The organism is Collinsella sp. SGI.180 (assembly GCF_050313455.1).
Classification (GTDB): domain Bacteria; phylum Actinomycetota; class Coriobacteriia; order Coriobacteriales; family Coriobacteriaceae; genus Collinsella.
This window is the reverse complement of the sequence record NZ_JBNPLL010000010.1, coordinates 1-55,535: the sequence shown is the minus strand read 5'-3', so window position 1 is coordinate 55,535 and position 55,535 is coordinate 1. Positions and strand designations below refer to the sequence as shown.

Here is a 55,535-nt window from a genome sequence, read left to right as displayed (position 1 = left end):
GCGCTGCGGCTTGCCCAGGCACCCGACCTTCCGGCTCCAACCCTCCTCGCGTACTTAAGTACGCGTCGTCGGGCTTGTCGCTCGGAATCTCGGGCACCTGGACAACCCTCGCCGACCTGCGAAGTTTGAATTTGGGGAGAGAAATGGAAGAGATAACCGATCCTTCAAAGCTTGCGTACGACGCCCGCGGGCTGATTCCTTGTGTGGTTCAGCAGTATGACACCGGCGAGGTGCTCATGGTTGCCTGGATGAACGAGGAGTCGGTGGGGCTGACGCTCGAGACCGGCACCACGTGGTTTTGGAGCCGCAGTCGCCAGGAGCTCTGGAACAAGGGCGCGACGAGCGGCAACATGCAGGAGGTTCGCGAACTCTGGGCCGACTGCGATAGCGATACGCTGCTGGTCAAGGTCGACTCGCCGGGTCCGGCCTGCCATACCGGCAACCGTACCTGCTTCTTTAAGAAACTCGCGTAGGGCGGGCGCTCGACCAGGCGCTTGGCCGACCAGAAAGGATTGAACCATGGGTGTGCGTACCGCAAACGTTCAGGATGGAAATATCGGCGAGACGCTAACGGGGCTGGCCGAGGTGATTCACGGTCGTCGCGATGCGTCGCCGCAGGAAAGCTATACCGCTCGACTGCTGACCGATGTGGAGGATGAGCTGCTCAAGAAGCTTGCCGAGGAGGCGAGCGAGGTGATCATGGCCTGCAAGGATAACGACCATGATCACATTCGCTACGAGGCTGGTGACCTGGTCTACCACCTGCTCGTGACGCTTGAGCGCTACGGCATTACCCTCGACGAGCTGGCCGGCGAACTCAACGCCCGCCGCCACTAGTCGTTAAAGAACGTCCCCGATGACCATAGAAGTTGCGGTGGAATAGTTCTTGTTTGACGGTCTTAGGGCTATAAATAGGAGCTATTTCACCGCAACTTATGAAGGGATGGCTAGGCGAGGGGTGTGGACTCCCATTCGCCGGCGGGGTGGGGCATGTCGAAGGTTCGGTAGCCGCAGTCGTAGGCATGGGCTTGGGCCTCGCGGATATTCCAGCAAATATCACAGGCGCGGTGCGCATCCGAGCCAAAGGTAATGGGCGCCTCAGCATGGGCAAAGCAGCGCAAAAGGCCGGTCGCGGGATAGTAGTCGTCGAGCCCCTTGCGCGGTGCGGCGGTCGAGACCTCAACGCGGCGGCCCGTATCGTGCGCACACTCGGCCATCTGCTGCCAAAACGGTGCGGGGTCAAAATCGGGCGCAAAGCCTTCCTTCGAAAAGCGCATGACCAGGTCGGGGTGAGCCATCACATCAAAGTTGAGCGAGCTTTCGCAGGCGCGGCACCATTCATCGACGTAGCGCTCCCACACGCCGCGCACACCTAAGTTTTCCCAAACGTGCAGGTTGGTGTCGTCGTCGATCCAGCCGCAGCGTGAGTCGGGCGTATCGGGGCGCGCGACGCCCTCTGTCCCCGTCGTGCCCGCAGCGCCTGCCATGATATTGCCCGGGTTACCAATCCAATGCACGCTGCCCAGGCGTACGACGGCGCCCCGGGACCAGCGCTCAACCAAAGGCTCGCAGCCTTCGTACCAATCGCACTCAAAGCCATAGACAAGCTCGAGCTCCGGCGCAATCTGCGCGGCAAGCTTGCGGGCATCCTCAAAAGCCAGACGATGCGCCGGCAGGTCGCCCTCGACAACCTGCACCTCGCAGGTGGCATCCATGCTGGCAGGCAGGGTAAGGTGATCGGTCGAGACCATGGTGCGGCAACCGGCCGCAGCAGCGGCGCGGACGTTGTCTTCAAACGAGGCGTGTCCGTCCGAGAACGAGGTGTGAGTATGGCAATCGACCAGCGGGCAAGCAGGCATGGCGGCTCCTTTACGTCAAGCGAATCTGCTCCATTGTAACGGCGCGGCCCCCAGTGCGATGTACGCGCCGGGGGCCGAAATCGACTGGAAAGGACGGGCGGCGCATAAGGGCGGGCTCGCGACATCGGCCTTGCTTCGAATCATGTACCTCAGCCTCCAAAACCGACAAAAAATGACATGTTTGGAGGCTGATGTACATGTTTGGCCGAGGCGGTGGAGTGTCGGTTCTTGCAGACAAGGAAAATCGCGCTCATCGCGCGCCGCCACACTTGCGCCGCTCGCGATGTGCTAGCGTTTGGGTGAATAAAACGAGCCCGTGCGGAAAGGAGCCGGACCGTATGCAACGTGGAACTACATCTCCGCTGTCCCGCGAGACCGATGCGCCCGAAACCATCGTCAAGCTGGAGTGCGACATCGACGACGCGTCGCCCGAGGTGCTCGCCTACGCCGCCGACCGCCTGCGCGAGGCCGGCGCGCGCGAGGTGCACTGGCTGCCCCTCTATTGCAAGAAAGGCCGTCCTGGCTGGCAGTTGCAGGTAATCTGCACCCACGAGGATATCGAGCGCCTGCAGACGATCATCTTTTTGGAAACCACGACCAATGGCATTCGCCGCCAGGTTATGGAGCGCGTTTGCCTGCCGCGCTACTTTGAGCGCGTAACGACGCCGTGGGGCGAGGTGTCCGTCAAGGTGGCCACCTTGCCCGACGGCAGTGAGCGTGCGGCGCCCGAGTACGAAGACTGCGCCCGCCTTGCCCGTGAGCACAATGTGCCGCTCCAACGCGTGATGCAGGCGGCCCAGAGCGCGGCACTGTGATTTGAATAACGCGGCTGGTGGCGACATTCCGCGCCCGGCCACGTCAACCCCACCCCGAAAGGACCTCCATGAAATACCTCATCGCTTCTGACATCCACGGCTCGGCATATTGGACCGAGCGCCTCTGCGCCGCCATCGAAGCCGAGCAGCCCGACCGCATCGTCCTGCTGGGCGACCTGCTTTATCATGGTCCGCGCAACGACCTGCCGCGCGACTACGCTCCCAAGCGCGTGATTCCGCTGCTCAACGCCCTGGCCGACCGCATTATCGCGGTGCGCGGCAACTGCGACGCCGAGGTCGACCAGATGGTTCTCGACTTTCCCGTCATGGCCGACTACTCCGCACTGTTCGACGAGGTCGGCCGCGAGCTGTTCCTGACGCACGGCCACGTCTTTGGCGCCGGCATGCACAACAGCGTCGACCACGCGCCCGCGCTGCCCGAGGGCTCCGCGCTCGTCTACGGCCACACGCACGTCAAGGTCAACGAGGAAAGCACCGCGCACCCGGGTCTGTGGCTCTTCAATCCCGGCAGCGTGAGCATCCCCAAGGACGGCACGCACAGCTATGGTATCTACGAGGGCGGCGCGTTCCGCCATGTGATCATGGAGGAGGACTAACCATGGCCGAGCACATGGCTCAGCAAAATGCCGAAGGTTCGCGCGACCTGTCCACGCTGGTCGATGCATCGGCCGAGTTACAACATCTGGTACAGACTATCTGGCGCCTGCGTCAGCCCGACGGCTGCCCGTGGGACCGCGAGCAGACGCACCAGAGCATTGGCAAGAACATGATCGAGGAGGCCTACGAGGCGCTCGACTGCATCGAGGCGGATGACGCGGCCCATCTTCGCGAGGAGCTGGGCGATGTGCTCATGCAGGTCGTGCTGCATGCGCAGATCGCGGCGGACGCCGGCGAGTTTACGCTGGCCGACGTGGCGCGCGATATCGACGCCAAGCTCATTCGCCGCCATCCGCACGTATTTGGCGATGTGGATGCCGGCAGCTCCGACGAGGTGCTCAAGATTTGGGACGAGGTCAAACTTGCCGAGAAGGCCGCCAAGGACCAGGCCGTGGCGGCGGGCGATGCTGCGCCCGAGGGCCTGCTCGACGGCGTGCCCACGCATCTGCCGGCGCTGATGCAGGCTCAGAAGGTGTCGCGCAAGGCGGCTGCCGTGGGCTTTGAGTGGGATACGGTCCAGGACGTGTGGGACGAGGTCGCCGAGGAACGTGCCGAGTTTGAGGCCGAGGAACCCGGCTCGCCCGAGCGCGAGATGGAGTTTGGCGACCTGCTCTTTGCCCTGGTCAACGTTGCGCGCAAGGAGGGCATCGACGCCGAGAGCGCCCTTCGTGCCAGTACGGCAAAGTTCCGCCGCCGTTGGGCCGCAATGGAGCAGATGGCGGCCGATGCCCATGTTGATCTTGCCGAGCTTTCGACCCACGGGCTCAACGACCTGTGGGATGCCGCAAAGGCAGAGGAGTAGGACACGGTGTTGGTCGGCGGGGCGTAAGGGCGGCGCCCCGCCGACTTGCCCGTTGGCGACCACGCGCGCTCGAGTAATGGATTTGTCCTACGGCTCGTCCGGCTGGTCCGCCCGCGTGCTATAACTAAAGGACTTAGCGCAAACAAACCTCAACCGCACAAGGCGCACATGGATCAGATTTACGACAACAGGCACTATTCCGCCGGTTCGCGCGAACCGTCACCTCGCCGTGCGCATTCGGTGCAGCTTGGCGGGTCTGGTTATGCTGGCGCTGATCGCTCCAGGTATAGCTCGCCGGCGACTTCGCATCCCAATGCTCAGCCAAATAGTTCCTCGGACAGTCCGGTGTGCCCATCGCGTTCCAAGCATACGTCGCGCCCTTCGACCCAGGCGTCCGACAAGCCGCGCCGTCCCTCAAGCCGTCTTTCGGGCTCGGACTTTATGCACTACGCCAACGATAACGCGGTGGTCAAGGCAATCTATGATTTTACCCACGGTCCCCAGCGAGGGCTGTTTGTTGGCATTGTCGTCGCCCTGGCGCTCGTGAGCCTGTACTTCCCGGTGCGCGACCTGTATGTGGCAAAACGCTCGAGCGACATCTTGGCCAAGCAGGTCGAGATTCGCGAGCAATATAATGACGACCTGCAAAAAAGCGTCGACAAGCTGCTCTCGGAGGAGGGCATTAAGGACGCGGCGACCGAGGACCTGGGTCTGGTTATGCCCGGCGAGAAGAGGATTGAAGTGCAGGGCCTGGACGACGATTCCGATACCTCGTCGAGCCAGAAGTCGTCGAACGCCAAGAAGGCCAGCGAAGTTGCCAAGGAAATCGAAGAGGTCGGCAAGGACGCGCCGTGGTACATCCAGACGCTCGACATGCTGTTTGGATTTAACGGCGTCGAGGGCCAGGCAGTCGTGTCCAATGGCGAGTAGCGCCCGGAGGGGGGCCGCAATGACGAATTGCAAACGATATAAGGTGGCGGCGATTGACCTGGGAACGGTGTCGTCGCGACTGGTGCTGGCCCAGGTCGAGGACGGGGCGATCGTGGAATCGTCCAAGCATACCGAGATTACCGACTTGGGCGAGGGCGTGGACGCAACGGGGCGCTTTTGCGAGGCGGCCGTTGGGCGCGTGCTCGCTGCGTGCCGAATGTTTGTGGACGAGGCCCGTGCCTTTGGGGCCGCGTGCATCTGCACCACGTGCACGAGCGCCGCGCGCGATGCGTCCAATGCCGCGCTGCTGCTGGACGGCCTGCGCGAGCTGGGGCTCGAGCCGCAGGTGATTCCGGGCGAGGTCGAGGCGCGCCTGACGTTTTTTGGCGTGGCGCACGACTTTGCCGGCGAGCGCATCATTGTTACCGATTCGGGTGGCGGATCCACGGAGCTCGCGACGGGCGTCTATGCGCCGGAGCGTGGGATCTTTGCGCTGGAGGGAACGCGCTCGCTGGACATCGGCTGTCGCCGCGTGACGGAGCGGTTTTTCTCGGCGCTGCCGCCAACGGGCAGCGAGCTTGCCGCCGCTGGCGCGTGGGCAAACGAGCAGTTTGCAGGCTACTTTAAGAGCTTGCCTGTCGACTTTGAGCGAGCCGAGCGCCTGGTCGCGGTGGGTGGCACCGTCACCACGCTCGTTGCGCTCGTTCACGAGCTGGAGCCGTATGATTCGAGTTTTGTGCACCTGCGCGAGCTTTCGCTGGACCAGGTTTCGGCCGCTATCGAGCGCATGTCCTCTCTGGATGTCGCGGGCATCGCCGCGTTGCCAGGCGTGCAACCCAAGCGCGCGGGCGTGATCCTGGCTGGTGCTGTGGTGATTCGCGAGCTCATGCGAGCCGGCGGCTACGACGCGCTCACTGTAAGCGAGAACAGCCTGCTCGCCGGAATGGCCGCCACCATCAACGAGGTTCTCGACGGCGCGACCCCCACCATCGCCTGGACCCCCAGCCTCAGCGTCCTTTAACCATCCCCTCATAAGTTGCGGTGAAATAGTTCCTAAATGGGCTGATAAACTGCCAAAACAGGAACTATTCCACCGCAACTTAGAGGCTTGACGGTATCCAAAAGAAGCGAGCCCGCATTCCAAAGGGACACGGGCTCGTAAACAATACGTGGTAGGGGCGGTGGGACTCGAACCCACAATCCTTGCGGCGAGAGATTTTAAGTCTCCTGCGTATGCCAATTCCGCCACGCCCCCGTAAGACTAGAAGTCTAGCACAAGCCGTCCGTTACGCGTTGACGGCCATCGAGTGTTGGCCCGACTTCTCGAGGAACTCTTGGAACTTTGCCTCGTCGCCCTTGTTTTGGTACTGCAGGGCCAGCAGGTACTCCAGTCGGCAGCGCTTGACCGGGTCGTTGCCGACATCCTCGAGCATGCGCTCCAGCTCGGGAATGTCGTTGTGGCGCTTGAGGATCATCGTGTCGTACATTAGCTGGCATTCGTGCGCGACTGCCTCGGCCTGGCCACCCTCAAAGCCCTTGATCTCGTGCAGCAGCTCCTTGGACTTTTTGCGGTCCTCCTGGCCAACGTAGTAGTTAAAGGCCTTGATCACCAGATCGACGCGCTGCATCTTGGGCAGGTTGAGCCCCAGCAGCAGGTCAAACATCTCGTCGGCGCGCTCGTGGTCCTCGCGCAGCAGATAGGAGTTCAGGCGCAGGTAGTCGCGGTTGTAGCGCGGGTACAGCATGCTGGTGAGTTTGCCGTCGAGCAAACGATCGAACTCGTCCCACTGTTTGGCGGCCATGAGCCGCTGCAGGCGTTTAAACGTGGTGCGTTTTTTGATGCTAAAGAGCAGCGACACGGCGATACAGATGACAACGACGACGGTCCAGAGTGTGCGGGAATCGGGCATATTGAGCTCCTCGGTCGCTCGTAAAACAAGCGGTATGACAAAACGTACTAGATGTATTATACGCAGCGTGCAAGCAAACTGGCACAAAAGTGCATCGAGGCCGAGCGCCATCGCTCGCTGCGGTACACTTACCTAAAGTAAACCATGAAGGGAGACATTACCTATGAAGAAGATCGTTTTGGCTTGCGGTGCTGGCGCTGCTACTTCCACGCTCGTTGCCCAGAAGGTCGCCACCATGCTCGACGCCAACGGTTACGCCGGCAAGTATGAGATCGTGCAGTGCGCCATTTCCGAGGCCAAAGACGCTTGCGACGAGGGCGCCGACCTGCTGATCGCCACCACCGTTGCCCCCGAGGGCCTCACCTGCCCGTACGTGAGCGGCGTGCCCTTTATGACCGGCATGAACCGCGTCGCTGCCGAGAAGGCCGTTCTCGACGTCATGGCTCAGTAGACGCTGTCTGTATGAACGAGCAGAACGCCAACCCGGTCGAGCTCTTTGGCATGCGCGTTGCCCATGTGGGCATTAACGCCACCGACCCGGCAGACGCCCTGGAGATCGCGGAGCTGTTCTCGACGATGATGGGCCTGCCCGTCAGCGAGACCCCGATTTCGTACTTTAACGACTCGCTGGTCGAGATCATGAAGCAGAACGGTCGTGGCGCCAAGGGCCACATAGGCTTTGCCGTCAACGACATCGATGCTGCCGAGAAGTGGTTTGCCGAGCACGGGCTCGAGGTCAACGAGGAGTCGCGCGTGCTGCTGCCCGACGGCGGCACCAAGCTTGTGTACTTTAAGCGCGAGTTCGCCGGCTTCGCCGTGCACCTGTGTCGCGAGTAGCGCGCAAGCTGCTATAACGAAAAAAAGGGATAGGGCCGCATGGCCCTATCCCTTTTTTGCCGAGGGGGCGACCTTTTGAGGGGACATGAAATCGGGGTCTAATACTTTTCCCGAGAAGTGAACGAGCAGAATTGGACTCCCGAAGCATCGACACTTTGAGGGTACCGTTTCCTGCGGTTTTGATGCTGGAATCCTGCGACTTTCCCGTCGAAAAATGTGGATGCTTCAGGGGTCCAAATACGCTCGTTCACTTCTCGGGAAAAGTATTAGACCTCGATTCACGAGGGGGCTTCCTACCGTGGCAGGCGAATCGTAAAGCGGCTACCGACGCCCTCGACCGAGGTCACGCCAATGGCGCCGCCATGGCTATCGACAATCCACTTAGCAATGGCAAGCCCCAGGCCCGAGCCCTGCGCGCCGGCATCGCGTGCGTTGTCGGCGCGGTAGAACCGTTCAAACGCGTGAGCTGCGGACTCCTGGTTCATACCGATACCCTCGTCCTCAACACTTATGTCGATCGCGCCCGTGCCCGTATCGGGAGTTATGGCAAACGTGACGGTCGTTCCCGCGTTCGAATACTTGGCGGCGTTCTGCACGATCACGCGCAGAGCCTGCTTCACAAGCGCCACGTCGACAGGTGCGTCGCAGCGCGGATCGTTGGCAAATGCAGCGTCAAAAGCCAGCCGATACGTGTGCGCGGCGTCGATCATCTGCGATTCCTCGCACACCTCGCCGACCAGTGCGGCCAGGTTGGTATGCGCACGCCGCAGGACCGTGCGCCCGGCATCGCCGCGTGCCAAAAACAGCAGCTGCTCCACGAGCTCCTGCATATGCTCGCTTTCGGCCTTGAGGGACGCGATGGATTCCGCCAGCACGTCCGGGTCGTCTTTGCCCCAGCGGTCGAGCATGTTTACGTAGCCCTGAATCACCGCGATGGGCGTGCGCAGCTCGTGGCTTGCATCGTTGACAAAGCGCATCTGCTGCAGCTTGGCCTCTTGCATCTGGCGCAGCAGCCGGTTGAGCGCGACCTCGATGCTTGCCAGGTCGGCGTCGCCGGTGGTGACGCTCGGCGAGTCGACACTCGCGCGCTCGATGGCCTGCTCCAGTGTTTCCATCTTGCCGCCGGAGAGTTGCATGCGACCGAGTTCGTCCACGCGCAGGGCCAAGTCGTTGAGCGGCGCCATGGTGCGACGCACGTGCCTCGCGCCGCCGAGCATGTTGAGCACGCTGATGACCTGCCAACCCACAACGACAAAGTAGAGAGGCCATAGCGCGACGAGGTCCTGCGCGAGGGGGAAAGTCTTGGTGGTAGCAAGTTCGACGGTATAGGTGAGCGTTGTCAGGTCCCAGTCGCGCGCGGGCTTCAGCGACATGCCGTGAACGGCGGCGCTGGGGATCCATCCTGCGGTAAACGCGCCTTCGGGCAGCGTCTGGTTGTATCCATAGACGAGGATCGCCGCCGCAATCACCATCAGCAGCAGATCGAGCCAGACGTAGCTCATCAGGCGGCGCCATATATAGCTCCAGTTGATGGCGCGGGCGATGGAGGTGACACGCTTGGCCTCGGCGTTACGCACGGCAGACATAGCCCACCCCGCGCACGGTCTGGATGATGCGGGCGCCGCCGGCGTCCTCGATCTTGGCACGCAGGTGCGCGATGTGCACGTCGACGTTGTTGGTGTCGCCCACGTATTCGTAGCCCAGCGCCTCGTGCGCGATGCGCTCGCGTGTGAGCACGGTTTCGGCATGTGTCATAAGCAGGGCGAGAACGTCGAACTCGCGGGCCGTGAGCGCGATGGGCGAGCCGCCGACCGTGACTTCGCGGCGGTCGGGGTCGAGCACGACCGAACCCACGGTGAGCGCGGCGGGGGAGGGCGCGACGGAAGCCTTGGTCGACTCGCTGACCGGGGGCACCGCAGCGGCGTCGCCGCCCGCGCCGCCCGCCATGCCCGCCCCAGCGCCGGCGCCGCCAACGCCCGAAGCCGTCCGCACGGCCTCCGCGCGCTTCAGCGCCACGCGAATCCGTGCGAACAGCTCCTCAATCGCAAACGGCTTGGTCAGGTAATCGTCGGCACCGGCATCGAGGCCGGCCACCTTGTCCATCACGGCATCGCGCGCGGTGACCATAATCACCGGCACATCCTTGTGCTTGCGGACACGTCGCAGGACCTCCATGCCGTTGAGCTGTGGCAACAGCACATCGAGTAGAATCAGATCGTAGTCGCGCTCCAGCGCCAAGTCCACGGCGGTGCGGCCGTCGGCGGCGTGCTCCACCTGGTAGCCCTCGTGCTCCAGCTCGAGCGTCACAAAGCGGGCGATTTTCTCCTCGTCCTCTACGATCAGGATCCGTGCCATGCGTGTCCCCGTCTGCGATTACTTGTCGTCGTTCAGGTTTTGCTTGATGTCGTCCGCGGCGTCGGCGGCGTGATTCATAAGGTTGTTGATGCTGCCGGGCACGTCGCCGTCGCTATCGATGCGGTAGCGCATGCCAAAGAACAGGCCAATCAGCATGAGCCATATCGTGGCGCCCCAGGCAAACAGGGCGACGATGGGGATCAGGATGGGGATGTTGAGGATGATGGCGTCGCGGCGCGTGGCGATAAACTTGGTGTCCAGGCTCAGGCGGAAGAGCTTTTTGAGGTACTCCCACACGCTGTCCATCTTCTTGGAAAAGTCAGTCTTTTCGCTCGACTTCTCGTAGGCTGCCTGCGCGGCGACCATCTCGGCCGAGGGTTCATCGACCGGCTCGGATTCGGTGGCGGCGTGCGCCGATGTGGTCTGGGTCTTGCCTTGCGATTCGAGCCAAATGATGGCGTCCAAAACGTTGCCGTCGGCGGCGTCGAGCGCGGCCTTGGCATCGGTGTAGCTCACGTTGCACTTGGTGCGGATGGTTTCAACTTTTTCGAGGTCGTCCATGACCTGTCCTTTCGTTCGATGGGCGCGACGCCGGGCGATCTGCCCGGGCGCGAGCGTTGCGTTCAGCGGTCTGCGTTGCGCGGCGCCGCCCCGCCCTTGGTCGAACTTTATAGTGCAGGTTATAGATTAAGCGATTCTTGAGCCAAGATTAATGTTGGATGAGTTTTTGGGTGCTGTGGGGAAGGAAGAGGTGCCCTTCTGGGTAGCTAGCAGCGAGGTCTAATACTTTTCCGAGAAGTGAACGAGCTAAAACGGACCCCCGAAGCATCGACACTTTAGAGGTGTCGTTTCCTGCGGTTTCGATGCTGAAATCCTGCGATTTTGCCGACGAAAAATGTGGATGCTTCAGGGGTCCAAAAACAGCCGTTCACTTCGCGGAAAAGTATTAGACCTCGATAGCGGGGGATGGGGTGCCGGTGCAAAACGGCGTCAAGGGTTGGTCGAGCAGGTGGTTTCTCCATTGATGTCCGCACGGCATGTGACACTTACCCTGCCGCCCTGCTCTGCCGCGGCGGCATGTACCCAAACAACGGCCCTCTAAGGAGTACGATATTGATGAGTGATAACACCAAGCATCTCGCAAAGAAGTGCGTCGAGGACGCGGGGCCGTGCCTCGCGCTGTGCGTGGTCGGCGCAGCGGTCGCGCTGTTGGCTGTTCTGGGACCATTCGACGTGCTCCGAAGTGCCGGTTCTCTGCGCGTTTGCATGGCCCTTGCCGGCGCTATGATGACCGGCGGCGTGCTCGATCTGATTTTTTGGGTGCTTGATCCGTTTGGATGGAAGAGCGAGGGGTAAGCCCTAAGGGATGGAAGGGCTGGAACGGTTGGCTTAGTGATCGTGCAGAATGTGGACTAGCTACTTACGGGGAAGCGGTGATCCGATGACGGTCTATGTGACGGGCGATATTCACGGCGGCGTCGACATGCAAAAGCTGCGCGACTGGGATCTTGGGGATAGTCTGACGAGCGACGACCATCTGATTGTCGCGGGCGACTTTGGCTTTCCGTGGGATTTCTCTGCCGAGGAGTGCGCCGACATCGCTTGGCTGGAATCGCGTCCCTATACCGTGCTGTTCGTCGACGGCAATCACGAGCGTTTCGATCACTGGGCGGAGCGTCCCATGGAGCTGTGGCACGGTGGGCTAACGCAACGCCTGTCGGATACCTCTCCCATACGGCGCCTGACGCGCGGCGAGGTTTTTGAGCTCGACGGCTCAACGATCTTTACCATGGGCGGCGCCACGAGCGTGGATAAGGAATACCGCATTCCCTATTCCAGCTGGTGGCCACAGGAGCTGCCGGACGAGCGCAACTTTGAGGAGGCGCGGACAAAGCTCGACAGCGTGGGCTGGAAGGTTGACTACGTGGTCACCCACACCTGCTCTACGCGCATGCTTTCGCCCACGCTCTATCCGGGGCCTGGCTGGAATTACCCCGCCGTTGATCGGCTTACGGCATTTTTCGATGAGCTGGAAGACCGCTTGGATTACAAGCGTTGGTACTACGGGCATTTTCATCGGGATGCCAACCCTGCCGAGCGCCATACCGTGCTCTACGACTGCATCGTTCGCTTGGGCGACGAACTCCAGCCCTGGGACGTTGCGTAGGGGTGAGGTATTTGGCTACTCGGCCGTTACAGTGATGTTCTCGCGGTGCGCGCGGATGACATTCCAGCTAAAGTGCTCGACCAATTGCTCGGCAGAGCGCGACGTGGTGTCCGGCGCGATGCCCGTTTGCCCGGCGAGCCATCCCAGCAGCGCCTCGGGCGTGCCAAAGCGTGCGCGTAGCTCGCCCAGGTCCAGATCGCGGTCGCGCTTGGAAAGGCGGCGGCCGTCTGGCGACACGAGCAGCGGAATGTGCGCGTAGTGCGGCGTGGGAAGTCCCAGCAGATGCTGCAGATAGATTTGGCGGGGCGTAGAGCCCAGCAGATCGCATCCGCGCACGACCTCGGTGACGCCCATGGCAGCGTCGTCGACCACCACGGCTAGCTGGTAGGCAAAAACGCCGTCGCTGCGGCGCACCAAAAAGTCGCCGCACTCGGTGGCGAGTGCCTCGCATTGGGCGCCGTACGTACGGTCCACGAATTCGATCACGTCGCCGGCGAGGTCATCGACGGTAGGCACGCGCAGACGCGTGGCCGGGGCGCGCAGAACGCTGCGGCGGGCGATCTCTTCGACAGAAAGGTTTCGACAGGCGCCGCGGTAGATGGGCGTGCCGTCGCTGGCATGCGGCGCGCTCGCGGCGTGGAGCTCGGCACGCGTACAAAAGCAGGGATAGGTGAGGTCGGCGTCATTCAGCCGGCGCAAGGCGCTCTCGTACAGGTCCAGACGATCGTGCTGGTAGTAGGGGCCTTCGTCCCATTCAAGCCCTAGCCAGGCCAGGTCGTCAATCAATTGAGCGGCAAGTTCCGGGCGCTTGCAGCGATCGTCCAGGTCCTCGATGCGCAACACGATGCTGCCGCCCTGGCTGCGGGCCGAAAGCCACGCACACAGGCAACTGAACACGTTGCCCAGGTGCATGCGGCCCGAGGGCGATGGGGCAAAGCGGCCCACGACGGGCGTGAGGGCGGGGGCGAGCTTGCTGTTGGACGCCGTCGACGTGGCCACGGCGTGTGTTGCTATGTTGCATGCGTTGATATCCATGCGGACGAGTATAGCGCGGGGTGAGGTGGGGGGCGTCGTCGATGCTCGCGAGTTGCCGAGGCTGCGTGTTGTGCGCGGCGGGCACCGACTCAACACCTCGATTACCGCCCCAAGCTCAGCCCCTTTAACCCCTCAAACAACAGAAACCCCGGCAGCTCTTCGCAACTGCCGGGGTTTCCGCGGAAAAGGGGGACATGATCCTCGAGCGAACGGCAAAGGGGCAAACCGGTTTCGCTCAACTGCTTTATGCCCCTCGGCTGGCGGCTCAATCAGCGCGTGCCGCGCCCACACAAAGCTGCTACACCTGTGACGGAGCTGTGAAGTGGTATCTATTGCTGGCGCGGGCCATGCCAAGGGTGTCCCTCATGACTAGTCATTTAAGAACGTCCCCAATGAATACCCAATGATTAGCTGCTGGCGGCAGGCATGACTTTCATCCCGTTTGGCGCTCCGGTCGCCTAGATGTTCGTCATGTGTACCCGCAAACGTGGGACAATGGCGCTGTTGGTTTTACAGACAAAGGATGTGCCTATGAACGCCCCCGTTGCCAATGCTTGTCGGCAGCGCTGCCTGCTTGCGCGATTTGCTTCCATTTGCGCACTCGTCGCGTGCGTGCTGCTGCTGTTGCCCGCCGTTGCACGTGCCGACGGGTATTCCATGACCCAAACCTATATCGGTGCCACGGTTGAGGCCGATGGATCGCTGACCGTTGTCGAGGGACGCCAGTTTGATTTCGACGACGACATCAACGGCGTGTATTGGGATATCAATACGGGCACCAACCAGCAGGGTGGTACGGCGGGTGTCGATGTGCTGAGCGTCGAGGAAGATGATGCCGCGTTTAACAGGGTTGACTATGCAAACAAAGGCGACAACGGCGTCTATACGGTTGAGCAGTCCGACGGCGGCGTAAAGATCAAGGTGTTCAGCCCCCACGAGAGCGGCGATAGCGCGATCTATTACGTGAGCTACACCATGACCGGTGCGGTTATGAAATGGTCCGATACCGCCGAGCTCTACTGGAAGTTTGTGGGCGACGGCTGGTCTGCGGACTCCGATGACGTCGAGATGGAAGTTTACTTCGCAAATGCCGCTGCCGGAACGGCGGCCGTCAAGGGCGATAACTTCCGTGCATGGGGCCACGGTCCGCTCACGGGCGACGTGTCGCTCGACGCGGACGAGCCCATGGTCACCTATACCATACCCTGCGTGCATCAGGGCGAATTCGCCGAGGCGCGCATCGCCTTCCCCAGCGATTGGGTGCCGCAGCTCGCCGCCTCGGGCAAGGAACGCATGTCGACAATTCTGAGCGAGGAGAAGGCGTGGGCCGAGGAGGCCAACGCCCGCCGCGCTCACGCCCGCATGATCGCCAATGCACTTGCCGTGGTTAGCGTTGTCGCGGCGGTGGCCTTTACCGGCACAATCGCCGTGCTCAAGTTGCGCAAGCGCAAGCCCAAACCGCTGTTCCAGGACGAATACTTCCGCGACGTGCCCTCGGCCGACCATCCCGCCGTGCTTTCGGCCCTCATGAGCTGGAACGAGGTGCCCGATCAGGCATATATCGCCACGCTCATGAAGCTCACCGACGATCGCGTGATCAAGTTAGAGGAGGCAATCGCGACCAAGGGCAAGAAGGGCCTGCTCCGTCGCGAAAAAGAGGAGCAGACGTATCGTGTGACGGTGAGCGATGCGGGCTGGAAGTCGGTCAAGGGCATTGACCGCATGGTGCTCAAGGTCTTCTTTGCCGGTGCTAAGCCCGACGAGAACGGCGATCGCTCGCGCACGTTTGACGAGCTGCAACACTATGTTAAGCAGCACGCTACGCCCGTGGGCGACAAGCTCAAGGACTATCAGAGCACCGTTAAGGGCAAACTGGCCGATAGCGAGTACGTTGCCTCGGACGGCATTGTCGCAATGGTGTTTTGCCTGGTTCTTGGTACTCTGATCGCCTTTGTTCCCGTGGGATCCATCTTCTTTACCGACGGCGCACAGGCGAACATTGTCGCCGCGGTTATCTCGGTGCCGATTGTGCTGGTGGGTATTGGCGTGGGCCTTACGTTCCGCCGCCTTACGCCGGAGGGCGCCGAGGTGGCGGCTCGCTGCAAGGCGCTCAAGCATTGGCTCGAGGACTTCACGCGTCTAAAGGAAGCCGTCCCCGGCGATCTGGTGCTGTGGAATAAACTTCTGGTGATGGGTGCGGCGCTGGGCGTTTCCAAGGAAGTTCTGCGTCAGCTTGCCGAGGCCGTGCCGCCCGAGGTGCGCGAGGCCGACGGCTTCTACGACAATTACCCCTGCTACTGGTGGTACTACCATCACTACGGAAACCAGTCTCCGCTCGATTCGTTCGATGGCGTGTATCACGAGAGCATCCGTGAGCTGGCTTCGAGTTCCGATAGCTCGAGCGGCGGCGGTGGTGGCTTCTCGGGCGGCGGGGGCGGCGGCGTCGGCGGAGGCGGCGGCGGAACGTTCTAGCGAGCGCAAATCATGGGATGGGTCTTCCCCGGCGGCTGTTGCCGGAAGATCCATCCCATTTTTATGCTCAGAAGCGATGCAGGCTTTCCCAAGGCGAGCTTTCGCGGAAACCGCATCCCGCTATTTAGGCGCAGAGCGGGATGGACTTTCCCGATGGGATGATTTCGGAAAGCGCATCCCACTCTGGGCCTCGATTCTGGGTCACAGTTTCCGCCAGACGTGCCATTCGGAAAGTGCATCCCAGAATATGCGCTCAAACCGGGATGCAGTTTCTCAAGAGGCTCTCTTCCGGAAACCACATCCCGCAATTTAGGCGAATTCTGGGATGCGCTTTCCCTGTGAGTTTTCGAGTGGGGCTGCTTGCTCCACGGACGGCACTTAGGGGCGTTCTTTTTATGCCGGCAGTTTAGGAACTTCCCCGGATGTCGGCACTTGGGGACACTCCCTTGACTACCGGGTTTAGGCTGTCAGGTCGAGTTCGTAGAGGAAGCTTTCGCGCGGCATGTCGTGGCGGCGCTCTTCGCGGTTGGCGCGGTGCGTGGCCGTGCGCTTAAAGCCGTGCAGCTCGTAGAACTTCCACGAGCAGTTGGAGTCGGTATACAGGTGCGCTCTCGACGCTCCGCGCGAGGACAGGTGCGAGACCGCGGCATCGAGCAGAACCGAGCCAACGCCCAGGCCGTGGACATCGCGATCCACGGCAAGCAACGTGACCTCGTTGTCATGCGGCAGCGGGCTGCTCTCGAGCAGGCGGTTGTTGGTCCGAATGGTGGCGCGCACAAACGAGAGATACTCGGCACAGGCATCGGGCTCCAGCTCACGCATCTGCGACAGCAATGCGCGTTCTGTATCCATCCAATGCTCCTTAACGGTGGCGCCGCTGCTTTGCCCCGCACGTGCGAGTGCAATGCCGCGCGCCTGGCCGTCGATTACGGCGACCTGCGAAAACGTCGATGATGAAAGGCAATAGGCGAGGTCGCACGCGGCCTCAAGGCGGTTGTACTCTTCGTTATCCGAATTGTTATGCCAAAGCTGCTGCAAGATCAGCGCGATGGCGTCGAAGTCTTCGGTATCAAACGGTCGGTAGAGAACCCGCGAGACCATAGTGCCTCTTTCTATTGCGGATGCATATCGAGCACAGTTCTACCATGCCATTGGCATCTAATTATGGTGCCCCTGTGTTCCATCAACTCACCGTGCCTAGTGGCGCTCCTGCAACCCCCGCTCGCAAGCTTTTTCTGCACATGCGCCCGTTACGGGGTGCATCGATGCGCTCGATGCGCTACATTGAATCAGTATTTTCAATGCCGCTGCGCGAGCGCTGCAGATCGACGTATCACCGACTCACAGAGCACGGCGGCGTACCAGACAGGAGGACTGCATGGGATCTGATGTGAAGATCGCACGCGCGTTGATCTCGGTTACCGATAAGACGGGCGTCGTCGATTTCGCACGGACGCTGGTTGACGACTTTGGCGTCGAGATCATCTCTACGGGCGGCACGGCTCGTGCCATCGAGGACGCGGGCGTTCCCGTAACCCCCATCGAGGAGTTCACGGGCTATCCCGAGATGATGGACGGCCGCGTCAAGACGCTGCACCCCAAGGTTCATGGTGCGCTGCTGGCTCGCCGCGATTCCGAGCAGCACATGCAGGAGGCAGCTCAGCACGGCATTAAGCTGATCGACCTGGTCGTCGTCAACCTGTACGAGTTCGAGAAGACCGTCGCCAACCCCGAGGTCACCTTCGCGGATGCCATCGAGCACATCGATATCGGTGGCCCCTCCATGCTTCGCTCTGCCGCCAAGAACGCCGCGAGCGTTGCCGTCATCTCCGACCCGGCCGACTATGATGCCGTCCTGGCCGAGATGCGCGAGACCGGTGGCTGCACCACGCTTTCCACCCGTCGTCGCCTGCAGGTGAAGGTCTACCAGACCACCGCCGCCTACGACACGGCTATCTCCCGTTGGCTTGCTGCCCAGGCAAGCGACGTGGCGGACACCTCTGCCAAACTCGAGGTCTCGCTGGAGAAGGTCGACGACCTGCGCTATGGCGAGAATCCTCAGCAGAAGGCTACGGTCTACCGCTTTGCCGATGGCTGCGAGAACTCCGCGAGCTCGCAGTTCCCGCTCGTGGGCTCCGAGCAGATTCAGGGCAAGCCGCTCAGCTACAACAACTATTTGGACGCCGATGCCGCTTGGAACCTGGTTCGCGAGTTCGACGAGCCTGCCTGCGTGATCCTCAAGCATCAGAACCCCTGCGGCTCCGCCGTTGCCGAGGACATCACGGCTGCCTACGACCGCGCCTTTGCCTGCGATCCCAAGAGCGCTTTCGGCGGCATCATCGCCTGCAACCGCGAGGTTCCCTTTGAGCTGGTTGAGCACTTTGCCGATCAGAACAAGCAGTTCGTCGAGGTCATCATCGCCCCGAGCTACACCGCCGAGGCGCTCGAGCGCATGGCCAAGCGCCCCAACCTGCGCGTGCTGGCTACCGGCGGCGTGGACCACGGCGCCAAGGTGGAGCTGCGCTCCATCGACGGCGGCATGCTGGTGCAGGAGGTCGACCACGTGATCGAGGATCCCGCGACCTTTACGTTCCCCACCGACCGCAAGCCCACCGATGCCGAGATGGCCGAGCTTGAGTTTGCCTGGAAGGTCTGCAAGGGCGTCAAGTCCAACGCCATCCTGGTCTCCAAGGGTAAGGCCGGCATTGGCATGGGCCCGGGCCAGCCCAACCGCGTTGACTCCGCACTGCTTGCCTGCGAGCGCGCCGAGGACTTCTGCGAGCGCGAGGGCGTGGAGAAGGGCGGCTTTGCCTGCGCAAGCGACGCGTTCTTCCCGTTCCGCGACAACGTCGACGTGCTTGCTGAGCACGGCGTGACCTGCATCATCCAGCCCGGCGGCTCCAAGCGCGACGACGAGAGCATCCAGGCCTGCAACGAGCATGGCATCGCAATGGTCTTCACGGGCGCCCGCCACTTCCGCCACTAATGATCGTTACGCGGTTTTACCAAACCGCGTAACTGCTCGACGCTGCGCCGGCCCCAAGCACCTCATCTCGCCGCTCAAACCGTCGCTCGCGTACAGAAGTACGCGTCGCTCCTCTTTTGCGGCGACCTGAGGCACTTGGGTCCGGCTCGCTGGCTTATGCTCCACCAGCGGTATTTGCTCGCCCCGAGCTAAAGCTATCTATTGCCGTCCGTGCCGGTTGGTGCGGGCGGCTTTTTTGGGTATAACGGTGCGGTGTATGTTTTTGAGAAAGGTTGGATATGGCCGTTGTGGATGATGCCGAGCTGTTTGGCAATGCCGAGGACCAGCGTGCGTACGAGGACTTTTGCGCCAATCAGGAGGCGGTCGAGAAGTTTACGCTCGACAAGCCCGCGCTTGTCTGCCGTTGGCGCATGTCCAACAAAAAGGTGCCCATGCTCAACCGTCACATTCGTGCGCTGTCCGAGCGCCTGGTGCAGGGCGAGCCGCTCACCCATAATATGCTCAGCTGGGCCAAGCAGCACGTTGAGTGGTCGCTTGCCGAGGGCGATTACACCGCGCGCGACGGCGTGCTCATGCTGGTGATCGACGTTAACGGCAATGCCGCCATGACGGTGGGGGAGTACGAGCCGCTGGCCGATACTTCGGCCAAGGCGCTGCGTGCCCGCTCCGCCGAGGCCCGCTCCGAGGCCGACGAAACCGGCGTGGCGCCCGAGCTGCTCGCCGCCGTCAACAACGGCGAGCTGGTCTTTGTGGCACCGGCGGACGAGTGCCTGTGTGGCACGGCGACGCTTATCGAGCAGCTGGCCCAGACCAAGGGCATCCCGGTCACGCGCGTGGACATTCCCGCGCAGCTCAAGGGCGCGCTGTTCCTGGTGAGTGACGAGCACGGCGTGGTTCCTGCCGCCGAGACGGACGCCGCCGAGTCCGACGCCGCTACGGTTGCCTTCTTTGCCGAAGGCTACGAAAAGCTCCGTGCCCACCGCTAAATGATTTTCCTGGGACGGGGATTTAATAATCATTTGATCCTCGCTCCCGTTGCGAGCGAGGGGCGAGCCAAACGCTTTCGTTCGCGAACAGTTCTGTCACCTTGGTGCCTCGCGAGGCACGCACCTGCGGCTCCGCGGTCATAATGGGGCAAGACAACCAAGAGGGGAGCGGAATCCATGGCGCTGATCTATGTCGTTGAGGACGACGAGCGCATTCGTCGTGAGCTTGTCGACATCCTTGCCCGCGCCGGGTTTGAAATCGAGGCCTGCGAATCGTTTGAGCATGTCTCGCGCGATATCCTTGCCGCCGCGCCCGACCTGGTGTTGCTCGACCTCACGCTTCCCGTCAAGGACGGCCAACATATCTGCCACGAGGTTCGCCGCGAATCCGAGGTTCCTATCATCGTCCTCACGTCGCGCACGACCGAGATCGACGAGGTCATGGCCATGACGCTTGGCGCGGACGACTTTGTTCCCAAGCCTTACAGCGCCCGTGTGCTCGTGGCGCACATCAATGCGTTGCTGCGCCGCACCGCGGCGGCGGGCGATCGCAGCACGCTCGTCCACAAGGGGCTGGAGCTCGACCTCGCCCGCTCCATGGTCACCAATACGGCAACCGGCGACAGTACCGAGCTCACCAAAAACGAGCTGCGTATCCTCTCGCTGCTCTTGGGCCGCGCGGGCAAGATTGTCTCGCGCTCGGCTATCATGCAGGACCTGTGGGACTCCGACGCCTTCGTGGACGACAATACGCTCACCGTCAATATCAACCGCCTGCGCACCACGCTCGAAAAAATCGGCATCAAGGGGTATTTGACGACGCATCGCGGCCAAGGCTATTCGGTCTAGGGGCCGGTTATGTCGTTTGCCAAGTTCTTTAAAGATGCACTGCTTCCCATTGCCGTGTGGACCTGCGGCGTGCTGCTGAGCTGTTTTGTACTGACGGTCGCCGGCGCCCCGGCATCCATCGTGGTCGTGGCGGTCGGTGTGTCCTTTATCTTTGGCATGCTGGGCATCGTGATCGAGTACGTGCGCCGTCGTCGTTTTCTGTGCCAGCTGGAGCGCGCGGCAGAGGAGCTGGGGAGCCCCGCTTGGGTGCAGGAGATGGTGCAATGCCCGACCTATGCCGAGGGCGAGCTCGAATATGAGGTCTTGCGCCGGGTGGGCAAAGCCGCTTGCGACGAGGTGGCGGAAGGCCGGCGCCAGACCGATGACTACCGCGACTATATCGAGAGCTGGGTCCACGAGGCCAAGCTGCCCCTGGCGGCGGCTCATCTGATTTTAGAAAACCTGGACGGCAGCGAAGACGACCTGTCGCGCGTGGATGACCTGGGTCGCGAGCTGGCTCGCGTGGAGCGCTATATCGATCAGGCGCTGTACTATGCGCGCTCGGAAGTCGTAGAGCGCGACTACCTAATTCGCCGCTGGGGTCTCAAGAGCTTGGTGACGGGCGCGATTAAAGCCAACGCGCGCGAGCTCATTGCGGCGCACGTGGCTCCGGTGTGCGAGAACCTCGACTTTGAGGTGTTCACCGACGAGAAATGGCTCGAGTTTATTCTGGGCCAGCTCATTCAGAACAGCATTAAATATGCGCGTGAGGACGGCGCGAAGATTGTGTTTTCGGGTGCGTTGCTGGACGAGGGCCTGGCAAACGAGCGCATCGAGCTTACCGTCGCGGACAACGGCTGCGGCGTGAGCGCGGCTGACCTGCCGCGCGTGTTCGAGAAGGGCTTTACCGGCGATAACGGCCGCACCACCAAACGCGCAACGGGCATCGGCCTCTACCTGGTGGCGCGCCTGTGTTCCAAGATGGGCATCGACGTCACCGCGGCATCGGAGCCGGGCGAAGGTTTTGTCGTAACATTCGCTTTCTCGACCAACAAGTTTCAATACTTCGAGTAGTCGGGCCGTCTTGTGGTGCGGATGGCCATGTTCCCGAACGTGAACATAGCTATGAGGCTCTAAAAAATCACCCAAACAAAACGTGCCGCCCCGAACAAAACGTGCCGCCCCGTTTGGGGCGGCACGCCATTTTTTATCAGCCAACTCGTTGAAGTAAGGCTGCGAAGGCCGCGGGGCCGGGAGGGGTTTCCTAAGGGCACATCCCGCAGCCGCAACGCGGCGAGGACGTGTCCGTGGAAACCCCGCAGGCCCCGCGGCCGGTGGGAGCAACGCTACTTCACGACCAGAATGTCGCAGTCGGTGTTGCGCAGCAGGAATGTCGAAATCGAACCCAGGAGCGCATACTTGATCGAGGAAAGGCCACGAGCGCCGCAGAGCACCAGATCGGGCTTGACCACGTCGAGCATCTCGTCCTTGAGCGTCTCGCGAATACGGCCGGCGCGAATCATGACTTCGACCTCGGGAATGTTGGGATTAGCCTTGGCCTCTTCGAGCTGCTTGGCGATGGAGTTCTTAAAGGCCTCCTCCAGGCCGTTGACCAGATCGACCGGATAGGAACCGGCGCTCTCGAGCGCCGTGGAATCGATGACGTGACCGATGATCAGCTTGGCGCCATTGTTTGCGGCGACCTTGATAGCGCGTGTGAGCACAAAATCCTGCTGCTCAGTACCGTCGAGTGAAACAAATACCTTGGTATAGCCCTCGTTCATGGTTTCCTCCTTGGTCTATCGCACGGGCGCGGGGCTCGTGCATCGGACGACGTGTTGGCCGCCGGACACTTTAGCTTGTTGCAGTTATACCCAAGGATTTCGGTTTGACCGCTCGCAATTCTGTGAACGGGCGAGATTTTTGGTAAGGGTGGGCGCGGCCGCGGCCGAACGGTTGATAATGGGACATCGCCCGCAACCGTCCGCAGAACAACTATCGGCGGGTGACAAACGAGGGGGTCCCTTTGGATATCATCGAGCTTCTAAAATCTGCCTTCATGGGCCTGGTCGAGGGCATCACCGAATGGCTGCCCGTTTCGTCGACGGGCCACATGATCTTGGTGGACGAGTTCGTCAAGATGAATGTGAGCGAGACATTCTGGAATATGTTCCTGGTCGTGATTCAGCTTGGCGCCATTTTGGCCGTCTGCGTTCTGTTCTTCTACGACTTAAATCCGTTCTCGCCCAGCAAGGGCAAGGAGGGTCGTCGCGACACCTGGGTGCTGTGGGGCAAGATCGTGCTTGGCTGTATTCCCGCCGCGGCGATCGGTCTGCCGCTCAACGACTGGATGGAGGAGCATTTCTATAACGCTCCTGTCGTGGCGCTGGCGCTCATCGTGTACGGCGTGTTGTTTATCGTGATTGAGAACTGGCGTGCGAGTAAGCGCGAGAATGCCGCTCTTGCCGATTCGTTTGGTTCGCGTGCTGTGGTGGCGGGCGGGCGTCCCGCCGGTGCACACTTCGCGGCGCCTGCGGCGGATATTGCCGAAGACAATGACGATGACGAGGATTTGGATTTTGGATCCATCGCCACGCTCGAGGACCTGAGCTGGAAGACCGCATTGGGTATCGGTTGCTTCCAGGTGCTTTCGCTGATTCCGGGCACATCACGCTCCGGCTCTACCATCATCGGCGGCCTGCTGCTGGGCTGCACGCGCTCGGTGGCGTCCAAGTTCACGTTTTTCCTGGCCATTCCCGTTATGTTTGGCGCGAGCGCGCTCAAGCTGGTCAAGTACTTCGTTAAGGGCGGTACGTTTGGCACCAACGAGATTGCCATTCTGGGCGTGGGCTGCGTCGTGGCCTTTGTGGTTTCGCTTATTGCCATCAAGTGGCTCATGGGCTTCGTTCGCCGTCACGACTTTAAGTGCTTTGGCGTCTACCGCATTATTCTGGGCATCGTGGTGCTCGCGTACTTCTTTGTTCTGGAGCCTATGCTCGGCCTGTAACTTGGTTGACGCTGCGCGGCGGCCAGAGCGCGGCGCACGGAGTCGTGGTGTGATTTGCATCGGTGTCCGCGCGGCTCGGTATACTGGTACGGCTCAAACTATGGCGCCGCCCGCAGGCGCGCCGTCCGTCAGATGAGGAGTCGCCCATGACCCAGCCCTTGCCCTGGGAAAAGAACGCCGCGGTACCCGTGCCGCCCGCGCCGGAACCCGTGCCGCTCGATGCATACACCGCCCCCGCTGCGCCGGAGCCCGAGCTCGTTCCGCTCGACATCTACGACGCTCCCGCGCCGGCACCCAAGCTCGTCAAGCCGCTCGTCGACATCGACAGCCTTAATCCCGCCCAGCGCGAGGCCGTCCTGACCACCGAGGGCCCGTTGCTGGTCCTCGCCGGCGCAGGCTCGGGCAAGACCCGCGTCCTGACCTTCCGCATCGCGCATATGCTCGGCGACCTGGGTGTTAAGCCTTGGCAGGTTCTTGCCATCACGTTTACCAACAAAGCCGCGGCCGAGATGCGCGAGCGTCTGACGGCGCTCATTCCCAGCGGTACCCGCGGCATGTGGGTGTGCACCTTCCACGCCATGTGCGTGCGCATGCTGCGCGAGGACGCCGACCTGCTGGGTTATACCGGTCAGTTCACCATCTACGATGACGATGACTCAAAGCGCATGGTGCGTGACATTATGCAGGCGCTCGGCATCGAGCAAAAGCAGTTCCCCATCAACATGATTCGCAGCAAGATCAGTTCGGCCAAAAACGCCATGATCGGCCCCGAGGACATGCTCAAATCCGCCGATAGCCCCAACGACAAAAAGGCCGCGCAGGTCTACCTGGAGCTGGAGCGCCGCCTGCGCGCCGCCAACGCGATGGACTTCGACGATTTGCTCGTGCGCACACTCGAACTGCTGCGTACCCGCCCCGAGGTGCTCGACAAGTACCAGGAGCGCTTCCGCTACATTAGCGTCGACGAGTATCAGGACACCAACCACGTCCAGTACGAAATCGCCAACCTTCTGGCCGCCAAGTACCAAAACCTCATGGTTGTGGGCGACGATGACCAGTCCATTTACAGCTGGCGTGGCGCCGACATCACCAACATCTTGGACTTTGAGCAGGACTTTAAAAACTGCAAGACCGTTAAGCTCGAGCAGAACTACCGCTCTACGGGCCATATCCTAAACGCCGCCAACGCCGTGGTGCGCCACAACTCGCAGCGCAAGGACAAGCGCCTGTTTACGGCCGAGGGCGATGGCGAGAAGATCCAGGCCTTCCAGGCGAGCGACGAGCGCGACGAGGGCCGCTGGATTGCCGGCGAGATCGAGAAACTGCATGCCAAAGGCACGAGCTACGACGACATCGCCGTGTTTTATCGCACCAACGCCCAGTCGCGTATTCTCGAAGATATGTTTCTGCGCGCGGGCGTGCCCTACAAGATCGTGGGCGGCACTCGATTCTTCGACCGTGCCGAGATTCGCGACGTCATGGCCTACCTCAAGATGATCGTGAACCCGGCCGACGAGATGAGCGTCAAACGCGTCATCAACACACCGCGCCGCGGCATTGGCTCCACCTCAATCCAAAAGATCGAGCAGCTGGCACGCGACAACCGTTGCTCGTTCTTCCAGGCTTGCGAGATCGCGTGCGCCGAAACCGGCATGTTTAGCGCCAAGGTGCGCAACGGCCTGTCGAGCTTTGTCTCACTGGTGCGCGAGGGCCGCCGCATGGACGGCGAGCTCAAGGACGTTGTCGAGATGATCGTCGATAAGACGGGCCTGCTGCAGGCGTTTCGCGCCGAGGGCACCATGGAATCTGAGAGCCGCGCCGAGAACATCCAGGAATTTCTGGGCGTTGCGGCGGAATTTGAGGAGACGCACGAGGATATCGAGGGTACGCTCGAGAGCCTAGAAGAGCTGCGCGCAGCCGGTGTTGCCGATGTGCCTGCCGGCGCCGAGCCCGAGCCCGTCGTGGTGAGCGTGTCTGCGCCCGAACCGGGGCCATCTGTCCCGGCATCCTCGTTTGAGGCGCTCGTCGGCGCCCGTGACGCCGCGGGCTCCAATCCGCTCGATGGCTTGGCCGCTCCGGCGCTGTCTCCGCAGGATGCCCTGGCCGCCGCCATCGCAGGCAACGCGTATGCCGCGCCGACGGAGCTGTCGGCGGGTGCCGTGCATGCCGGCGAGATCGAGCGTACCTACGGTCCGCTCACCTGTAAGGCGCTGCCGGCACTCATGGAGTGGCTGGCCTTGCGCTCCGATTTGGATTCCCTGGCCGGCGAGACGCATGCCATTACCATGATGACCATCCACTCCGCCAAGGGCCTGGAGTTTCCGGCGGTGTTCGTGGCCGGCATGGAGGAGGGTATCTTTCCGCACGTGCACGACTTTGGCGGCAGCGATGATCCGGGCAAGCTCGAGGAGGAGCGTCGCCTGGCCTACGTCGCCATCACGCGTGCCCGCAAACGCCTGTTCTTGACCTATGCGGCCACGCGTCGCACCTACGGTTCGACCTCCGCCAACCCGCGTTCGCGCTTTCTCAACGAGATTCCGTTTGAGGATATCGAGTTTAGCGGTATCGGTTCTGCCGGTTTTGAGGGCACGGGCTGGGAGAAGCGCGGCGACCGTCGCGGCACCTTTGGCTCGGGCACGGGTTCGGATATGTATGGCGGCAAGGTGTTTGGTTCGCATACGCGCTCGACCGGCGGTTCCGGTTCGCGCGGCGGATCGAGCTTCGACGATTTCTTTGGCGGCAGCAGCTACGGGACCGAGCGCCATCGTGGGGTCTCGCCCGACGCCGGTCGCGTTGCCTCGACCTTTGGCTCGGGCGCACCGCGAGCCAAAAAGCCGTCGTCCAAGGTGTCCCCAACAGTGGAGCGCAAGGTCGATCGCGCCAGCGCGTCGCAGGACTTTGCCGCGGGCGATACCGTGAGTCATAAGACCTTTGGCACGGGTACCGTGATCTCGGTCGCTGGAGACATGATCGAGGTCCAATTCGAAAAGACCGGCCAGACCAAAAAGCTTATGAAAGGCTTTGCGCCGATCGTCAAGCTGAATGCCTAACTGCGAGGTTGACCGGGCGCGCCGGGGGCTTTGGTCGCCTGCTCGGACAGTCCTGCTCGCACGGAGAGCACATTAAGTGCTCTCCGGCTCGTGCGGAACTCGCGATCGACCAAAGCCCCCGGCGCGCCCTCTTCCTTGTGGCGTTTTGGCCTGCAGCTTGCGAACGTCGCTCTGCTCGTTCGCTTTTTGATCTGGAGAACCGGGTGGGCTGATATATAGATACGAGTAGGGGCTCTCCCGTACATGGACGGGAGAGCCCCTTGTTGCGTTTTGGTTGTTGGCGCGACCTAGAGGTGGCTGATAATCAGTTCCATCTTGCCTTCGAGGTCGATGGAGCTGACGGTGCTGGGTGCCAGCAGATGGCTTCCCTTGTGGACGGGGTCGCCGCAGACGGAGCCTTTGCCGTCGATGACCGACAGGCACATGAAGGGCCAGCGCTGCTCCAAGGTCTTGCTGCCGTCGACGCGTACGCGATCGACGGTGTAGCAGGAGTTAGACTCGAGCTCGGTTACGCCGTTCACCTCGGGCGCGGCCACCGTGCCGTCGGTCGGAGCCTGAGCATCAAAGTCGATGCAGTCGAGGCTCTGCTCAATGTGCAGCGGACGCAGCTTGCCGTCGGTGCCGGGACGGTCGTAGTCGTACAGGCGATATGTCACGTCGCTTGACTGCTGCGTCTCCAAAATGAGCGTGCCGGTCTTGATGGCGTGTACGGTACCGGAATCAATCTGGAAAAAGTCGCCCTTGTGGATCGGCAGCACGTTGAGCATGTCGTCCCAACGGCCCCCCTCGATCATCTGTGCGGCCTCGGCGCGGTCATGCGCGCGCTGGCCGACGATGATCGTGGCGCCGGGCTCGCAGTCCAGGACATACCAGCACTCGGTTTTGCCCAGGCTGCCGTTCTCGTGCTTGGCGGCGTACTCGTCGTTGGGATGAATCTGGATCGAAAGGTCGTCCTTGGCGTCCAGAATCTTAACGAGCAGCGGGAACTCCTTGCCCTCGCACCTGCCAAAGAGTTCGCGGTGCTCGGCCCACAGCCACGACAGCGTGTGGCCGGCATACGGGCCCTCCGCAATCTGGCAGTCGCCGTTGGGGTGGGCCGAGATGGCCCAACACTCACCGATGGGACCCTCGGGAATGTCGTAGCCAAATACGGTTTCGAGCTGGCGGCCGCCCCAGATCTTCTCGTGGAAGATCGGCGTCAGTTTAATCAAATCGGACATATTCATACCCCATTGTGTTGCGCGGGCGTTGCACAAACAGCTCAAAACGAGCGCCCGCATGACTACAAAAACCTATGCCAACGTTACGTTGTGCAACTCAAAGCGGTCGCCAACGTTGCGCGAGACCGAATACTCAAAGGCCGCGCCGCTGTCCAAAAAGCCAATCTGGTTGAGCTCGAGCAGGGGAGAGCCAGGTTTGGTGTCCAGGCGCTCGGCTTCTTCCTCGGTTGCTGCCACGGCGCGAATGATACGGTGGAAGCTCGAGATCTTCAGCCCACATTGCTCGCGGACAAAGCGGTAGACCGATCCGTACAGGTCCTTCTTTTTAAGGCCCGGAATCAGCTCGAGGGGCATGTAGGTGTACTCGATAACGATGGGCTTCTCATCGGCCTGACGCACGCGCACGATGTGATAGGCAAAGTCATCCTCGGCAATTCCCAGCTGGGCTGCGATGTCCGCTGGTGGATTAACAATCGAGAAATCATAGACCACCGAGGTCACCTTCTCCCCGCGGTGCTCATACGAAAAGCCCTGGGCACGGTCGTTTTTGCCCTGGAAAAACGCTTGGCCGGGAAGTCCCGCCGTGTCCTTAACGTAGGTACCCGATCCACGACGGCTGGTAACAAGACCTTCCTCGGTGATTTGCTCGATAGCTCGTTTGACGGTGATTTTGGAAACGCTATAGAGCTCGCAGAACTCAACGACGGTGGGAAGCTTGTCGCCTGGTTTAAGAGCGCCATCCTCAATACTTCGACGAATATCTGCAGCTATCGCCTCGTATTTGGGAATCATGGGACCTCCTTTCCAACTTTATTGAGTATAAAAGAAAGTATACTCAACACCTAAGTATCCCTATTGAGTCATTGAAAAGTTCGATAGATATATTACTAAAAGTCGCTTTGCGCTAAAAATAAAAGCGCTCTAAATAAATATACATTCGAATAATGTCGTGTTGAGAAATCTAATCGGTCCGAGGACGGGGCCGAACCGATTTAGCACCCAGCGAACCGAATCCTGTATCCTGCATTTCCCCAGATAAAACCTACCAAAACAAACCTGTCCCTTTTTGGTATGTTTTTGCCTTGGGAGCGGTACCATACAGACAATGTTTAAACGAGAAAGGCGGGCCCCTATGGAACCTAAGCAGTACTACATCGGCATCGACGTCGGCGGCACTTCGGTTAAGGAGGGCCTGTTCGATGGGGATGGCAACCTGCTTGCGAAGGTCAGCGTGCCCACGCCTCCCATCGTTGACGCTGCGGGCTTTGCCGCGGTGACCGAGGCTATCGACCAGGTGGTCGCCAAGGCACAGATTCCGCGCGCCTTTGTGGCGGGCATTGGCCTTGCTGTTCCGTGCCCCATTCCGGCAGCGGGCGATGCCAAGGTCAAGGCCAACATTGCCATTAACCTGCCCGAGTTGAAGATCGCCATTCAGGAGCACTGCCCCGATGCGGTCGTTAAGTACGAGAACGATGCCAACGCCGCTGCCATGGGCGAGGCTTGGCTCGGTTCTGCCAAGGACGTGCAGAATGTGGTGATGGTCACCATCGGTACCGGCGTGGGCGGCGGCGTTATCGTCAACGGCGATGTGGTGTCGGGTGTTGTGGGCGCCGGCGGCGAGATTGGCCATATGTGCCTGAATCCGGCTGAGGAGCGCACTTGCGGCTGCGGCGGCCATGGCCACCTGGAGCAGTATTCCAGCGCCACCGGCGTGGTGAGCAACTACCTTGCCGAGTGCAAGAAGGCGGGCGTCGAGCCCATCGAGCTCACCGGCCCCTCCGATTCCAAGGACGTGTTCCAAGCCTGCCGCGAGGGTGATAAGCTCGCGCTGGCCGCGGCCGATACCATGGCCGACTATCTCGGCCGCGCCCTGGCGCTTATTGCCAACGTGGTCGATCCCGAGATGTTCCTGATCGGCGGCGGCGCCTCCGCCTCGGCCGATGTCTACCTCGATAAGGTTCGCGAGTACTTCCAGCGCTACGCGCTTTCCGCCTCGCGCGAGACGCCCATTAAGGTTGCCTCGCTCGGAAACGACGCCGGCATCATCGGTTCTGCCTACGTAGCCCTGCGCGCTGCCGGCAAATAGCTGGTGCAAGGGGGCCAGGTTACTTTGCACCAACATGGTGCAAAAGGGACAGCCTTGGCCCCCATACCTGCCACAAAATATGCCGTGGCCCTTCCGTCCCCAAAGGCCAGCTGCCAGCGTGCTACCATAGCTACGTCTAAGTACACATACCAAGTGGAGGATACCCATGGCAAACGTTCTTGTCTTTGGTCACCAGAACCCCGATAACGACGCCATCATGAGCGCCGTCGTTCTGTCTCAGCTGCTCAACCAGGTTGAGTATGCCGGCAACACCTATGAGGTCTGCGCTCTTGGTCAGCTTCCGGCAGAGTCCGCCAAGCTGCTCGCAGACGCCGGCATTGCCGAGCCCCGCGTGATTGAGTCCGTCGAGGCCGGCCAGCTTGTCGTTCTCACCGACCATAACGAGTCCGCCCAGTCCGTCGCCGGCCTTAAGGACGCCACGGTCTTTGGCGTCGTTGACCATCACCGCATCGGCGACTTTGAGAGCGCCGGCCCGCTGCACTACATCTGCCTGCCCTGGGGTTCCAGCTGCACCATCGTCACTAAGCTCGCCGGCGTGCTCGGCGTTGAGCTTTCCGACGTTCAGGCCAAGCTGCTGCTCTCGGCCATGATGACCGACACGCTCATGCTCAAGAGCCCCACCACCACCGATGTCGACCGCGCCGTCGCCGCCAAGCTCGGCGAGCAGGTGGGCGTCGACCCGGTCAAGTTTGGCATGGAGGTCTTCCTCACCCGTCCGTCCGGCTCCTTCACCGCAGCCGAGATGGTCGGCAACGACATCAAGATGTTCGAGCCCGCCGGCAAGAAGCTGCTCATCGGCCAGTACGAGACCGTCGACAAGAGCCGTGCGCTCGGCATGATCGACGAGATCCGCGAGGCCATGCGCGCCTACGCCGCCGAGAAGGGTGCCGACGGCATCGTCCTGTGCATCACCGACATCATGGAGGAGGGCTCGCAGGTCCTGCTCGAGGGCGAGACCGAGGCCGCTCAGAAGGGCCTGGGCATTGCCGACGAGCACGACGGCGTCTGGATGCCGGGCGTCCTCTCCCGTAAGAAGCAGGTCGCTGCCCCCATCATGGCCGCCTGCTAGGTTTTGTAGCCTGCTACGACCGGACCGCGGACGCCCCGCGCTCCGGTCGTTTTTTGTGCGCGGGACCGCGTCCCCTATTGGACAGGGGCGCCCGTACCGTTGGGCAAATAATGTTCAACCTGTGGTTCCGCTTTTCGGCCACGCCTGCGTGCTTGTCGTGCAGGGTAGGCTAGATGCAAGCGTAATACGTTGGAGCGCGGTGCCGCCACTTGGGCGGGCCGTGCTTTTTTAAGACGGGAGCTTTCCCGTGAAAGGAGCCGCCCATGGCAGCAACTGAGCAGCTGTTCAACGTTCGTGAGCGCAAGCGCTTTGAACGTCATGACATCTGGGAGCGCATCGCCGAGAACGGCACGATTTCCGCCGCCGTCATGGTCATCGCCGCCATCGCCGCCGTTATCTGCGCCAACACCGATGTCTACGAGGCTATCCATCACTTTTTGGAGACCCCGCTGTATGTGGGTCTGGGCAACCTTACGGCTGGCCTCACCGTCGAGCTTTTCGTCAACGACTTTCTCATGGCGATCTTCTTTTTGTTGGTGGGCATTGAGCTTAAGTACGAGATGACGGTCGGCGAGCTCAAGAATCCGCGTCAGGCCATGCTTCCCATGCTGGCAGCCGTGGGCGGCGTCGTCGTTCCCGCCTGCATCTACCTGATCTTTAACCATGCCGGCGCCCGCAACGGTTGGGCCATCCCCATGGCAACCGATATTGCCTTTGCGCTGGGCGTGCTGTCGCTTTTGGGCAATCGCGTGCCCAACGGCGTGCGCGTGTTCTTCTCGACGCTCGCCATCGCCGACGACCTCATCTCCATTGCCGCCATCGCCATTTTCTACGGCCAGAGCCCCAGTCCGTTTTGGCTGGGTGCTGCTGCACTTGTGACCTGCGCACTTGTGTGGCTCAACAAGACTCAGCATTATCGCCTTGCCCCGTACTCGGTGCTTGGTCTGCTGCTGTGGTTTTGCATGTTTAAGAGCGGCGTGCACGCCACGCTTGCCGGTGTCATCCTGGCCTTCACCATCCCGGCCAAGTGCGGTGTTAAGCTCGATAGCCTTACCGATTGGCTAGGCGAGTACCTGCCGTTGCTCGACGACCGTTACGACGACGAGGCGCACATCCTGGGCCAGCACGACTTTACCCTTTCGACCACCAAGGTCGAGCGTGTCATGCACCGTGTGACCCCGCCGCTCATCCGCATGGAGCGCCTGATCTCCACGCCGGTCAACTTTGTGATCCTGCCGATCTTTGCGTTTGTCAACGCGCAGGTTCGCCTTGTGGGCGTGGACATGAGCGTGCTGCTTACCGACCCGGTGACCCTCGGCGTGTACTTTGGCATGCTGCTGGGTAAGCCGATCGGTATCTTTGGCGTGACGTTTGCCCTGGTCAAGCTTAAGGCTTGCGAGCTGCCTCATAACGTTAACTGGCATATGATCGCCGGCGTGGGCATTTTGGGTGGCATCGGCTTTACCATGTCGATCCTCATCAGCGGCCTCGCCTTCCCGACGGCCCAGTTCGAGGTTCTGGCCGCCAAGGCCGCCATTCTTGCCGGCTCTGTTACCGCGGCCGTGCTGGGCATGATCTACATGAGCGTGGTCTGCAAGCACCCTTCGCCCAAGGACGAGTAGGAGCGCGAAAACCGGGACCGGACATGCCCCGGATGCCCTCGTGTGAAAAAATGCCGTTTGTGAGCACTGTCACAAACGGCATTTCATTTATTTGCCATTTTTATTCCACGGTGCCGTAGACGGCGCCCCAGCCGTGGGCGGCAAGGGCCGAGTTAAGCTGGTCGCAAAGCGATTGGCGGTCGTAGTGGCCGGGCGGCAAAAGATTCACGATTTCCATGAGATCGGGCGCCAGGTCCAAGATCTCCGCCTGAACGATTAGATCCAGGCGGTCAATGGCCTTACGGTCATAAAACAAGCCGTCGACCAGACGCTGCAGGTCTCCGAACTCCTCGGCTTGAAAAGAGCCGTATTCCATACTGCCTCCTTGGATGTGCCATGCGGCTATACGGGTCATACGGTGGATATCGTAATTCATTGCGATGGACTTAATCTATCACGGCTTCATACCGTTGCGGCGGTAGCGGTCTATACTTAGACAAACTGCAACGTCCCGCTTTGCGAAAGGTCGCACCCATGCAGACGATCTACCAGAAGATGGAAACCACCGAACTCGATGCCGCCATCGAGGCTCTCAAAGCCGAGGTTGCCGAGGTCAAGGCCAAGGGCCTGGCGCTCGACATGGCGCGCGGCAAGCCGTCGCCCTCCCAGGTGGACATCTCGCGCCCCATGCTCGATATCCTCAATGCCGACGCCGATCTGCACGACGGTAACGTCGACTGCTCCAACTACGGCTGCTTTGAGGGCATCCCCTCGGCACGCAAGCTGGCGGGGGAGTTCCTGGGGTGCCCCGCCGATCAGACGCTCGTACTGGGTTCGTCGAGTCTTTTGATCGAGCACGATATCGCCGGTATGTTCTGGCGCTGCGGCTCGTGCGGCAGCGAGCCTTGGGAGGCTTATGAGGCCGCGCACGACGGTAAGAAGGTCAAGTTCCTGTGCCCGGTTCCCGGCTACGACCGTCATTTTGGCATCACCGCCGACCTGGGTATCGAGAACGTCCCCGTCGCGATGACCGGCAACGGCCCCGACATGGACGAGGTAGAGCGCCTGGTTGCCACCGACGACTCCATCAAGGGCATCTGGTGCGTGCCCAAGTATTCCAACCCCACGGGCATCACCTTTAGCGAGGACACCGTGCGCCGCTTGGTCGAGATGCCCACGGCCGCGCCCGATTTTCGCATCTTTTGGGACAACGCCTACTGCGTGCACGACCTGTACGACGAGACCGACGAGCTCGCCAACATCTTCGATCTTGCCCGCGCGGCGGGTACCGAGGACCGCGTGGTGGCATTCGCCTCGACGTCCAAGATCACCTTCCCGGGCGCGGGCATCGGCTTTATCGGTGCGAGTCCCGCGGTCATCGCGGAGTTCTCCAAGCGCCTGAAGGCCGGTCTTATCAGCGCCGACAAGCTCAACCAGCTACGCCACGTGCGCTTCCTTCCCACCATCGAGGCGGTCAAGGAGCACATGAAAAAGCATGCCGAGTTCTTGCGTCCGCGCTTTGAGGCCGTCGAGCGCAAGCTCACTGAGGGCCTGGGCGATACGGGTTGCGCTACTTGGACGCATCCCCGTGGCGGCTACTTTGTGAGCTTTGATGGCCCCGAGGGCTCGGCCCAAAAGGTCGCCGCGCTTTGCGCCGACCTGGGTGTCAAGCTCACGCCGGCAGGTGCCACCTGGCCTTATGGCAAGGATCCGCGCGACACCAACATCCGCATCGCGCCGAGTTATCCCACGGTCGAGGACCTGGAGGCCGCACTCGACGTGCTGGTGCTGGCCGTCAAGCTCGTCGCTGCCGAGCTTGCTCGTGCCGAGCGCGCCTAACGCGTAGGGCCCCGCAAATCCGCGTCCAGTACCATCCGCACTCTCGATACGCAAAGGAGCGTATACATGGATTTGGGTATTTCCACCAACCCCACGCCGGAGCTCTACACCATCAGGGTGACCGGTGAGATTGATATCTCTAACGCCGACAGCTTGCGTAACGCCATCGACTTGGCGCTCGAGCAGCCCACCGAGGCCGTTGAGCTCGACTTTGCCCAGGTGAGCTATATCGACTCGACAGGTATTGGCGTACTTGTGGGCGCCGCGCACCACGCAGCCGATCACGACAAGCGGTTTGGCTGCGTCAACGTGCAGCCCCCGGTGATGCGCGTGGTTCAGTTGCTGGGTGTCGACCAGGAGATTTCAATTACGGCGGCATAAGCCCTGCCCCAAAAAGGGCGTGCCGTTTGGTATATGTTTGTGATGCGCTCGGATGTTTTGACGTCCGGGCGCTATACTTGACCGAATGAATAGACGAGTTCCGGCCGAATGGCGCGGTGCGGGCTCGACTCACATCGAGCCTTGGAGGTATGTGTGTTTGGTATTGGAGAGGGTGAGCTCGCGATCATCGTGGTCTTCGGCTTTTTGCTGTTTGGCCCGGATAAGCTCCCGCAGATGGGCCGCACGATCGGCCGTGCCATCCGTCAGTTCCGCGAGACGCAGGAAAAGATGACGGCTGTTGTTCAGTCCGAGATTATCGATCCGGTAAGCGAGGCCGCTTCGGCTCCGGTCAAGCCCAAGAAGGCTGCCGTCGATGACGATTCCGATGCGGACGAGGATGCCGTCGAGACGGCCGCGCCCGCAAAGAAGGAGACCTTTGCCGAGCGCCGTGCCCGCCTTGCCGCCGAGAAGGCCGCGAGTGAGGGTGCTGCCGAGGACGAAGGTGCTGCTGGTGAGGCTGAGGGCCCCGAGTCTGCCGCTGCCGCCGTCGAGCCCGAGCCTGCTGCAGAGCCGGAGCCCGAGCCCGAGCCGGCAGAGCCCACGACGGCTGACCTCTACGCCCGTCGTCCCCGCAAGCGCAAGGCCGTCGTCGACCAGCTCGCTCGCGAGCTCGAGGCCGAGGACGACGCCGCTGCCGCCCATGCCCCGAAGGGAGGCGATGAGTAATGCCTATCGGACCTGCGCGCATGCCGCTCTTCGATCATCTGGGTGAGCTCCGTCGCCGCCTGACCATCGTGGTCGTGTCAGTCTTTGCCGCCGCCATCGTGCTGTATTTCGCCACGCCCGTGGTGCTCGACATCCTGGAAGACCCCATCCGCTCCTTTGTGCCGGACGGTAAGTTCTACATCACCACCACGCTCGGCGGCTTTGGTCTGCGCTTTTCGCTGGCTCTCAAGATGGCCGTTGTCATGTGCACGCCTATGATCATTTGGCAGATTCTGGCGTTTTTCCTGCCGGCGCTTCGCCCCAACGAGCGCAAGTGGGTTGTGCCCACGGTGCTCGCCTCGACGGTGCTGTTCTTCCTGGGCGCAATCTTTTGCTACTTCATCATCATCCCTGCGGGCTTTGAGTGGCTCATCGGCGAAACCTCGGCCGTCGCTACGGCGCTGCCCGATCTGGAGAACTACGTCAACATGGAGCTGCTCTTTATGATCGGCTTTGGTGTGGCGTTTGAGCTGCCGCTCATCATCTTCTACCTGTCTGTCTTCCATATCGTGTCCTATGCGGCCTTCCGCGGTGCCTGGCGTTACGTATACGTTGGCCTGCTTGCGGGCTCGGCTGTGATTACGCCCGACGGCTCGCCCGTTACACTGGGTCTCATGTATGGCGCCCTGCTCTCGCTCTACGAGATTTCGCTCGCCATCGCCCGCGTGGTCATTACCGCGCGCGATGGCAAGGAAGGCTTGTTTGTGAGCCGTCTGGATCTGTTCTCGAACGACGACGAGGACGACGACGAGGAGTAAATCCGTATGCACGAGGTTGGCATTGTCAACGGCATACTCGATACAGTGATTCGCGCGGCGCGTGGGGCGGGGGCCTCGCGCGCTGTTTTGGTAACGCTGCGCATTGGGGATATGACCGAAGTTGTGCGTGAGGCGCTCGACTTTGCGTGGGAGACGTTTCGCGACGAGGACATGCTCACGCGCGGCTGCGAGCTTGCCGTGGAGGAAGTCCATCCACAAAGCGAGTGCCTGGACTGCCGCGAGGTCTTTGAGCACGACCGCTTCCATTGCCGCTGTCCTCAGTGTGGCGGCACCAACGTGCGCCTGCTGCACGGCCGCGAGCTCGACATCGCCAGCATCGAGATTGAAACCCCCGACAATTAACCAGCCTGCCATTTGGGGACGGGGTATAAATGGTAGAAGTAAGGAGTGCCGAGTATGGCCGAGAAAACTATTGATATCGCATCGCCGATTCTGTCGCGCAATGAGCGCCTGGCAGATCAGCTGCGTCAGCGATTCAAAGAGACAGGCACCTATGTGATCAATGTGCTGTCGAGTCCCGGCTCTGGTAAGACCACCACGATTCTGGGCACCAACGAGCGCCTGCGCGACAAAGCCGGCCTGCGCTGTGCCGTCATCGAGGGCGATATCTCCTCGGATGTCGACGCCATCACCATGAAGGAAGCCGGCATGCCCGCCATTCAGATCAACACGGGCGGTCTGTGCCACCTCGAGGGCAACATGATCATGGAGGCCGTTGATGCGTTCGACCAGGCAGTGGGCCTTCAAAATATCGATGTTATCTTTATCGAAAACGTGGGCAATCTGGTCTGTCCGGTCGACTTTGACCTGGGCGAGAACCTGTCCATCATGATTCTCTCGGTGCCCGAGGGCGACGACAAGCCCATTAAGTACCCGGGCATCTTCCAGCACGCTGGCGCACAGCTGCTCAACAAGGTCGATGTGGCCCCGGCTTTCGATTTTGACATGGATAGGTATACTAAGACACTCGATGACCTCAATCCGCAGGCGCCGCGGTTTGCCGTGAGCGCACGCAAGGGCGAGGGCATGGATGCCTGGTGCGATTGGCTCATCGGGCAGATCGAACAAACAAGGGCGTAAGTCGGCCGTCGTACGTGCGGGCGCAGCCGCAGACACACGAGATAGGAGCCTCTTTTGAAGCTCATCATCGCCGAGAAAAACGACGCCGCGCGTCAGATTGCCGAGCGTCTTTCCACGGGCAAGCCCAAAAAGGACAAGGTGTATAACACCGCCATCTACCGTTTTGAGTGGAAGGGCGAGGAGTGCGTGACAATCGGCCTTGCCGGTCACATCCTTGCGCCCGATTTTTGCGACAGCGTGCTGTTCGATAAAAAGCTGGGTTGGTATTCGGTCACCGAGGACGGCGAGATGCTGCCGGCCGACATACCCGATGGCCTGGCGCGTCCGCCCTATGACACCAAGCGCAAACCGTTCCTTGCCGACGGTATCTCCATCAAAGGCTGGAAGCTCGAGAGCCTGCCCTACCTTACCTGGGCGCCCGTTATCAAACTGCCGGCCGAGAAAGAACTCATTCGCTCGCTCAAGAACCTTGCCAAGAAGTCCGACAGCGTCATCATCGCCACGGACTTCGATCGCGAGGGCGAGCTGATTGGTTCGGACGCCCTCAACAAGGTGCGCGAGGTTGCGCCCGACTTGCCGGTTGCCCGCGCCCAGTATTCTTCGTTTACCAAGGCCGAGATCACGCAGGCCTTCGATAACCTCGTCTCGCTCGACCAGAACCTGGCCGATGCCGGCGAGAGTCGTCAGCACATCGACCTCATTTGGGGTGCGGTGCTCACGCGCTACCTGACGCTCGCCAAGTTTGGCGGCTTTGGCAACGTGCGTTCTGCCGGCCGCGTGCAGACCCCGACGCTCGCCTTGGTGGTCGAGCGCGAGCGCGAGCGCATGGCGTTTGTGCCCGAGGACTACTGGCAGATTCGCGGCATGGCTGCCGCGCAGGCTGCTGCCGAGGAGGACCGCTTTAAGATCGCGCACAAGACGGCGCGTTTTACCGACAAGGATGCTGCTGAGACGGCGTACGGTCACGTTGACGGTGCCAAGACGGCAACCGTCGCCGCAGTGACCAAGCGCTCGCGCAAGCAGCAGCCGCCCACGCCGTTTGCGACCACCTCGCTGCAGGCTGCCGCTGCGGCCGAGGGCATCTCGCCCGCACGCACCATGCGCATCGCCGAGTCCCTCTACATGGCGGGTCTTATCAGCTATCCGCGTGTCGACAACACCGTGTACCCCGCGACGCTCGATCTGGGCGCCGTGGTGAGTGACCTGGCAAAGATCAACCCGGCGCTGGCGCCCGTATGCAAAAAGGTGCTCGCCGGTCCCATGAAGCCCACGCGCGGCAAGGTCGAGACCACCGACCACCCGCCTATCTACCCCACGGGCGAGGGCGACCCATCCACGCTCGACGGCGGCCAGCGCAAGCTCTACGACCTCATCGCCCGTCGCTTCCTGGCAACGCTTATGGGCCCCGCCACCATCGAGAACACCAAGCTCGAGCTCGACGTCAACGGCGAGCCGTTCGTGGCCTCGGGCGACGTGCTCGTGACCCCTGGCTTCCGCGAGGCATACCCGTACGGACTCAAGCGCGACGAGCAGATGCCGCCGCTGGAGCAGGGCGACACGGTCGACGTATTCGACATTAAGCTCGAGGCCAAGCAGACCGAGCCGCCCGCACGCTACAGCCAGGGCAAGCTCGTGCAGGAGATGGAAAAGCGCGGCCTGGGCACCAAGTCCACGCGCGCGAGCATCATCGAGCGCCTGTACGCCGTGCGCTACCTCAAAAACGATCCCGTGGAGCCGAGTCAGCTGGGTATCGCCATCATCGATGCACTGTCGCAGTTTGCCCCGCGCATCACGAGCCCCGATATGACCAGCGAGCTCGACGGCGACATGACCCGCGTGGAGCGCGGCGAAGATACCGAAGAGCATGTCGTGACGCACTCGCGCGCGCTGCTGGCCGGCGTGCTCGATGAGCTGCTCAAGCATACGCAGGAGCTGGGCGACGCCATCAGCGATGCCGTCACGGCCGATGCGCGCGTGGGCGCCTGCCCCAAGTGCGGCAAGGATCTGGTCATGAAGACGAGCGCCAAGACCCGCGGCAGCTTTATCGGCTGCATGGGCTGGCCCGACTGCGACGTGACCTATCCGGTGCCGAGCGGCGTCAAGGTGAGCCCGCTCGAGGGCGAGGCGGCCGTGTGTCCCGAATGCGGCGCACCGCGCATTAAGTGCCAGCCGTTCCGCCAGAAGGCTTTCGAGATCTGCGTGAACCCCACGTGTCCCACCAATTACGAGCCCGACCTTAAGGTGGGCGAGTGCAAGGTGTGCGCCGAGGCCGGACGCCATGGCGATCTGATTGCGCACAAGAGCGAGAAGAGCGGCAAGCGCTTTATCCGCTGCACCAACTACGATGACTGCGGCGTGAGCTATCCGCTACCGGCGCGCGGTAAGCTCGAGGCGACGGGCGAGACCTGCCCCGAGTGCGGCGCTCCCATCGTGGTGGTCAACACGGCGCGCGGTCCGTGGCGTATCTGCGTCAACATGGACTGCCCGACCAAGGAGAAGAAGCCCGCCCGCGGCCGCAAAACCGCGGCCAAGGCGAGTACGGCGAAGAAGACCACGGCGAAAAAGACCACGGCGAAAAAGACGACTGCCAAGAAGGCTGCCGCGAAAAAGACGACCACAAAGAAGGCGGCCGTCAGCAAGTAGCGGCGCAGCCGAAACATTGCCCAAAACAAAAACGGGCGAGGGTCCCATGATCCTCGCCCGTTTTTTGTGCGGCAGTTAGGGACGTTCCTTTTCTGCCGGCAGTTTAGGAACGTCCCTAACTGCCAGCTCGGGAACGACAAAACGCTAGTTCACCTCGACGGGTTTGGCGCTGGGATAGCGGTCCTCAAAGTCCAAGCGATACTTGTTGCTGCTGGTTCCCGGCTCGTTGTCGCGTGCCAGCGGTGCCACGATTTCGTCCTTATGGTCCGAGGGCTTTGCGTACTTTAGACTGATCTCCCAGGCATCGCAGATCGCGTCGATGCGGTGATCCAGGTCGTCATACAGGGCAATGATGTCTTTCCAGGAGTGGTAGTTCTTGGAGCTCATGGGGACGTCCAGGTCCTCGACGGTATCGTAATACTGCTCGATGGTCTCCTCCGTGCGCTCGGCGACGTCGGCGAGATTTTGACGGGTGGTGCGATCTTCTTCCAGATAGCTACCATTGAAGTCCTGCGCGCAGGCGCGGACCTGGCTATCGAGGTCCTCGAGCAGGTCGTAGTATTCGCTCAGGCGACGGTAGAGGTTCTGCTCGGAGAGGGTTGCTTCGCCGCCAGCCTCGTCCTCGTCGTCATCGTCATCGTCGTAAAGGCTATTGGGGTCGCCGAGAGGTTTGAGGTCATCATCGTCAACATCGTGGTGCAGCTTGGTAACCTCGGCAGTCGTCTGCGTGGCGGAGTTGTCGAACGGTTTGATCACAAAGAAGATGACCAGGGCGATGATGATTGCCACCAGCGCAACGATAACGGCGACAAGCGCCCCGGTGCCGCTCTTTTTGGGAGCGGGGGTCTGTGGCGAAGCAGGCGCGTATGCGGGAGCCGGCTGCTGTTGGGACGAGCCACTCGCGACGGGTATGCACTGCGTGGTCTCGACGGCCGCGGGGCTTGCGGCGGGGTCGGGGCGATAAGCGAGGGGATCGTCCGCCTTGGCTTGCGGCGTATCGAGGGGCCCGGTCTGCTCAAAAGCGGGCTGGCTATCGCTCGCGGCTGTTTGCTCAACGGGTGCACCGCACGAGGTGCAGAACTTGGCATTATCTGCAAGAAGCTTGCCGCACGAGGCGCAATACCGAGACATTGCCACTCCTTTCACCACATTTCAATGCCATACGACGATTATACCAAGCATCCAAAATTCCCCATCATAAGTTGCGGTGAAATAGGGACTGTTTGGCGGTCTTAGAGCTTCAGTCAGTCCCTATTTCACCGCAACTTTGGAAAGGCACCTTTAGTCATTGGGTAGTCATTGGGGACGTTCTTAAACGACCAGTCAATTAAGAACGTCCCCAATGACTAGGTTGGATTTGGGGTGCGCCTGCCCCTGGGGTATCATGATTTGGTTGATATATCTGCATTTACGCGCCTTGTAGGAAGGGACTGCGCCCATGGCTTTTGAGCCCGCTCAACATAGCTTTATCACGCTCGAGGGCGTCGATGGTGCCGGTAAGTCCACGCAGGCGCGCCTGCTGGCCCGTGCGCTCGAGCTCGCTGGCTACCAGGTCGTGACCCTGCGTGAGCCGGGTGGTACCGCCATTAGTGAAAAGATCCGTGCCCTGCTGCTCGACCCCGCCAATACGGCGATGGGGGATACCTGCGAGCTGCTGCTCTACGAGGCCGCACGCGCCCAGCTGGTGCACGAGGTCATAGCTCCCGCCCTTGCGGCCGGCAAGGTGGTCCTGTGTGACCGCTTCTATGATTCCACGACCTGCTACCAGGCGTTTGCCGACGGTCTCGATCGCCAGATGGTACGCGACGCCAACAACCTTGCTGTCGCGGGGACGCACCCGGCGCTCACGCTCGTCTATCACATCACGCCCGAGCAGGCGGCGCTGCGCATGTCCGCCCGTGGTGCGGTCGACCGCATGGAGGCCAAGGGCATGGCGTTCCAGGAGCGCGTTTACCAGGGATTTAGTGCCATTGCCGCCGAGGAGCCAGATCGCGTGAAGCTCATCGACGCCACCGCTTCCATCGAGGACGTCTTCGCGCAGACGGTCGAGCAGGTTCGCGCGTACGGTCTCGACATTTCCCAGGACGCCGTCACCGCCACGCTTGCCCAGGAGGCCGAGTAACATGGCCCCCGCTCAGGCAAGCCTGCTGGCCAAGCTCGACACCCAAGAGCGCGTACGCGATTTTTTGACCAACGCCGTCGCCAGCGGCCGCGCATCGCACGCCTACCTGTTTTTGGGCGCTCCCGGTGCCGGCAAGCTCGATGCCGCCTGGGCGCTCGCCCAAGCCTTCCTGTGCGAGCAGGACGGCTGCGGCTCATGCGATAGCTGTGTGCGTGTCGCCCGCCATACGCACCCCGACGTGCACTATTACACGCCCGAGAGCGCCACGGGCTACCTCATCGCCCAGACCCGCGAGCTGCTCGACGACGTGCCGCTGGCGCCCATCCGTGCCAAGGCCAAGGTCTACATCATCGACCGTGCCGAGCAGCTGCGCGCCAACACCGCCAACGCACTGCTCAAGACGCTCGAGGAGCCGCCCGAGGGCGTTATGTTTATCTTGCTGGGCACCTCGGCAGACGTGATGTTGCCCACCATCGTGAGCCGCTGCCAGTGCGTGCCGTTTCGGCTGGTGTCGCCCGCCGTGGCCACGAAGGCCGTGAGCCGCGCGACGGGCCAGGATCTCGCACGCTGTCGCATGGCGGTCGCCGTGGCGGGGAGCCCCACGCGCGGCATCGAGTTCCTTAAGAGCGCCGAGCGCCAGGATGCTCGCCGCCAGATGATCCGCGCCATCGATTCGCTCATCGCCGCCGACGAGGCCGATGTACTCAGCCGCGCCAAGTCGCTCATCGTCGCCGTTAAGGCTCCGCTCGCCGAGGTCAAGTCCACGCAGGAAAAGGTGCTCGAGCAAAACGCCGATTATCTGTCGCGTGGAGCATTGAAGCAGCTTGAGGACCGCAACAAGCGCGAACTCAATGCGCGCGAGCGTTCGGGTATCATGGAAGCGCTGGCGAGCGCGCGGACGCTCATGCGCGACGTGCTGCTGACGCTTCAGGATGAGGCGGCAGACATTGTGAACGAGGACGTGCGCGACACGATCGGGCGGCTTGCCGCCGCGACGAATGTTGCGGGTGCCACCCGGGCGCTCGAGGCGGTCGCGACCGCCGAGCGCAACATTGCCAGAAACGTTACTCCCCAGCTGGTCATCGAGGTCATGCTGTTCGATATTAGGAAGGCACTGAAATGCCGTTAGTCGTACCCGTTAAGTTTACCTACGCCTCGCGCGACCTGTGGTTTGACCCGCAGGATCTGGATATCCTCGAGGCCGATTATGCCATTTGCTCCACCGAGCGCGGAACCGAGATCGGCCTGGTCACGGCCGATCCCTTTGAGGTGCCGCAAGACGAGATCGGTCAGCCGCTCAAGCCCGTGCTGCGTGTGGCGAGCGATATCGACCTGCAGCTTGCCGACGACCTGGCCATCCAGGGCGATGAGGCCATGGTCGATTTCCGCCGTCTGGTCAAAGATCTCGACCTCGAGATGAAGCCGGTGGGTGTCGAATACCTGTTTGGCGGCGAGAAAGCCGTATTCTACTTTGCGGCCGAGGAGCGCGTCGATTTTCGTCAGCTCGTCAAGGACCTGTCCTCGACGCTGCACATTCGCGTTGACATGCGCCAGATTGGCGTGCGCGACGAGACTCGCTTGGTGGGCGGCTATGCCCAATGCGGACAGGAGCTCTGCTGCACGCGCTTTGGCGGACAGTTTGAGCCCGTCTCGATTCGCATGGCAAAAGAGCAGGACCTGCCGCTCAATTCGTCTAAGATCAGCGGCGTGTGCGGCCGCCTGATGTGCTGCCTGCGCTATGAGTTCGAGGCGTACAAGGACTTTAAGAGCCGTGCGCCCAAAAAGAAGACGCTCATCGATACGCCGCTCGGCAAGGCGCGTATCCAGGAATATGACACGCCGCGTGAGCAGCTGGTGCTGCGCCTAGAGAACGGTAAAGTCTTTAAGGTCAACTTGGCCGATATGACGTGCTCGGAGGGCTGCAAAAAGAAGGCCGCCGAGCAGGGCTGCAGCTGCCGCCCCGACTGCGTGACGCGCGATGTGCTCGAGCGCATCGAGTCGCCCGAGATGCGCCTGGCGCTCATGGAGCTCGATCGCGAGAACGGCGTCGACGTGGGCGATGGCCTGTCGAGTGCCGACCGTCTGGCCGGCACGTCGATGCCCAAGCGCCGTCGTCGCGATGCCGAATCCGATGCTTGTGCCGGTCAGGGCCAGGGCGAGGGTCGTGGCCGCGGAAAGGGCCGCGGCAAGGCCGAGGCGTCCGAGGCCGAGGAGGCGGCCGGCGGCCGTCGCCGCCGCAAGCGCGCGGCGTCCGTCGACAACGGCGAGACCGCGGGCAAGAACGCCTCTCGCGAGCGCGAGGCTCAGCAGCCCCAGCAGCAAAACCGCGGCGGCGGCATGAACCCCACGCGCCGTCGTCGCCGCCACCTGTCGAGCGAGGAGCGCGAGGACGCCTTCCGCGCCGCAGCCGCTCGCGAGGCCGGTGCCGCTCCCAAGGGTGCCTCGGCCTCCGACGCGCCTGCCGACAAGGCTGGCAGGCCACGTGGCGAGGAGGAGCGCGCGCCGCGTCCGCGCCGTCGCCATTCCTCGGGCACGCAGCAGAAACCCTCGGTTCCTTCTGTGGCCGATCAGGTTTCGGATGGTGAAGTCAAGGTCACGCGCCGTCGCCCCGGCGATGGCGGAGGAGCTGCCGCCAAGGCTTCGCGCGGCGGTGCTCGCGACGAGCGCGAACCGCGTGAGGATCGCAGTGGCGAGGGCTCGGCCGACCAGAGTCAGAAGCGCCGCCGCCGTCGCCGTTCCCGCAAGCCGCGCCAGGATGGTGGCGAAGGCTCGACCCACACCTCGTCCGCACCGCAACCGCCTGCCGGCGAATAGCGCCCGCAAGCGGATTCGACTTGTCTGACCCCAAGTGCAACGGGGTATCATGGCACTGAATCGACAGCCCTCCCTTCGCCCAAGCGTAGGGAGGGTTTTGTCATAAATAACTATCTGAATGGTTTGAGCCGCTTACGGAGTGCCGGCATCTTGCCGTTTGCGGATGAATTGCTACCGTTTGCCGAGCGCGCGGCGCATGAGGCACTCGAGGTTCTTTCGCCCACGCGATGCGCCGGCTGCGAGCGTGCCGGTGCGCTTATTTGTCAGGAGTGCCTGGCGTCGCTCACGCTTGTCGATCCGCGCCACAGCTGCACGAGGTGCGGCGCTCCGTTTGGAGACCTGCTGTGTACCGAGTGCTCGGTCGAGGGTGCGTCTTCGACGGTGGCTAAGGCCCTCGATCGCTGCCTGGCGTGCGCTGTCTATGCACATCCGTTGCCGCGCATCATCAAGGCATACAAGGATGCGGGCGAGCGCCGTCTGGCACCGTATCTGGCAGAGCTGCTCTACGACACCGCCTTGCATGCCCAGGCAGCAGCCCCCGACCGTTACGGCGGCGTGCTGTCCGGTGCCGACGCGGTGGTATTTGTTCCCGCGACTGCGGCGGCGTTTCGGCGGCGTGGATTTGATCACATGGAAGCAATCGCGCGCTCGTTTTGCGATCTTTCGGGTGTGCCATTGCTGGACGCCTTGGTCAAATACGGTCATGGCGACCAGCGCGAACTCGGTCGCGCCGAGCGCCGGGAACATGCCCGGGACATGTACGAGACGGTCGAGGATGTACGTGGCTGTCGTCTGCTGCTCATCGACGATGTCATTACCACGGGCTCGACAATGGCAGCAGCCTCGGCGGAGCTTAAGCGCGCCGGCGCCAAAGCCGTCGATGGCCTCGCTATCGCACGCGTTTGGTAGGGGTGATTCGTGTGGCGGTAACAATCAAACAGTGCAACAAACCGACAAAAGAGCAGCTAGCGGCTTCCGTGATTCTGGCGGGCGCCTCGGCGTTGCGTATGATTCGAGCCGTGCGCCGGCAGATGGGCTACATCGGCTGGAAGGACCTTGAGCCCGAGGAGGAGCGCCGCGTGCTGTACGCATCGTCTCCCTCGGCCGAGGACATCTATCTTCCCGACCTGGTGCGAATTGGAGCCAAAAGCGGCGAGGTGCAAGAAGATCTGTGCCTGCTGGTGGGGTCGGCGAAGCAGCGCCGCCGCATGCCTGGCGTGGGCTGGTCCGTGTGTTCCGGGTTGCCTGCCGGATCGATTCTAGAGGTGGAACCGGGGGTGTACAGCCTATCTCCCGAGGCCCTTTGTGTTGCCGTCGCCCGCGAGGTCGGCTGTATCCAGGCGTTTGCCCTGGCCCAGGAACTGTGTTCCAAGATTTCACTGAGCGATCGCGGGAAGTATCTACCTCCCTATACCTCGCCTGTTGCGAATAGACTTGCAAAGGACAAGGACCAACCGGCAGACGTGGGCTACTTTGAAGTCGAGCCGGTGCTGACGCCCGATCGCCTGGCAGATTACCTTGCGACATGCAAGGGGAGTGCGGCCAAACAACTGCGGCGGCTGTGTCCCTATCTGTCGGAAAACCTGCGCTCACCCATGGAGTGCATCATGCTTGCCATGTTTTCACTTCCGTTTTCCTATGGTGGATTTGCCTGCGGTCCTTTTAAGACCGACTACAAGATTGAGTTCGATGACCGCGCGCAGGCAATCTCGGGGATGCCGCATGCAGTTTGCGATGCGTATCAGGAAGCAGCCCGGTTTGACCTGGAATACAACGGTGAGCTGGGCCATTCCTCCCGGAGGGGACGTATCCATGATGAAAAACGCAACACGGGCTTGATTACTATGGGAGTCGAGGTCGCGACGGTCAATAACGAGATACTTTGCGACATGGAGGCAATGGAGGCACTCGCATGGCGCATCCACCAGCGTATGCGAAAGCGGTACCGGAATCGTGTCGATGCCCGCAGGAAGAAGCAAGAGGCGTTGCTTAACACGCTGCGGGCGTGTTTTGGGCTTAAGCCGGTATAATTCGCGTCGAAAATAGGGGGTTAATCATATGCCCTGGCCAAAATATGGCAAATATGAGTACTGTCACTAAATCAGTAACAGCAAAATCAAGGAATTTAGGACTCGGAGGCGTCGTAAAGTAAAAAGATAATAAACAAATGTAGAATAACTAAGCATCAGGTTGGCGACACTGAGCGCAAAATCTGTCCGAGAGGCCAAAATTGCCTGTTACAAAATTGGTAACAGTACTCATATTTGCCATTTTTTGGCCACGGCACCCCGAGGCGGGCGCCCCGGAGCTCCCCGTAGGGGAGCTCCGGGCTTCATGGGAACACGCACGGTCCGCTCCGACCTGCGAAATCTGTACTCGCGGTGCGAATGACGACCTAACCTTAAACTTTAGCTTGAACTTAGCTATAATGCGCTACGTTCCCGCCAGGCTGTGGTTGCGGACGGGCAATGCGCCCATCCAAGTCCAAGACAGACGCGGTCAAAGGGATCCACGTAAGCGACCGCGTGCGCGCGGCGCGATCATGGCGCGTCCTAGATGTAAGCCGCACCGTCCGTTCTACTTTCTTTGGGGCAATACCGCCTCGCGGGCGAGCGGGCCAGTCGTGAAGGTGGCTGCGGCCTCCCGAGCAAACGCCCCGGTGCGCAAGTGTGGGGTCAAATACCAGGTCAGCTGGTGGGAACAACCCGATATTCCGTGCAGGGCACGGATCGTATACGACACAGAAGGCAGGGTAGCGGACATGGTGAGGGGCAGCTTGATGCATGCAGCTCGGTTGGGTGCTGGGACCGCGGCGGTCATTGCCGTTTTGGGCCTGAGTGGATGTGCGTTCAATCCCCTGTCCACGTTCACGACGCCCACGATCGACCAGATCGAGCGCGAGACCGTTACCCCCACGGTATCGGACGATGCCCTGGTCACGCCGGGAACCCTGACAGTCGCCCTCGATACTTCCGATGCCCCGCAAGCCATGCAGGATGCCGACGGAAACCTCACGGGCTATGCGGTCGATGCCGCTCGTGCCCTCGCATGCCGCATGGGTCTCAAGGTCGCCTTTGTCGATGCGTCCTCGGCCGATTCCGCGCTCAGCGATAAAAAGGCCGATATCTTCATTGGCGACGTCAGCTCTACGGACGGCGATATCAGCTCGCTTGGCACCTGTCTGTACGACGCCCCCGCCGTATTCGGCAAGAGCAGTGACGGCGAGTCGCCGAGCGTTTCCACCGAAACCCTTAACGCCGCTACCCTGGGCGTTCAGACCTTCTCGGCCTCGCAGGAAGCGCTCGCCAAGCAGAGCATCACGGCCAACCAAAAGACCTTCTCCAACATCAACGAGTGCTTCGAGGCACTCGAGTCGGGCGAGGTCGATTACGTGATCTGTGATTCCACGGCCGGTGGTTACCTCGCGCGCCTGATGAGCCAGATCTCCTGTGTCGGCACGCTCGAGACGCCCTCCACGCTTGGCGTCGCAGGCCTTAGCTCTAACGATGAGCTGTGCCGTGCCGTGAGCGATGCCCTCGACGACATCACGGTCGACGGCACGCTCGAGGCGGTCCACTGCGTCTGGTACGGCCAAATGCCCTATGACCTTACCGCCAAGACTGTTTCGGGGGCCAATGTGCAGGCATCCGAATCTACGTCCAACGAGACCGAGCCCTCCGATGGCGACACCTCCGATAACAACGGCGACAGCCCGTCGTCTAGCCAGGAGGGCGCCATCACCGACGATGACATCAACAAGCTCAATAGCTAGTTATTGGTAGGGGTGGCGCCTGCCATACATTGAACAAGGCGCTTCTTCACGGTTTCAACACGCATGGCCGGGTCTCCCCCATAGGGGAGCCCGGCTTTTCAATTTTGATAAAACCAGCAGCTCAAGGGCAATTTCCAGGAGAAAAACCAACTCCGCCGACGCCCTCATATAGCGCACTTTGCCGCGGAAAAGTGCGAGACTTCGGTATGCGGTATCAAGCAGTCGTTATTCGGGCCTTTGGGAATTCGGGTGATTAAATGCACGGCAATGGGTACATAGCCAGTACAGTAAGTCCCCGAGGCAGATTGGAGCCACGTATGGATATCAAGGTTTCTGGACGCAAGACGACGGTAACCGATGCTCTGCGTGCGCATGTGGACGAGAAGATCGGCGAGGCGCTCAAGGTTTTCGATATCGAGCCCATGACAGTCGACGTCGTGCTTCGTTATGAGAAGAACCCCTCGAACCCCAACCCGGCAATCGTCGAGGTCACGGTTCGTGCCCGCGGCTCTGTGATTCGCGTCGCCGAGCACGGCGCAGATATGTATGCCGCCATCGATCTCTCCGCCGATAAGGTCACCCGCCAGCTGCGCAAGTTCAAGACCAAGGTTGTGGACAACCGCCAGGGCGGTGCCAGCGCCGCGGATGTCGCACCGGTCGAGCGCGTCGAGGATCTGGCCGACCTGCTGCTGCCCGAGGAGGACGACGACCTGCTCGTCCGCGAGAAGGTCATCGATGTCACCCCGATGACTGAGGAGCAGGCGCTGGTGCAGACCGATCTGCTCGGCCACGACTTCTACGTGTTCGAGAACGCGACGACTGGCCTCATCAATGTGGTGTATCACCGTAAGAATGGTGGATATGGCATCATCAAGCCCCGCATCGAAACACTTGACGAGTAAAATACGTTAACTTGCATGAGTTAACGGTTGGCGGCCATCCCATGCGGGTGGCCGCCTTTTTTACGTAAGGAGTCGCTTTGATGGACAAGGCCGCATCCGCCGGTCATTCGGACCGCTGCCGTATCGTCGTCGATACCTGCTGCGACTTTAACCCCGAGGTCGCCGCGAACCTCGATGTCGATATCTTGGGCTTCCCTTTCATTATCGATGGCGAGGAGCGCACGGACGACATCTGGTCGAGCATGAGCCCTAAGGAGTTCTACGACCGTATGCGCGCCGGTGCCCGCGTGTCCACCTCGGCTGTGTCGCTCGGTCGCTATATCGAGTTCTTTACCGAGTGCGCCAAAGAGGGCACACCCACGGTTTACCTGTGCTTTACCTCGGCGCTGTCGTCGAGCTACAACTCCGCGTGCCAGGCGGCAGATGCCGTGCGCGCCGAGTATCCCAACTTTGAGCTCTACGTGGTCGACAACGCTCTGCCCTGCGCGACCGGCGAGCTCCTGGCGCTTGAGGCCGTGCGCCAGCGTTCGGCGGGACTGACTGCCAAGCAGCTGGTCGATTGGGCAAACGAGGCCAAGACCTACGTGCACGGCTACTTTACGCTCGAGAGCTTCGATGCACTGGCTGCCGGCGGCCGCATTCCGCCCGCGGCGGCGCAGCTCACGGCAAAGCTCGACGTCAAGCCCGAGCTCTCCTACGACCTTGCCGGCTCGCTGTCGCTGATCGGCGTCAACCGCGGCCGCAAGAAGGCGCTCAAGTCCATCCTCAAGTCGTTCCGCGAGAACTACGTGCCCGATCGCACCATGCCCATCGCCATCATGACGGCCGATGCCGAAAAGGACGGTGACTGGCTCGAAGCCGCCATCCGCAAGGAGGAGGGCTGCGCCGACGTCACGATCATTCGCAGCTCCGTGGGCCCCACCATCGGCTCGCACGTGGGCCCCGGCATGGTGGCCTGCGCGTTTTGGGGCAAGAACCGCACCGACAAGGCGTCGCTTTCCGACCGCATCGCCCGCCGCGTGCGCGGCCAGTAGGCAAGCGCTGCGTCCGTAATCGCCCTCGACTCACAGCCCAAACGCTGGCAACGAGTATTCAACCTGGTAATAACACCCAACCCAAAAGGAAAGGTTTCATGGCAAACAAGCTCTCTGTCGCATTTATCGGCACCGGAATCATGGGTGCCCCTATCGCCGGCCACATTCTGGACGCTGGCTATCCCGTCACGGTCAACAACCGCACCAAGTCCAAGGCTGCAGCGCTTGTTGAGCGCGGTGCCGTCTGGGCCGATACGCCGGCAGATGCCGCGGCGAACGCCGACGTCGTCTTTACCATGGTGGGCTATCCCTCCGAGGTCGAGGAGCTCTACCTGGCGGGCGACGGTCTGCTCGCGTGCACTAAGCCCGGTGCGGTCCTGATCGACCTCACCACGAGCTCGCCCGAGCTGGCGCGCGACATTGCCGAGGCCGCCCAGGTTTCCGGCCGCATGGCGTTTGACTGCCCCGTCACCGGCGGCGAGTCGGGTGCTATCGCCGGCACGCTTACGGCTATCGTGGGCGCTACCGAGAACGACATTGCCCCGGTCCGCGATATCCTTTCCACCTTTGCGGCAACCATCTGCTGCTTCGATGGCGCCGGCAAGGGCCAGGCTGCCAAGCTCGCCAACCAGGTGTCGCTGGGCGCCTGCATGGTCGGCATGGCCGATGCGCTGGCGTTTGCCGAGCTGAGCGGCCTTGATATGGAGAAGACCCGTCAGATGATCCTGGGTGGCACCGGCAAGTCCGGTGCCATGGAGAGCTTGGCGCCCAAGGCGCTCGACGGCGACTACAAGCCCGGTTTTATGGTGGAGCACTTCATCAAGGACCTGCGCTTGGCGCTCGCCTATGCCGACGACCGCGAGCTTGCGCTGCCCGGCGCCGACGTGGCCTTTACGCTCTATGACATGCTCGACGCTATCGGTGGTGCCAAGCTGGGTACCCAGGCCATCAATGTCCTCTATAAGGAGGAGGCCGACGCCATTGCCGCCGGTCTGGACTGGTCGCAGTATCGTCCCGAGGAGCATGGTGCTCATGAGGAAGGCTGTGGTTGCGGCGAGCATGGCGACGACCACGAGTGCGGTTGTGGCCACCACCATGGCGAGGACCACGAGTGCTGCGGCGGCCACGGCCATGACGACGGCCACGAGTGCTGCTGCGGCCACCATCACGAGGAGTAGCGCCCATGAGCTGGACGTTCGTGGTGCTCGCACTAGTGCTCTTTCTCTTTGCGATCTACATTGGCTTTTTGTGCGGCCAGTGGGCGTGCGAAAAGCGCGTCGTCACCAAGCGCGACTACTGGATTGCCAACTTTGCAGGAGCGGCGGCAGTCGTCCTGCTGACCTGGGTGTTCTCGCTGTTCCCGCTGGTGCAGTTTGCGCCGATCGGCTGGCTTGGCGGCTTTATCGCCGGCCTTAAGATGAGCTTTGGCGAGTCCGTTGGTCCGTGGCGCAAGCACGATGAGGTCTTTAACGTCAACCAGGCTCATCGCGCCGCCGCCGACGCAGGAGACGCCGAGGAGCGCCGCCGCGCGCGTCGCAATGGCGCGGCTGACCGACAGCTCATCTCGGTCACCGATGACAGCAAGGGTGCTGGCAGGCACACTAAGAAATAGTAAGAAGAGGTAACTATGGCAGAAAACAAAGACGAACAGCTCACCGACGAGGAGCTGGCACAGCTTCAGCTGGCAGAGGAGAACGAGAACACCGTCGACCGCTTGGTCCAGGAGCTCGGCTGCCCCACGCGCCGTATCCGCCAGTTTGCCGCCCGCGTGCTGCACCTGCTTGCCGAGCGCGATCCGCAGCGCGTCGTGCCCTGCGTGCCCGCGCTGATCGAGGCGCTCGACCGGCCCGAGGCTCAGACTCGCTGGGAGGCCCTCGATGCCCTGGCGGCGCTCGCCACCACCTGCCCCGACCAGCTGGGCGATGCCTTTGAGGGCGCCGAGACCGCACTGTTTGACGAGATTTCCTCCACGCTGCGCTATGCCGCCTTCCGCCTGCTGTGCGTGTGGGGTGCCACGAGCGTCGAGCGTTCGCGCGAGGCTTGGCCCATCCTGGACGAGGCCATCCAGTGCTACCACGGTGACCTCGAGTATCGCGATATGCTCGGCTGCCTGTACGAGTTTGGCAAAGGCGAGATCGATGCCGAGATCGCCGAGAAGCTTGCGCTGCGCCTTAAGTTCGATGCCGAGAACGGCAAGGGCAGCTATCTCAAGGCCCGTTCGAGCGAGATTTGCGAAATGCTTGTTAAACGTTTTGGCCTGGATCTCTCCAAAAAGAAGAAGCGTGCTAGCGTTAAAAAATCTGACGACGCCGAAGACGAGGAGTAACAGATTATGGCGCACGATGTAGTCCTGATTCCCGGTGACGGGATCGGTCCCGAGATTACGCAGGCCATGCGCCGCGTGGTCGAGGCCGCCGGTGTCCAGATCAATTGGAACGTCCAGGAGGCCGGTGCCGGCGTCATGGACGAGTTTGGCACGCCGCTGCCCCAGCATGTGCTCGATGCCGTCGCCCAGACCAAAGTTGCCATCAAGGGCCCCATCACCACGCCGGTCGGTACGGGGTTCCGCAGCGTCAACGTTGCCCTGCGTAAGTACTTCGATCTGTACGCCTGCGTGCGCCCCTGCCTGTCGCAACCGGGCGATGGCTCGCGCTTCCGCGATGTCGACCTGGTTATCGTGCGCGAGAACACCGAGGACCTCTACGCTGGTATTGAGTTCGACGAAGGCGCTGCCGAGGTCGAGGAGCTTTCACAGCTTGTCGAGCGCTCGGGTCAGAAGACCTTCGCCGCGGATTCCGCCATCTCGATCAAGCCCATCTCCATCGCCAAGAGCCGCCGTATTGTGGAGTACGCCTTTGAGTATGCTCGCCGCTGCGGCCGCAAAAAGGTGACGGCCGTGCATAAGGCCAACATCATGAAGGCGACTGACGGCCTGTTCCTGCGCGTGGCTCGCGAGGTAGCTGCCAACTATCCCGATATCGAGTTCAACGACAAGATCGTCGACGCCACCTGCATGGGTCTGGTTCAGAACCCCAACGACTTCGATGTTCTGGTCCTGCCCAATTTGTATGGCGATATCGTCAGCGACTTGTGCGCCGGTCTTGTAGGCGGCCTTGGCATGGCCCCCGGCTCCAATATCGGAGCCGACTGTGCCATCTTTGAGGCCACGCATGGCTCCGCGCCCGATATCGCTGGTCAGGATATCGCTAACCCCACGGCCGAGATTCTGTCTGCGGCTATGATGCTCGATCACCTGGGCGAGAACGACGCTGCCAATCGTATTCGCTCCGCCGTATCTGCCACGCTCGACGAGGGCGAGCAGGTTACCGGTGACGTGCGTCGTGCCCAGACCGGCTCCATTGAGGGCGCCGTGGGCACGCAGGCCTTTGCCGATGCCGTTATCGCGCATCTTGCCTAAGGGGATACGGCTTTCAAACGCCTAAGCGGTACTTATACGTTTGCGGATAACCTGAGAATGAATACGCCCGGCGCTCTGTCGGGCGTATTCTATTGAGGACTATGTTTCCTAACAAGGAGTAACTGATATGGGTCTGATTCAAAAGAAGGACGAGAAGGACGAGATCGACGGCATCCAGATCATCGAGCGCGGCGAAGGCCCCGACGGTGACGAGGACGAGAAGATCGATCTGGTCGCAGGTACGTCTGCCGAGCACATTGCTGCCGGCACGACCGCCGAGGAGGAGGACGCCCGCCTGGAGGCTCAGATTGCCGCGGATGCCGCCGACGAGAACCTCATGCCTGAGGAGCAGGACGAGGACGATGACTCCGACGTGGACGACAGCGCATCCAAGCACAAGAAGACGATGATTGCCGCCTTTGTGGTCGCCATCGTGATCGCTGCTGTGGTCGGCTTCTTTATTGGCAACGGTGGTTTTGGCGGCAAGGGCGTCGGCTCGGCGACCCTCACCGAGGACCAGCTCGATTCGACCGTGGCAAGCTACAGCTACAACGGCAAGAAGAGCGACATCACCGCGCGCGAGGCCATCGAGAGCCAGTACAGCCTTGATACCGTCAAGGATAGCGATGGCAACTACACCGCTCCCTCTGCCGATGTCATCCTGTCCTACGTGCGCAACAAGATCCTGCTGGACGCTGCCGAGGATGAGGGCATCACCGTCTCTTCTAAGGAGATGAAGAAGTACGCCGAGGATTCTATCGGCACTTCGGACTACAAGACCATGGCCACGCAGTATGGCGTGTCCAAGGATCAGGCCAAGCAGATCGTCCGCCAGTCCGCAACGCTGCAGAAGCTCTACAAGAAGAAGGTGGGCGATAGCTCCGCAAGCATGCCGATCGCTCCGACCGAGCCTTCTGACGGCAACGAGGACACCGCGAGCAAGGACTACGCCGACTACATCATCAACCTTGCCGGTGACGAGTGGGATAGCAAGAAGGGCACCTGGAAGGACAAGGACAGCACCTACGCTAAGGCCTTTGCCGACGATGCCTTTACGGCCGATAGCGCTACCTATAAGCAGGCCATGACCGCCTATTACACCGCCTACCAGCAGTACTCTTCGCAGGCTTCGAGCGCCAGTTCCAAGTGGACCGAGTACGCCAACGGCCTCTACGCCAAGGCCAATATCAGCATCTACGGCCTGTTTGCGTAAAGATTACCTGAGCCTTCGAGTACGAAGCCGAAATATCTGATGAAGCCCCCTAGAGCGGA

At 61.5% G+C, this 55,535-nt stretch carries 54 protein-coding genes and 1 tRNA gene (1 of these 55 running past the window's edge); 42 read left to right on the top strand and 13 right to left on the bottom strand.

Annotation, left to right across the window (positions count from 1 at the left end; genetic code table 11):
• The 3 genes from hisF to hisE all read left to right on the top strand — a co-directional run.
• Position 1, top strand: a 1-nt sliver of a protein-coding gene (gene hisF, locus ACQRAP_RS05565) for an imidazole glycerol phosphate synthase subunit HisF (protein WP_117769949.1). Its footprint begins 782 nt before the window's first position; only 1 of the gene's 783 nt is visible here; its start codon lies off the left edge, out of view; only part of the stop codon is in view: it crosses the left edge, with 1 base visible at position 1.
• A gap of 142 nt (positions 2-143) precedes the next feature.
• Positions 144-473, top strand: a complete 330-nt coding sequence (gene hisI, locus ACQRAP_RS05560) for a phosphoribosyl-AMP cyclohydrolase (RefSeq protein WP_427728483.1) — start codon at positions 144-146, stop codon at positions 471-473.
• 46 nt (positions 474-519) lie between these two features.
• Positions 520-837 (top strand): phosphoribosyl-ATP diphosphatase, encoded by a 318-nt coding sequence (gene hisE, locus ACQRAP_RS05555; RefSeq protein WP_006235893.1) that lies wholly within the window; start codon positions 520-522, stop codon positions 835-837.
• 110 nt (positions 838-947) lie between these two features.
• Here hisE and ACQRAP_RS05550 read toward each other — a convergent pair whose 3' ends face one another.
• Positions 948-1,859 (bottom strand): PHP domain-containing protein, encoded by a 912-nt coding sequence (locus ACQRAP_RS05550; RefSeq protein WP_427795100.1) that lies wholly within the window; start codon positions 1,857-1,859, stop codon positions 948-950.
• A gap of 338 nt (positions 1,860-2,197) precedes the next feature.
• Between ACQRAP_RS05550 and larC the strand changes: the two genes are divergently transcribed.
• The 5 genes from larC to ACQRAP_RS05525 all read left to right on the top strand — a co-directional run bounded on the left by larC (position 2,198) and on the right by ACQRAP_RS05525 (position 6,105).
• Positions 2,198-2,674, top strand: a complete 477-nt coding sequence (larC, locus tag ACQRAP_RS05545; RefSeq protein WP_427728489.1) for a nickel insertion protein — start codon at positions 2,198-2,200, stop codon at positions 2,672-2,674.
• Between the two features lie 68 nt (positions 2,675-2,742).
• Positions 2,743-3,291, top strand: coding sequence for a phosphodiesterase (gene yfcE, locus ACQRAP_RS05540; RefSeq protein ID WP_427728491.1), 549 nt, complete (start codon positions 2,743-2,745; stop codon positions 3,289-3,291).
• Between the two features lie 2 nt (positions 3,292-3,293).
• A complete protein-coding gene (gene mazG, locus ACQRAP_RS05535; protein ID WP_427728493.1) occupies positions 3,294-4,154 on the top strand; it encodes a nucleoside triphosphate pyrophosphohydrolase in 861 nt (286 codons plus the stop codon).
• A 168-nt stretch (positions 4,155-4,322) separates the two neighbouring features.
• A complete protein-coding gene (locus tag ACQRAP_RS05530) occupies positions 4,323-5,084 on the top strand; it encodes a hypothetical protein (RefSeq protein ID WP_427795099.1) in 762 nt (253 codons plus the stop codon).
• 19 nt (positions 5,085-5,103) lie between these two features.
• The gene (locus ACQRAP_RS05525) at positions 5,104-6,105 is read left to right on the top strand and encodes a hypothetical protein (protein WP_427748074.1); all 1,002 of its coding nucleotides are present in this window, start codon (positions 5,104-5,106) and stop codon (positions 6,103-6,105) included.
• 149 nt (positions 6,106-6,254) lie between these two features.
• Here the strand turns inward: ACQRAP_RS05525 and ACQRAP_RS05520 are convergent.
• Both ACQRAP_RS05520 and ACQRAP_RS05515 read right to left on the bottom strand, forming a co-directional pair.
• Positions 6,255-6,339, bottom strand: a tRNA-Leu gene (locus ACQRAP_RS05520).
• A 31-nt stretch (positions 6,340-6,370) separates the two neighbouring features.
• Positions 6,371-6,994, bottom strand: a complete 624-nt coding sequence (locus tag ACQRAP_RS05515; protein ID WP_427718884.1) for a hypothetical protein — start codon at positions 6,992-6,994, stop codon at positions 6,371-6,373.
• 163 nt (positions 6,995-7,157) lie between these two features.
• On the opposite strand from ACQRAP_RS05515, the gene ACQRAP_RS05510 reads away from it, so the two are divergent.
• The gene (locus tag ACQRAP_RS05510; RefSeq protein ID WP_055252380.1) at positions 7,158-7,445 is read left to right on the top strand and encodes a PTS sugar transporter subunit IIB; all 288 of its coding nucleotides are present in this window, start codon (positions 7,158-7,160) and stop codon (positions 7,443-7,445) included.
• Positions 7,446-7,456: 11 nt separating this feature from the next.
• Positions 7,457-7,831, top strand: a complete 375-nt coding sequence (locus ACQRAP_RS05505; protein ID WP_427718886.1) for a VOC family protein — start codon at positions 7,457-7,459, stop codon at positions 7,829-7,831.
• Between the two features lie 293 nt (positions 7,832-8,124).
• On the opposite strand, the gene ACQRAP_RS05500 is transcribed toward ACQRAP_RS05505, so the two are convergent.
• Genes ACQRAP_RS05500 through ACQRAP_RS05490 form a run of 3 tightly spaced genes read right to left on the bottom strand, consistent with a single transcriptional unit; the run spans position 8,125 to position 10,747 of the window.
• The gene (locus tag ACQRAP_RS05500) at positions 8,125-9,417 is read right to left on the bottom strand and encodes a sensor histidine kinase (RefSeq protein ID WP_427795098.1); all 1,293 of its coding nucleotides are present in this window, start codon (positions 9,415-9,417) and stop codon (positions 8,125-8,127) included.
• Entirely contained in the window at positions 9,401-10,186 is a 786-nt protein-coding gene (locus ACQRAP_RS05495; RefSeq protein ID WP_427795097.1) for a response regulator transcription factor, read from the bottom strand. Before ACQRAP_RS05495 ends, ACQRAP_RS05500 begins: the two co-directional genes overlap by 17 nt.
• An 18-nt stretch (positions 10,187-10,204) precedes the next feature.
• Entirely contained in the window at positions 10,205-10,747 is a 543-nt protein-coding gene (locus tag ACQRAP_RS05490; protein WP_055252376.1) for a hypothetical protein, read from the bottom strand.
• 555 nt (positions 10,748-11,302) lie between these two features.
• Between ACQRAP_RS05490 and ACQRAP_RS05485 the strand changes: the two genes are divergently transcribed.
• Both ACQRAP_RS05485 and ACQRAP_RS05480 read left to right on the top strand, forming a co-directional pair.
• Positions 11,303-11,542: a hypothetical protein gene (locus ACQRAP_RS05485; RefSeq protein ID WP_427795096.1), complete on the top strand. Its 240-nt coding sequence runs from the start codon at positions 11,303-11,305 to the stop codon at positions 11,540-11,542.
• Between the two features lie 85 nt (positions 11,543-11,627).
• Positions 11,628-12,353, top strand: coding sequence for a metallophosphoesterase (locus tag ACQRAP_RS05480; protein WP_427728511.1), 726 nt, complete (start codon positions 11,628-11,630; stop codon positions 12,351-12,353).
• Positions 12,354-12,368: 15 nt separating this feature from the next.
• Here ACQRAP_RS05480 and gluQRS read toward each other — a convergent pair whose 3' ends face one another.
• Entirely contained in the window at positions 12,369-13,265 is an 897-nt protein-coding gene (gene gluQRS / locus ACQRAP_RS05475) for a tRNA glutamyl-Q(34) synthetase GluQRS (RefSeq protein WP_427728551.1), read from the bottom strand.
• 654 nt (positions 13,266-13,919) lie between these two features.
• Between gluQRS and ACQRAP_RS05470 the strand changes: the two genes are divergently transcribed.
• Positions 13,920-15,860, top strand: coding sequence for a DUF2207 family protein (locus tag ACQRAP_RS05470; protein WP_427728513.1), 1,941 nt, complete (start codon positions 13,920-13,922; stop codon positions 15,858-15,860).
• A 459-nt stretch (positions 15,861-16,319) separates the two neighbouring features.
• Here ACQRAP_RS05470 and ACQRAP_RS05465 read toward each other — a convergent pair whose 3' ends face one another.
• A complete protein-coding gene (locus ACQRAP_RS05465; RefSeq protein WP_427728515.1) occupies positions 16,320-16,961 on the bottom strand; it encodes a GNAT family N-acetyltransferase in 642 nt (213 codons plus the stop codon).
• Positions 16,962-17,238: 277 nt separating this feature from the next.
• On the opposite strand from ACQRAP_RS05465, the gene purH reads away from it, so the two are divergent.
• The 4 genes from purH (at position 17,239) to ACQRAP_RS05445 (ending at position 21,734) form a co-directional block, all read left to right on the top strand.
• A complete protein-coding gene (purH, locus tag ACQRAP_RS05460; RefSeq protein WP_427728518.1) occupies positions 17,239-18,846 on the top strand; it encodes a bifunctional phosphoribosylaminoimidazolecarboxamide formyltransferase/IMP cyclohydrolase in 1,608 nt (535 codons plus the stop codon).
• Between the two features lie 278 nt (positions 18,847-19,124).
• Positions 19,125-19,832: a hypothetical protein gene (locus ACQRAP_RS05455; RefSeq protein ID WP_427748083.1), complete on the top strand. Its 708-nt coding sequence runs from the start codon at positions 19,125-19,127 to the stop codon at positions 19,830-19,832.
• Between the two features lie 177 nt (positions 19,833-20,009).
• Positions 20,010-20,681, top strand: a complete 672-nt coding sequence (locus ACQRAP_RS05450) for a response regulator transcription factor (RefSeq protein ID WP_427728526.1) — start codon at positions 20,010-20,012, stop codon at positions 20,679-20,681.
• Positions 20,682-20,690: 9 nt separating this feature from the next.
• Positions 20,691-21,734: a sensor histidine kinase gene (locus ACQRAP_RS05445; RefSeq protein ID WP_427795095.1), complete on the top strand. Its 1,044-nt coding sequence runs from the start codon at positions 20,691-20,693 to the stop codon at positions 21,732-21,734.
• Positions 21,735-22,006: 272 nt separating this feature from the next.
• Here ACQRAP_RS05445 and ACQRAP_RS05440 read toward each other — a convergent pair whose 3' ends face one another.
• The gene (locus ACQRAP_RS05440; protein WP_154515052.1) at positions 22,007-22,444 is read right to left on the bottom strand and encodes a universal stress protein; all 438 of its coding nucleotides are present in this window, start codon (positions 22,442-22,444) and stop codon (positions 22,007-22,009) included.
• Between the two features lie 242 nt (positions 22,445-22,686).
• On the opposite strand from ACQRAP_RS05440, the gene ACQRAP_RS05435 reads away from it, so the two are divergent.
• The gene (locus tag ACQRAP_RS05435) at positions 22,687-23,667 is read left to right on the top strand and encodes an undecaprenyl-diphosphate phosphatase (protein ID WP_427728530.1); all 981 of its coding nucleotides are present in this window, start codon (positions 22,687-22,689) and stop codon (positions 23,665-23,667) included.
• A 146-nt stretch (positions 23,668-23,813) separates the two neighbouring features.
• Positions 23,814-26,717, top strand: a complete 2,904-nt coding sequence (locus ACQRAP_RS05430; RefSeq protein ID WP_427795093.1) for an ATP-dependent helicase — start codon at positions 23,814-23,816, stop codon at positions 26,715-26,717.
• A gap of 287 nt (positions 26,718-27,004) precedes the next feature.
• Here the strand turns inward: ACQRAP_RS05430 and ACQRAP_RS05425 are convergent, their stop codons facing one another.
• Both ACQRAP_RS05425 and ACQRAP_RS05420 read right to left on the bottom strand, forming a co-directional pair.
• Positions 27,005-27,937, bottom strand: a complete 933-nt coding sequence (locus ACQRAP_RS05425; protein WP_427795092.1) for a type I phosphomannose isomerase catalytic subunit — start codon at positions 27,935-27,937, stop codon at positions 27,005-27,007.
• A gap of 72 nt (positions 27,938-28,009) precedes the next feature.
• On the bottom strand, positions 28,010-28,729 hold the full coding sequence (locus ACQRAP_RS05420; protein ID WP_427795091.1) for a GntR family transcriptional regulator: 720 nt from the start codon (positions 28,727-28,729) through the stop codon (positions 28,010-28,012).
• 340 nt (positions 28,730-29,069) lie between these two features.
• On the opposite strand from ACQRAP_RS05420, the gene ACQRAP_RS05415 reads away from it, so the two are divergent.
• The 3 genes from ACQRAP_RS05415 (at position 29,070) to nhaA (ending at position 32,735) form a co-directional block, all read left to right on the top strand.
• Positions 29,070-30,023, top strand: coding sequence for an ROK family protein (locus ACQRAP_RS05415; protein ID WP_427728539.1), 954 nt, complete (start codon positions 29,070-29,072; stop codon positions 30,021-30,023).
• Between the two features lie 166 nt (positions 30,024-30,189).
• Complete coding sequence (locus tag ACQRAP_RS05410; RefSeq protein ID WP_427748089.1) at positions 30,190-31,113, top strand: manganese-dependent inorganic pyrophosphatase; 924 nt, start codon at positions 30,190-30,192, stop codon at positions 31,111-31,113.
• 263 nt (positions 31,114-31,376) lie between these two features.
• Positions 31,377-32,735, top strand: coding sequence for a Na+/H+ antiporter NhaA (gene nhaA, locus ACQRAP_RS05405; protein WP_427748090.1), 1,359 nt, complete (start codon positions 31,377-31,379; stop codon positions 32,733-32,735).
• Positions 32,736-32,835: 100 nt separating this feature from the next.
• Here the strand turns inward: nhaA and ACQRAP_RS05400 are convergent, their stop codons facing one another.
• Positions 32,836-33,090: a hypothetical protein gene (locus ACQRAP_RS05400; protein WP_154515036.1), complete on the bottom strand. Its 255-nt coding sequence runs from the start codon at positions 33,088-33,090 to the stop codon at positions 32,836-32,838.
• A 158-nt stretch (positions 33,091-33,248) separates the two neighbouring features.
• Here ACQRAP_RS05400 and ACQRAP_RS05395 point away from each other — a divergent pair, with 158 nt between their 5' ends.
• From ACQRAP_RS05395 to ACQRAP_RS05365, 7 genes are all read left to right on the top strand, one after another.
• On the top strand, positions 33,249-34,553 hold the full coding sequence (locus ACQRAP_RS05395; protein ID WP_152068466.1) for an aminotransferase class I/II-fold pyridoxal phosphate-dependent enzyme: 1,305 nt from the start codon (positions 33,249-33,251) through the stop codon (positions 34,551-34,553).
• Positions 34,554-34,619: 66 nt separating this feature from the next.
• Positions 34,620-34,934: an STAS domain-containing protein gene (locus tag ACQRAP_RS05390; RefSeq protein ID WP_154515032.1), complete on the top strand. Its 315-nt coding sequence runs from the start codon at positions 34,620-34,622 to the stop codon at positions 34,932-34,934.
• Positions 34,935-35,087: 153 nt separating this feature from the next.
• Entirely contained in the window at positions 35,088-35,660 is a 573-nt protein-coding gene (locus tag ACQRAP_RS05385) for a twin-arginine translocase TatA/TatE family subunit (protein WP_427718929.1), read from the top strand.
• Positions 35,660-36,457: a twin-arginine translocase subunit TatC gene (gene tatC / locus ACQRAP_RS05380; protein WP_427718932.1), complete on the top strand. Its 798-nt coding sequence runs from the start codon at positions 35,660-35,662 to the stop codon at positions 36,455-36,457. The genes ACQRAP_RS05385 and tatC overlap by 1 nt, the downstream gene beginning before the upstream one ends.
• A gap of 6 nt (positions 36,458-36,463) precedes the next feature.
• Positions 36,464-36,820, top strand: coding sequence for a hydrogenase maturation nickel metallochaperone HypA (hypA, locus tag ACQRAP_RS05375; RefSeq protein WP_152068469.1), 357 nt, complete (start codon positions 36,464-36,466; stop codon positions 36,818-36,820).
• A 54-nt stretch (positions 36,821-36,874) separates the two neighbouring features.
• A complete protein-coding gene (gene hypB / locus ACQRAP_RS05370; RefSeq protein WP_427795090.1) occupies positions 36,875-37,558 on the top strand; it encodes a hydrogenase nickel incorporation protein HypB in 684 nt (227 codons plus the stop codon).
• Between the two features lie 54 nt (positions 37,559-37,612).
• Complete coding sequence (locus ACQRAP_RS05365) at positions 37,613-40,201, top strand: DNA topoisomerase I (protein ID WP_427795089.1); 2,589 nt, start codon at positions 37,613-37,615, stop codon at positions 40,199-40,201.
• Positions 40,202-40,345: 144 nt separating this feature from the next.
• Here ACQRAP_RS05365 and ACQRAP_RS05360 read toward each other — a convergent pair whose 3' ends face one another.
• The gene (locus tag ACQRAP_RS05360) at positions 40,346-41,332 is read right to left on the bottom strand and encodes a zinc-ribbon domain-containing protein (protein ID WP_427795088.1); all 987 of its coding nucleotides are present in this window, start codon (positions 41,330-41,332) and stop codon (positions 40,346-40,348) included.
• Between the two features lie 307 nt (positions 41,333-41,639).
• Here ACQRAP_RS05360 and tmk point away from each other — a divergent pair, with 307 nt between their 5' ends.
• From tmk to ACQRAP_RS05295, 13 genes are all read left to right on the top strand, one after another.
• On the top strand, positions 41,640-42,323 hold the full coding sequence (gene tmk, locus ACQRAP_RS05355) for a dTMP kinase (RefSeq protein WP_427747986.1): 684 nt from the start codon (positions 41,640-41,642) through the stop codon (positions 42,321-42,323).
• A gap of 1 nt (position 42,324) precedes the next feature.
• A complete protein-coding gene (locus ACQRAP_RS05350; RefSeq protein WP_427728614.1) occupies positions 42,325-43,452 on the top strand; it encodes an ATP-binding protein in 1,128 nt (375 codons plus the stop codon).
• Positions 43,443-45,137, top strand: a complete 1,695-nt coding sequence (locus ACQRAP_RS05345) for a PSP1 domain-containing protein (protein ID WP_427718946.1) — start codon at positions 43,443-43,445, stop codon at positions 45,135-45,137. The genes ACQRAP_RS05350 and ACQRAP_RS05345 overlap by 10 nt, the downstream gene beginning before the upstream one ends.
• A 150-nt stretch (positions 45,138-45,287) precedes the next feature.
• Entirely contained in the window at positions 45,288-46,046 is a 759-nt protein-coding gene (locus tag ACQRAP_RS05340; protein WP_427795087.1) for a ComF family protein, read from the top strand.
• An 11-nt stretch (positions 46,047-46,057) separates the two neighbouring features.
• Positions 46,058-47,167 (top strand): hypothetical protein, encoded by a 1,110-nt coding sequence (locus ACQRAP_RS05335; RefSeq protein WP_427795086.1) that lies wholly within the window; start codon positions 46,058-46,060, stop codon positions 47,165-47,167.
• 749 nt (positions 47,168-47,916) lie between these two features.
• Positions 47,917-48,909 carry a substrate-binding periplasmic protein gene (locus ACQRAP_RS05330; protein ID WP_427795101.1) on the top strand — a complete coding sequence of 331 codons (993 nt, stop codon included), beginning with the start codon at positions 47,917-47,919 and terminating at the stop codon, positions 48,907-48,909.
• Positions 48,910-49,226: 317 nt separating this feature from the next.
• Positions 49,227-49,811: a ribosome hibernation-promoting factor, HPF/YfiA family gene (gene hpf / locus ACQRAP_RS05325; RefSeq protein WP_055285508.1), complete on the top strand. Its 585-nt coding sequence runs from the start codon at positions 49,227-49,229 to the stop codon at positions 49,809-49,811.
• An 80-nt stretch (positions 49,812-49,891) separates the two neighbouring features.
• Positions 49,892-50,845, top strand: coding sequence for a DegV family protein (locus ACQRAP_RS05320; RefSeq protein WP_427718953.1), 954 nt, complete (start codon positions 49,892-49,894; stop codon positions 50,843-50,845).
• A 98-nt stretch (positions 50,846-50,943) separates the two neighbouring features.
• Positions 50,944-52,023: an NAD(P)-binding domain-containing protein gene (locus ACQRAP_RS05315; RefSeq protein ID WP_427718955.1), complete on the top strand. Its 1,080-nt coding sequence runs from the start codon at positions 50,944-50,946 to the stop codon at positions 52,021-52,023.
• Between the two features lie 5 nt (positions 52,024-52,028).
• Entirely contained in the window at positions 52,029-52,457 is a 429-nt protein-coding gene (locus ACQRAP_RS05310) for a hypothetical protein (protein WP_427728604.1), read from the top strand.
• A 15-nt stretch (positions 52,458-52,472) separates the two neighbouring features.
• Complete coding sequence (locus ACQRAP_RS05305) at positions 52,473-53,171, top strand: hypothetical protein (RefSeq protein ID WP_427718960.1); 699 nt, start codon at positions 52,473-52,475, stop codon at positions 53,169-53,171.
• A gap of 6 nt (positions 53,172-53,177) precedes the next feature.
• Positions 53,178-54,263 (top strand): isocitrate/isopropylmalate dehydrogenase family protein, encoded by a 1,086-nt coding sequence (locus ACQRAP_RS05300; RefSeq protein WP_427795085.1) that lies wholly within the window; start codon positions 53,178-53,180, stop codon positions 54,261-54,263.
• A 127-nt stretch (positions 54,264-54,390) separates the two neighbouring features.
• A complete protein-coding gene (locus ACQRAP_RS05295) occupies positions 54,391-55,476 on the top strand; it encodes a hypothetical protein (protein WP_427795084.1) in 1,086 nt (361 codons plus the stop codon).
• The last annotated feature ends 59 nt before the right edge of the window (positions 55,477-55,535 follow it).

What these genes read in the sequence shown, in the direction of transcription:
- hisI (WP_427728483.1), top strand. Translation starts at nt 144, where the DNA reads ATGGAAGAGATAACCGATCCTTCAAAGCTTGCGTACGACGCCCGCGGG.
- hisE (WP_006235893.1), top strand. Translation starts at nt 520, where the DNA reads ATGGGTGTGCGTACCGCAAACGTTCAGGATGGAAATATCGGCGAGACG.
- ACQRAP_RS05550 (WP_427795100.1), bottom strand. Translation starts at nt 1,859, where the DNA reads ATGCCTGCTTGCCCGCTGGTCGATTGCCATACTCACACCTCGTTCTCG.
- larC (WP_427728489.1), top strand. Translation starts at nt 2,198, where the DNA reads ATGCAACGTGGAACTACATCTCCGCTGTCCCGCGAGACCGATGCGCCC.
- yfcE (WP_427728491.1), top strand. Translation starts at nt 2,743, where the DNA reads ATGAAATACCTCATCGCTTCTGACATCCACGGCTCGGCATATTGGACC.
- mazG (WP_427728493.1), top strand. Translation starts at nt 3,294, where the DNA reads ATGGCCGAGCACATGGCTCAGCAAAATGCCGAAGGTTCGCGCGACCTG.
- ACQRAP_RS05530 (WP_427795099.1), top strand. Translation starts at nt 4,323, where the DNA reads ATGGATCAGATTTACGACAACAGGCACTATTCCGCCGGTTCGCGCGAA.
- ACQRAP_RS05525 (WP_427748074.1), top strand. Translation starts at nt 5,104, where the DNA reads ATGACGAATTGCAAACGATATAAGGTGGCGGCGATTGACCTGGGAACG.
- ACQRAP_RS05515 (WP_427718884.1), bottom strand. Translation starts at nt 6,994, where the DNA reads ATGCCCGATTCCCGCACACTCTGGACCGTCGTCGTTGTCATCTGTATC.
- ACQRAP_RS05510 (WP_055252380.1), top strand. Translation starts at nt 7,158, where the DNA reads ATGAAGAAGATCGTTTTGGCTTGCGGTGCTGGCGCTGCTACTTCCACG.
- ACQRAP_RS05505 (WP_427718886.1), top strand. Translation starts at nt 7,457, where the DNA reads ATGAACGAGCAGAACGCCAACCCGGTCGAGCTCTTTGGCATGCGCGTT.
- ACQRAP_RS05500 (WP_427795098.1), bottom strand. Translation starts at nt 9,417, where the DNA reads ATGTCTGCCGTGCGTAACGCCGAGGCCAAGCGTGTCACCTCCATCGCC.
- ACQRAP_RS05495 (WP_427795097.1), bottom strand. Translation starts at nt 10,186, where the DNA reads ATGGCACGGATCCTGATCGTAGAGGACGAGGAGAAAATCGCCCGCTTT.
- ACQRAP_RS05490 (WP_055252376.1), bottom strand. Translation starts at nt 10,747, where the DNA reads ATGGACGACCTCGAAAAAGTTGAAACCATCCGCACCAAGTGCAACGTG.
- ACQRAP_RS05485 (WP_427795096.1), top strand. Translation starts at nt 11,303, where the DNA reads ATGAGTGATAACACCAAGCATCTCGCAAAGAAGTGCGTCGAGGACGCG.
- ACQRAP_RS05480 (WP_427728511.1), top strand. Translation starts at nt 11,628, where the DNA reads ATGACGGTCTATGTGACGGGCGATATTCACGGCGGCGTCGACATGCAA.
- gluQRS (WP_427728551.1), bottom strand. Translation starts at nt 13,265, where the DNA reads ATGCACCTGGGCAACGTGTTCAGTTGCCTGTGTGCGTGGCTTTCGGCC.
- ACQRAP_RS05470 (WP_427728513.1), top strand. Translation starts at nt 13,920, where the DNA reads ATGAACGCCCCCGTTGCCAATGCTTGTCGGCAGCGCTGCCTGCTTGCG.
- ACQRAP_RS05465 (WP_427728515.1), bottom strand. Translation starts at nt 16,961, where the DNA reads ATGGTCTCGCGGGTTCTCTACCGACCGTTTGATACCGAAGACTTCGAC.
- purH (WP_427728518.1), top strand. Translation starts at nt 17,239, where the DNA reads ATGGGATCTGATGTGAAGATCGCACGCGCGTTGATCTCGGTTACCGAT.
- ACQRAP_RS05455 (WP_427748083.1), top strand. Translation starts at nt 19,125, where the DNA reads ATGGCCGTTGTGGATGATGCCGAGCTGTTTGGCAATGCCGAGGACCAG.
- ACQRAP_RS05450 (WP_427728526.1), top strand. Translation starts at nt 20,010, where the DNA reads ATGGCGCTGATCTATGTCGTTGAGGACGACGAGCGCATTCGTCGTGAG.
- ACQRAP_RS05445 (WP_427795095.1), top strand. Translation starts at nt 20,691, where the DNA reads ATGTCGTTTGCCAAGTTCTTTAAAGATGCACTGCTTCCCATTGCCGTG.
- ACQRAP_RS05440 (WP_154515052.1), bottom strand. Translation starts at nt 22,444, where the DNA reads ATGAACGAGGGCTATACCAAGGTATTTGTTTCACTCGACGGTACTGAG.
- ACQRAP_RS05430 (WP_427795093.1), top strand. Translation starts at nt 23,814, where the DNA reads ATGACCCAGCCCTTGCCCTGGGAAAAGAACGCCGCGGTACCCGTGCCG.
- ACQRAP_RS05425 (WP_427795092.1), bottom strand. Translation starts at nt 27,937, where the DNA reads ATGTCCGATTTGATTAAACTGACGCCGATCTTCCACGAGAAGATCTGG.
- ACQRAP_RS05420 (WP_427795091.1), bottom strand. Translation starts at nt 28,729, where the DNA reads ATGATTCCCAAATACGAGGCGATAGCTGCAGATATTCGTCGAAGTATT.
- ACQRAP_RS05415 (WP_427728539.1), top strand. Translation starts at nt 29,070, where the DNA reads ATGGAACCTAAGCAGTACTACATCGGCATCGACGTCGGCGGCACTTCG.
- ACQRAP_RS05410 (WP_427748089.1), top strand. Translation starts at nt 30,190, where the DNA reads ATGGCAAACGTTCTTGTCTTTGGTCACCAGAACCCCGATAACGACGCC.
- nhaA (WP_427748090.1), top strand. Translation starts at nt 31,377, where the DNA reads ATGGCAGCAACTGAGCAGCTGTTCAACGTTCGTGAGCGCAAGCGCTTT.
- ACQRAP_RS05400 (WP_154515036.1), bottom strand. Translation starts at nt 33,090, where the DNA reads ATGGAATACGGCTCTTTTCAAGCCGAGGAGTTCGGAGACCTGCAGCGT.
- ACQRAP_RS05395 (WP_152068466.1), top strand. Translation starts at nt 33,249, where the DNA reads ATGCAGACGATCTACCAGAAGATGGAAACCACCGAACTCGATGCCGCC.
- ACQRAP_RS05390 (WP_154515032.1), top strand. Translation starts at nt 34,620, where the DNA reads ATGGATTTGGGTATTTCCACCAACCCCACGCCGGAGCTCTACACCATC.
- tatC (WP_427718932.1), top strand. Translation starts at nt 35,660, where the DNA reads ATGCCTATCGGACCTGCGCGCATGCCGCTCTTCGATCATCTGGGTGAG.
- hypA (WP_152068469.1), top strand. Translation starts at nt 36,464, where the DNA reads ATGCACGAGGTTGGCATTGTCAACGGCATACTCGATACAGTGATTCGC.
- hypB (WP_427795090.1), top strand. Translation starts at nt 36,875, where the DNA reads ATGGCCGAGAAAACTATTGATATCGCATCGCCGATTCTGTCGCGCAAT.
- ACQRAP_RS05360 (WP_427795088.1), bottom strand. Translation starts at nt 41,332, where the DNA reads ATGTCTCGGTATTGCGCCTCGTGCGGCAAGCTTCTTGCAGATAATGCC.
- tmk (WP_427747986.1), top strand. Translation starts at nt 41,640, where the DNA reads ATGGCTTTTGAGCCCGCTCAACATAGCTTTATCACGCTCGAGGGCGTC.
- ACQRAP_RS05350 (WP_427728614.1), top strand. Translation starts at nt 42,325, where the DNA reads ATGGCCCCCGCTCAGGCAAGCCTGCTGGCCAAGCTCGACACCCAAGAG.
- ACQRAP_RS05345 (WP_427718946.1), top strand. Translation starts at nt 43,443, where the DNA reads ATGCCGTTAGTCGTACCCGTTAAGTTTACCTACGCCTCGCGCGACCTG.
- ACQRAP_RS05330 (WP_427795101.1), top strand. Translation starts at nt 47,917, where the DNA reads ATGCATGCAGCTCGGTTGGGTGCTGGGACCGCGGCGGTCATTGCCGTT.
- hpf (WP_055285508.1), top strand. Translation starts at nt 49,227, where the DNA reads ATGGATATCAAGGTTTCTGGACGCAAGACGACGGTAACCGATGCTCTG.
- ACQRAP_RS05320 (WP_427718953.1), top strand. Translation starts at nt 49,892, where the DNA reads ATGGACAAGGCCGCATCCGCCGGTCATTCGGACCGCTGCCGTATCGTC.
- ACQRAP_RS05315 (WP_427718955.1), top strand. Translation starts at nt 50,944, where the DNA reads ATGGCAAACAAGCTCTCTGTCGCATTTATCGGCACCGGAATCATGGGT.
- ACQRAP_RS05310 (WP_427728604.1), top strand. Translation starts at nt 52,029, where the DNA reads ATGAGCTGGACGTTCGTGGTGCTCGCACTAGTGCTCTTTCTCTTTGCG.
- ACQRAP_RS05305 (WP_427718960.1), top strand. Translation starts at nt 52,473, where the DNA reads ATGGCAGAAAACAAAGACGAACAGCTCACCGACGAGGAGCTGGCACAG.
- ACQRAP_RS05300 (WP_427795085.1), top strand. Translation starts at nt 53,178, where the DNA reads ATGGCGCACGATGTAGTCCTGATTCCCGGTGACGGGATCGGTCCCGAG.
- ACQRAP_RS05295 (WP_427795084.1), top strand. Translation starts at nt 54,391, where the DNA reads ATGGGTCTGATTCAAAAGAAGGACGAGAAGGACGAGATCGACGGCATC.